Origin of the sequence: uncultured Hymenobacter sp. (assembly GCF_964243305.1) — a bacterium.
In the GTDB taxonomy this organism is placed as follows: Bacteria; Bacteroidota; Bacteroidia; order Cytophagales; family Hymenobacteraceae; genus Hymenobacter.
Map to the genome: position 1 here is coordinate 1 of NZ_CAXTEF010000001.1, position 57,671 is coordinate 57,671.

The window sequence follows — 57,671 nt, forward strand, 5'->3', positions numbered from 1 at the left end:
CAGGGGGAGTTGGCGGAGCAGGCGGAGTGGGGGCAGCAGGGGGAGTAGGCGGCGCCGGGGGGGTAGGCGGAGCAGGCGGAGTGGGGGCAGCAGGGGGAGTAGGCGGCGCGGGGGGGGCAGGAGGGGTAGGTGGAGCAGGTGGTGTGGGTGCGCTGCCGGCCGTTTCGCTGAAGAAGCTGGGCGTCGTGGTCAGGGCAATGCTCTGGGCTGCCTGGGCGGTCTGGGCGTTGGTAGCGGCGTAGTTCCACTCGTAGCGCCGCACGCCGGCCAGGTTCCAGGCCGCCGGAAAGGAATAGGTGGCGCTGGCCGATTCCACATTGTCCGTCAGGGCCTTGGCCCACAATACGTACAGGTAGCTGCCATCCTTGCGGAAGGCGGCCCCATCTACGCCGGCGGGCAGGCTCAGCGCGGCGGTGCGGGCCGGGTCGTAGAAATAGCCGTAGAGCAGCTTCGACGTGGTGGCAAACGCCTTGCCTAGCTGCGTCGACCGTTGGGCGCCGGGCGCGTCGCGGCGCAGGCTTTCGTAAAGGCCCATCAGCCCAATCTCGTCGTCGCCCGATACCGTCTGGCCAACGGCCGGGGCGCTTACGCCTTCCGCGATGGCGAAGAAGTAGAGCTGCCGGATATTCTGCTTCTGGGCCAGCACCAGGGTCTTGATGCCGAAGTTGCGCTGCATCTCGTCCGAGCCCGTGCGGGTGCCGGAGGTGCGGCGGCCGATGTTGGTTTCTGTCATCAGCAGCTGCTTGGCTGGATATCTCGTGCCGTCGTAGCCGTACTTGGTCAGCACGGCGAGCATAGCGTCCTTTTCCACCATCACCCGGTTGGCGGCGTAGTCGGAGGTGCGGCGGTAGCGCATCCCGCCCACGCCGTTGTCCCAGTAGTGGAGCGAGTAGGCGGGGTAGGAGTGAAAGCTCAGCGCGTCGAGGTAAGCGCCGGCAGCGCGGGGGTAGGCGGCCGTTACGGTGCCATTAACGGGGTTGTCGGTGTAGCGCAGCAGCGCGTCCACGAACTGCGGATATCCTACCCCCCCCGTGGTGATGTAAGCCTCCGGATGATACTTCTTAATCACCTCGTAGCTGATGCGCAGCATCCGCACGTAGTGGAAGATGGGCGCCTGCATATTGGTCAGCTCACTGGGCCGGGGCGCGCGGGTCAGCCACACATCCTTGTCATAGGCAAACGTGAAGTCAGGCTCGTTCACGATTTCCCAGAAGCGCACCTTGTCGCCGTAAATCTGCAGCAGCCGGTAGAGGTAGTTAGCGTAGTAGTTGTTCGGGTTAACTGAGCCGTCCGGATTCCAGATGGGCTCGTACAAATGGGCAAACAGCTTCGACTGCGCCGAGCCGCCCGGATACACCGTCTTGTCGCGGTGCGCCTCCGACGGCCCCTCCACGAAGCAGGTTATTTCCCGCATTCCATACCTGTTAACGTAATCGGTGAAAGTGCTCGAGCGCACCGAGTAGCCATACTGCTCGACAAAGCGGTCGGGCAGCGTGGGCCGCACCGAGTGGCCGTTGAGGTCCTGAGCGATGCTGGCCAGCCGCTCATCGGTCCAGGCGCTGTTGTAGTAGCCCAGGTTGATGCCGTACTGAAACGGCTCATTATAAGGCCGCACGTACTCGTTAGCCGTCCGGGCTGGCGCCTGTCCCTGGGCCCGGAAAATAAAGCTGTGAATAAGGAGCAGTAGGAGTAATGAGTATTTCAAAGCGAATGGGATTTAAGAGTGAAAGTTATTTATTATTAAAAGATTTAGCTTATTAGTAAAGTACAAATCTAACGAAATTATTGGAATGCGGACTAAAAATTAAAAAAGATATCAATCGAAGTTGCCCCTCCTTAAAAATGCCCTTTCGACTACTTGATTGCTACTTGAAGCCGAAAGAACTTATGATTATAAATTTTATTTGCTGAATGCAGTGTTGAAATAATAGAAAGAAATAGTGCAAATAAATGCTAGAGATTATTTAACTCGTTCGTAGTAGTCAGGCAGCATTAAGTGTGGCGCACGGTCCCGGTAGGAGCCGATTTGCCGGCAGCAACGGCTTGGTCTGAGCGGCCAAGCGAGCGGTCAGGCAAGAGGGCTGGTCCCAGCCTGGATGCCAAGTGCTGCCTGAGCGAGAGAAAAGTCCGGGTAGTCAGCGTTGGTCGCCGGGCCGCGTAGTGGAGCGGGCGTGTTCCGCGAGCATTCGCGTCCTGGCCGGCGCAGTGCCTACCACCGCTCAGGGCTGCCTAGCTGCGTTGATCGGCGCTGGTGGTCAGACGCTGGCAACACCGCAGGGTCTGGGCGAAATCAGCTTCCGAAACGAAGTCTGAACGACTGCTGGGCCCACCTATCGGGGCTGATAAGCTGCCGGATTTCGTTAAGCGTCGCTTAATTTTTTTGCTTGAGGTCTTGACAAGCTAAATTTAATTCTTATATTTGTCCCATTCGCCGGCAAACGGCCGCGTTTACCTTGTAGAATGGTGAAACTGGCAGACATACCCTCCTCTCTCGAGGGCGGAGATAAGGGATAAAGTGGCTTCGCGGCCGGCTAACTGCTCCTTGGAGGTTCGAGTCCTTCTTCTACAGCTTCAGTGCTAGCTTTTTAAGCTATGACGACGGTCTTTTGCCCGTTGGCCCGCGCCAGTTTTCCAAAGTGAAACAGGCGCTTTTCGGAGCCGGTATCTGGTTTGCCGGCGTTCACCTGAGGGGCCTCCGCCCTTCAGGCGACTTGCTAGTTGTCAAGCCCTCTCTTGGCAAAACACAATTATTTTTTCTGGCCCCACGCTTTTCATAGCTGAAGCACCTTCTGAAAATGCGTTGCTAAAAGCGCGCGGCGCCCAAGTCTGAGGGCTTCGAAGCCGGGACTGCGCCAAGGCGCTACAACCCAGGGCATGGCTGGGCAGGACTAGCCAAACAAACGCTGAGTTAAATTCAGCCGCCTTGCTTTTCGCCTACCCCCCCTGAGTGCCAACCTGCTTACGCTACCCGCGGCGGCCGGCGCTGAGGGCTGCCGCGGCATCGTTGAGACGCCCAAGGGCAGCGTAATAAGTTTGCCTATGGCCCCTAAAGCGCGCTCTTTGTGCTCAGGGACGCCCTGCCCGACGGCAGCAGCCTGGATGATTTCGGTTTCGTGCCTGCCACCACCGGTCGGGCTCAAGGTGCTGGGGCGGGCTGATGCCCGGCAGGCAGTCAGGCTGGTGGCCGCGGGCGAGCAGGCGTTTCAGTCACTGGCTCCCGCCGCGTAGCGCCCACAGCCCTGACGCTGCCGGATGCTATTTGGCCGGCTGGCCAATTCCCTACCCCCTACCAGCCATCAACGTCCGGCGGGGGGGTAGGGAATTGGCCAGCCGGCCAGTCAAATAGTCTGGTGCCGACCGCCAAGCTTAACAACGGGCTGGCAGCAAGTTGCGTTAGCGGGGCCACTATGGTCACTGCCTTTTTTCTCGCCGCCGATATCATACCCTTCGATTGGCAGCGTATTCTGTGGTCGGACGATGCGCCGCCGCTGTTTCTGCTCGAAGTGGTGTTGCGCTGCGTCATCACCTACCTGCTTATTATCGGGGCACTGCGCGTGACGGGCCGGCGCGGCGTGCGGCAGCTGTCCTTGTTTGAGCTGAGCATCATTCTGGCCCTGGGCTCAGCTGCCGGCGACACCATGCTCTACGACGATACGCCAGTGCTGCACGCCGTGGTGGTCTTTGTGATCGTGGCCGCCCTGTACCGAATGTTTAACTGGGCCACTGAGAAGTATCCGTCCTTTTCGGACTGGCTGGAAGGCAAGCCCCAGCTCCTGGTTGAGGAAGGCTGCGTCAAGTGGGATACGTTCAACCGCCAGAACATCACCCAAAAAGAGCTGTTCGGCGAGTTGCGGCAGCTTCAGGTCGAGCACCTGGGGCAGGTGCGGCGGGCCTACATCGAGGCAACGGGCCACTTCAGTATTTACTTTTATAACGATGATGAAGTGAAGCCTGGCTTGCCCATCTGGCCCGAACGCCTCGAAAAAGCCAGCCGCCGCGCCGAAGAAGCCGGCTACCATGCCTGCACCTGCTGCGGCCAAGTCCAGGAATTGCCCCGCGGCGGCACCGCCCGCTGCCCGGTGTGCCAGGACGACCAATGGCTTGCGGCCAATGATGCGACCCGCGTCGCATAAGGGGGGTAGGGAATTATTACTCTAGTTGCCTTAGTCGCGCTTGCCTTTGAGCATGACGCGCAGCGCGGCCAACTCGTCGCGCAGCTTGGCGGCCTGCAGAAAGTCCAACTCCTTGGCGGCGGCTTCCATTCGCTTCTCGGTGGTTTTGATGAGCTTTTCCAGCTCCGGGCGGGTCATCATGGCTACCACAGGCTCGGCGGCCAGGGCCAGCGTGGCGGTGTCGCCGCTGTCGGGGCCAGCGTAGCTCTGGGCCTCAACCACGCGGTAGTCGGCTAGGTCAGTCTGGCCCATGATTTCGGCGTGGCTCTTGCGCACGGTGCGCGGCGTGATGCCGTGCTCCTGGTTATAAGCCAGCTGCGTGGCGCGGCGGCGGTTAGTTTCGTCGATGGCGCGCTGCATCGAGCCAGTGATGCGGTCGGCATACATGATGACCTTGCCGCGGTCATTTCGCGCCGCACGGCCCATCGTTTGAATCAGGCTTCTTTGGTCCCGTAAAAAGCCTTCCTTGTCGGCATCGAGGATGGCGACCAAGCTCACTTCCGGCAAGTCCAAGCCTTCGCGCAGGAGGTTGACGCCGATAAGCACGTCGATTTCGCCCAGGCGCAGGCGGCGCAGAATCTCCACCCGGTCCAGGGTCTTCACGTCGGAGTGCACGTATTCGACCTTGATGCCGAGGCGGTCCATGTACTTGCTCAGCTCCTCAGCCATGCGTTTGGTCAGGGTCGTCACCAGCACCCGGTCGCCCATTTTCACGCGGTTGTCTACTTCATCCAGCAGGTCATCCACCTGATTTGAGCTGGGCCGGATGTCGATTTCAGGGTCCAGCAAGCCCGTGGGGCGGATAATCTGCTCCACGATGATGCCACCCGACTGCTCCAGCTCATAGTCGGCCGGCGTGGCCGACACGAACACCGCTTGCTGGTACATGCTCTCGAACTCATTGAAGGTCAGCGGCCGGTTGTCCATCGCCGAAGGCAAACGAAAGCCGTACTCGACGAGCGCGGTTTTGCGGCTGCGGTCGCCGCCCCACATGGCCCGAATCTGGGGCATGGTGGCGTGGCTTTCATCCACCACTAACAGATAGTCGGCGGGAAAATAATCGAGCAGGCAGAACGGCCGCGCGCCGGGCTCACGCCGGTCGAAGTAGCGCGAGTAGTTCTCGATGCCGGAGCAGTAGCCCAGCTCCCGAATCATCTCCAAATCAAACTCGGTGCGCTCCTGAATGCGCTTGGCCTCGGAGTCGCGGCCTTCCTTCTCGAAGTAGCTGTGTTGCGCCACCATGTCGAACTGAATCTCCTTGATGGCTTGGTGCAGCGTCTCCTTGCCGGTCACGAACAGGTTGGCGGGGTAGAGCGTGACCGACTTCTCATCGGTCAGCTTCTTGCCGCTTACCGGGTCAATCTTCTGGATGGCCTCAATCTCATCGCCAAAGAAGTAAATGCGATACGCAAAGTCGGCGTAGGCCGGAAACACGTCTACTGTGTCGCCCTTGACGCGGAACGTGCCGCGCGAAAACTCCACCTCGGTGCGCGAGTACAGGATTTGCACGAACTGGTAGAGCAGGTTATTACGCGAGTAGCGCAGGCCCGGCGCCAGGTAAATCACGTTTTTGCTGAACTCCTCCGGGTTGCCGATGCCATAGATGCACGAGACGGACGCCACCACAATCACATCGCGCCGCCCACTGAGCAGCGTGGACGTGGTGTGCAGCCGCAGCTTTTCGATTTCTTCGTTGATGGCCAGGTCTTTCTCAATGAAAACGTCGGTGCTGGCGATGTAGGCCTCCGGCTGGTAGTAGTCGTAGTAGCTGATGTAGTACTCGACGGCGTTGTGCGGAAAAAACGACTTGAACTCGCCGTAGAGCTGGGCGGCCAGCGTCTTGTTGTGGCACAGCACCAGGGCCGGCTTGCCGGTTTCGGCAATCACGTTGGCCATCGTGAACGTCTTGCCGGTGCCGGTGGCGCCGAGCAGCACCTGCGCCGGCTCGCCATTGTTCACGCCTTCGACGAGCTTGGCAATGGCCGTGGGCTGGTCGCCGGTGGGCTTGAATTCCGAAGTCAGCTGGTACTTGTCCATGCGGGAAAGATAAGCGGCCGAACTGGGCCGTCTGGACTAACCCCGCCGCTGCGGTTTGGGTTTCTTGGCTTCCGGAAAAAGCCTGCCGGCAGCCCTACCCCCCCCCCTTCTGCTACAGCCGGCGCATCAGGTAGAGGCTGGCGCCGCCGCTGCGGCCGGGCGCGGCGGGCTGCCGCTGTCTGCTCAGGAGCCCAATCAGCAGCAGAAACGCTGCCAGTACGAACTGGAAAGGCTTTTTCATGGCTGAAGAAGGAGATGAAGAAAAGAGATGAATGAAAATCAATTCTTAATTCTCCGGTGCAACTGCTCGCGCCGGCTTGATTGTCCAGGGGTGCTCCTGGCCAGCAACCAAGCGGGCGGGCTGCTCCTCTAGCCAGCAGCGATAACGACTACTGCGCCTTCGGGCCGCGCCCAAACTCTACCGTCGCTTCCAGCCCGAAGCTGTAGGGCCGGCTTTGGCTGAGAAAATTCTGCGCTGGGTGCGCGTTCAGCGACCACAGGCCGCCCTCGGCCACGGGGCCCAGGCTCAGGGTGTAGTCGTGGCCGGCGGGCCGAAACTGCACGCCCACCGCCCCGCGCACCGTGCCCAGCACCCGCCGGTAGGGCGTGCTGGCCGACGTCAGCTTGTAGGTGCGGGTAGCTTCGGGGTTGCCGGCCACCTCGGTGCGGCTCGTGAGCAGGGCGCTTACGACGGCCCCGAGGCGGCCGTAAAGCGAGAACCCGGTTTTAATGGAGTTGGCGTAGCGCAGCTCCAGCGGCAGGCCGACCGTACGGTAGCGGGCGCTCGTGGCCTGGCGCGGGCCACCCCCCAGGGGCTGGCTCAGGTCGGGCACCTGCTCACCGGTGAAGATGTAGGACGTGGCCGAACGCGACTCCAGCTGCGCGACTTCCAGGCCGGTTTCCAGGCTCCAGTGGCCGCGCAGGCGGCGGCTGGCTTGCAGGCGCAGGCGCTGGCTGAAGCCGGGCCGCTGCTGGGCGCGGTATTCGGCCGCGGCGGCTTCGCTCAGGGCGGGGGAGTTGTCGCCCAATGCCGGGTTGTAGGGCGGCTGAACATCAGCCACGCCCCCCCGCGCGAAGTTTACGTTCGCCTGAAACAGGCCCGCGCTATAGCCCACGCCCAGCCGCCAGCGCCGCGCCAGCCCAGTCGGGCTTTCGGAAGTTGAGGTGGCCAGCAGGGGCAGGGGGGTAGGCAGCGGCTGCCTAGGGACCGGCGCGAGGCTCGTCGGCACACCGCTCAGCAACGACAGCGCCGTAAGCTGGCCGGCCGCCGCTGCAAGCTCGGCTGTTGGGGTCGAGGCGGCCGACGCCGGCTCCGTGCCGCCCGTGCCAGGCTGAGCAGCGGCGACGTCCGGGCGATATTGCCCCGTGACCCCAACCGCGCTGGTAGAAGTGGCTGGGCGGGCAAACCTGCCTTGCTCGTTTGCGGCAGAACCCTGCTCCGGCGGGCGCAGCGTCACTACGGCGGCGCGCGCGGTCGTTGACCGGCCAGTTGCGCCGGCTAGTCGTCCATCAGAATCAGCCTGACCAGCTTGCCGCCCGGTAGAAGAAGCCGACTTTAGCCGTGCCACTGGCCGGCGGCCCGACCGACTTGCTTGGCTGGCCAGCAGGCGCCCAGACTGGTCAGTCGTTGGGGCTGAGCTGGTGGCCGGTGTCGGTGTGGCAGCGGTAGCTGGCGCGGCGGCGCGGTCTGACAGCTGATTCCCTACCCCCCTCCCGGCGCCCAAGTCCGCCGGGCCAGCAGCAGCAGCAGTAGCACTCGCCTCGGTGGGCTGAAAATCGCGGTGGGACCACCAGCCCGTGCCGGCCAGCGTGGCCAGCAGCAGGCTGGCTGCCGCCAGCCAGCGCGTGGCGCGCAGGCGGCGGCGGTAGGTTTCGTTTTCGGCCAGCAGCAGGGTATTGTCCACCTGCTCCCACACGCGCGCGGCCGGCGGCACTGCCGCCCCGGCCAGGTGGTGCCGAAACAGCTCCTCGAGGCTGCCAGTCGGCTTAGTCGGTTCCTGATTCTTCATCTTGGGTAGGTAGAGTTGGGCTATAAGATTTGGTTGAGGGGTGATGGGAAGTGCCCAGGCGGGCCAGCTTGGTTTGCAGGATGACGCGGGCCCGCGAGTACTGCGACTTACTGGTGCCCTCCGAGATGCTCAGCAGCTCTCCAATTTCGCGGTGCGTGTAGCCCTCGATGGCGTAGAGGTTGAACACGAGCTGGTAGCGCGGGGCCAGCTGCTGCACCACCTCCAGCAGCTCGGCGTAGGCGTAAGAGCTGAGCGTAAACTCCTCGCTGGCCAGCGCCACCGGGTAGTCGCCGTCGCTCACGGCCACCAGCGGGGCGTTGCGGCGGTGCTGGCGCAGGGCCGCGTTTATCATGATGCGCCGAATCCAGAACTCCAGCGGGCACTCGCGCCGGAAGCCGCTCAGCGTCCGGAACACGGTCACGAAGCCTTCCTGCAAAATGTCTTCGGCCTCAAAGCTGGTTTGGGCGTAGCGCAAGCACACGGCCATCATGCGGGACGCGTAGCGGTCATAGAGTTGTTTCTGAGCCGCGCGCTCGCCGCGCAGGCAGGCCGTAATCAGCTGCTCTTCCGAGGCGGCCGTGGCCGGAGTGGGGCGGCTCAGCGTCAGGCGCGGCGCGGCGGGCTGCTCGTTGGCCTGGTCGTCGGCCCCAAAAGCGGGCCAGCTAACCGCGCTCATGCCGCAGACCGGTGGGCCCCGGCCGCTAGCTGCCGGGCCCGTCCCCGCAAATCCCTACCCCCTCCTTGTAAAGCAAGCTTCATAAATACGGCGTCGAAAGCCTGGAAAGATAAGCGTACGCCCGCCCGGATTGTCGCCGCCGCGTCGTAATTAAGCAGAGGCTGCTCCGTGGTCCAGCGTTGCATACCACTAGTAGTATTTAGCAAAAAGCAAAAATAACCAGCTCACTGAAAAGCAGTTAGCGAAGTCGGGTTGGCTATACAAAACCATGTTGATACATTTGATGTACATACATTAATTAAATCAGTGCTCTAACTTTTCTTCTCATTTTCTCCTCAAAACCAACCCCATGAAGACCCTCGTTCTATTTTATTCGACCTATGGCCACCTCTGGAAAATGGCCGAAGCCGTCGCCGAAGGCGCCCGTCAGGTCGAAGGCAATGAGGTAGTGGTGAAGCGCGTGCGCGAAACCCTGCCGGCCGAGCTGCTGGATAAAATTCACGCCACTGAGGCCCAAAAAGCCTTTGCCCACGTGCCCATCGCTACGCCCGAAGAGCTGGAGCAGTATGATGCCATCATCTTCGGCACACCCACCCGCTACGGCAACGTGGCCAGCCAGATGCAGGCCTATCTAGACGCCACCGGCGGCCTTTGGGCCCGCGGCGCCCTGGTTGGCAAGGTCGGCGGCGCGTTCGTGGGCACGGCTACCCAGCACGGCGGCCAGGAAACCACCATCCGCTCGTTCCACACCGAGCTGTTTCACCACGGCTTCGTGGTAGTGGGCCTGCCCTACGCCTGGCAGGGCCAGAACGGCCACGAAACCGTGACCGGCGGCACGCCCTACGGCGCCAGCACCATCACCGGCGGCCAGGGCGAGCGCCAGCCCAGCGAGAATGAGCTGGAAGGCGCCCGCTTTCAGGGCCGGCACACGGCCGAAATCGCTCGGAAGCTGGCCCCCGTAGCGCAGCCCGCCTAAAGCCGGAAGCGGCCCCTGGCGCTGAGCTGATTTCCCTACCCCCCTCCCCCGAAGGAAGGCCGCTCCTGACAAGAAGCGGCCTTCCTTCGGGGGAGGGGGGTAGGAGTTTTTGCTGGTACTGCCTGAACAAAGCGTTAGTGCTCCCAGATGACCCAAGCGGCTTCGGCCTGCCGGCACAGCATGTCGAAGCCATTTTTGGTTTGGGCGCCGGCTTCCCGGCCTTGGCGCAAAAACAAGGTTTCGGCGGGGTTATAAATCAAGTCGTACAGAAAATGCTGCTCGCCGAGCGCGGCGTAGAGCAAGGGCGGGCACTCCTCGATGGCCGGATAAGTGCCCACGGGTGTGGCGTTGATAATGAGCTGATGAGCGCGCAGCAACTCAGGCGTCAGGTCGTCGTAGGTGAGGCCGGTGCGCAGCGGGTCGCGCGACACCAGCCAGTAGCCGATGCCCAGCTCGCGCAAACCCACCTCCACGGCCTTGGCCGCGCCGCCCGTGCCCAGTATCAGGGCCCGGAGGGCGCCGTCGCGCAACAGGTCGGCGGGCAGAAAGCCGGGCAGCGAGTCCCGGAAGCCGAGGTAGTCGGTGTTGTGCCCCACCAGCCGCCCGTCGGGCCGAAACTCAATCACATTCACCGCCCCCACCCGCCCGGCCGAGGGCGCTACTTCATCGAGGTAGGGCCAGATATGCTCCTTGTAGGGCACGGTCACATTCAGGCCGCGCAGCTCCGGGTGGGCGGCCACCAGCGCGGGCAGTTCGGTCGGGCTTTCCAGCTCAAACAGCTCGTAGCGGTGCTCGTCGAGGTGCAATTGGCTGAACTTCTGGGTGAAGTAGGTTTGGGAAAACGAGTGGCCCAGGCGCCGGCCGATAAGTCCGTACTGGGGCATGGGGCGGGGAGAGGGGGGTAGGGAATGAAAGTGGAAGGACCGGCTTTTTTGCGAAGAGAACCAAGACGCTAGGCGTTTTCGCCGCTCCCTACCCCCCGGTTGCCGCTCAGCTTGCCCCGCAGGTAGGAGAGCACCGCTGGCAGCACCGACAACAGAACGATGCCGTAGATAACGATGGTGAAATTGTCGCGCACCCACGGAATGTTGCCCAGCAGGTAGCCCGCCAGCGTCAGCGAAATCACCCACAGCAGCGCCCCAATAATGCTGTAGCTCAGGAAGTGGCGGTACTTCATGGTGCCCACGCCCGCCACAAACGGCGCGAACGTGCGTACGATGGGCACGAACCGGGCCATGATAACAGTCTTGCCGCCGTGCTTGGCGTAGAAAGCCTGAGTTTGCTCTAAGTACTTGCGGTTAAAGAGCTTGAAGTCCTCGCGGAACACGCGCGGCCCCAGGTAGTCGCCGATGAAGTAGTTCAGATTATCACCCAAAAAGGCCGCCAGCAGCAGCAGCGGAATCAGGTACACCAGGTGCAGCAGCGTTTCGGCCGAGCCCGGCTTAGGCAAGGCTGCCAGCGTGCCGGCCACGAACAAAAGCGAGTCGCCGGGCAGAAAGGGGAAGATGACAATCCCGGTTTCGGTGAAAATAATGAGAAACAGAATCAGATACGTCCAGGCGCCGTAGTCGTGCACCACGTTCAGCAGGGTTTTGTCGAGGTGCAGAACAAGGTCGAAAAAGTGCTTGAGCAGTTCCATGCGCGGCAATGAAGTAAGCTGCAAAGTAACGGGATGCGCAGCGGAAGCGAGCGCTCAGCCAGCGCCTGACTTCCCTATCCCCCTGCCTGGCTTCAACCCCGGAATCGTGGCGCGATTTTCGTGTGCGCCAGCTCCGCTTCTCCCACCGTCGGACCTGGCCCTTTTCCTGCTCTTCTCGCCTCTGCAAAAACGCTACTCCTGTGATTGTCTATAAAACTGGGGACTGGTGGAAAGCTATCTGGCACTTCCACACCTCCGAGGTCATCCGGGAGCTGTTGCGCCGGGTGGCCCTGGTGGGCCTCTACAACACGCTGATTGCCTTCTGGGTCCTGGAGTATCATCACCCGATGATGAACATCAGCCGCGAGTACTTCTCGTTTCTGGGCATTTTGCTGAGCCTGCTGCTCGTGTTTCGCACCAACACAGCCTACGACCGCTACTACGAAGGGCGTCGGCTCTGGGGGCAGCTGGTGTCGCACTGCCGCGGCCTGGCCCAGGAGCTGAACGCGCTGCTGCCCAGGGAAGCGAAATCGAACCGCCGCTACTACGCGGCTCTCATCTCCAACTTTCCCATCGCCCTCAAGGGCGCCCTGCGCGAGGGTGTGCAGTTTCATCAGCTCGAAGCCACCCCCGACATCATCGACCGGCTGCGCGCTGCCGAAAGCGTGACCACCACTATCGTGGCCGTGCTCATGGAAAGCCTGGAGCAACTGCGCCACGTCGAAGCCTTCGACCCGATGCACTTCCTCACCATCAAGCCCCATTTCTTGGGCATGATGGAAGTCAATGGCTCCTGTGAGCGCATCCGTGCTACGCCCATCCCGTTCTCCTACAGCTTTTTCATCAAGGCCTTCATTACGATTTTTATCCTCGTAATGCCCTTCGTGCTGCTCTCAACCACGGGCTACTGGATGATTCCTATCACTATGTTCGGCGCCTACGCCCTGCTCGGGCTGGAAATGATTGGCAACGAAATTGAAAACCCATTCGGGCGCGACTCCAACGATCTGCCCATCACGCAGTTGGCCAATAAAATCCGAGTCAGCGTCCACGATGTGCTGGGCGTCGAGCTGGCCGAGTCAAAGAAAGCCCTGGCTTCCGTGCCTTACAGCGTAGTTCATTAAGTATACCTTAACGCAGAGTACTACCCTGTTAATCCTTGGCGCATTAGTAGAGAGTTGTGGTAACTAGCACAAAATTAGTGATAAAAAATACATAAATTATTTAACTATGTTAATATATTTATGTAGATATAAACCTTGCCTCGGCGGCCGCGTATGCGGCCTGAATTTGGAAATCTGGTTGTTTTCAAATTGTCTTTTTTAGCTGTCTTCCATCCGTCACATTTACCTTTTTTTTAATATGCACACTTCTACCTCAATTGGGAAGCTCAGGCCCGGCCGCCGACCCTGGCAAGCTTTCCTGACTTTCTTCGCGGTGCTGCTAGGCCTTGGTGCTTCGCCGCTAGCGCGGGCCCAGTCAACCATAGCCAGCAACTCGGTTAATGTAGCCATCCGGCCCACCACGGGGGGATTCTCGGCTACTTACAACACACAAAGCCCCAGACCCAGCGATACCCCTTTTGATGAGTTTCAAGGTCGGAATTTCGGCACTTTCAATCTTGCTACTGATGCCTTCCGTCTGGAAGGAGCTTCGTTTACCATCAATGAGACAGATGGTAATATTTTCGACCAGGGCGAGCTGTTTTTCCGGGTATTTCCGGGTACTCTCGCTAGCAACACTGGGGCTACTGCTTTCATTAGCATTCCGCTAGTCAATGAGGGAGTAGTTAATGGGGTGCGCACATTTACGCTGAGCAATGCGGCCCGTAATCTACTAGCTTCCATAACTACGGGTGGTACTCCGGGCGCCAGCTACCGTTTCGATGTATTTTTTAGTGGTATTGACAATACCACTGGCGACCGGCCCACGCGACTCGAATCAGTTATTCGCCGCTCGGTTTTCACCGCCACCGGTACCCGTCCGGCACCCACCAACATTGGCAACACCAACGTCATTGTCGCACGCAGTGGCAATGCCAACGAAACCTTTGGCGCCAGCTCCGGCCGCACGCCGCTGTTTACCCAGACCAACCTGGGCTTGTTTGATATCAACACCGGCCAGCTCCTGCTGAATGGCGGCACCGCCACCACGGCCGAGAGCTTTGGCGACGTGGTCCAGAATGCCCGCCTGATTTATCAGGTCATCAAGCCGGCCCAGAACGGGGCCAGTCCGGTGGTCTTTCAGCAGTCGACCATTTTCCTACCCCAGGTTGGCTCGCCTACGACGGCCGATGGTGTCACGACCCGTAATTTCTCGAACACGACCGCCTTCCGCAACCTGATTTCGGGCCTGGCCAACTTCGGGACCGGCGACTACACCATCACCCTGCGCTACGAGTCCGACGTGTTGCGCAACAACACCGTGATAACGCTTCAGGACAACAACAACGGCAACGGCTACACAGCCCCATTCACGCTGATTGGTGTGCCGATACCGGTTATCACTTGGACCGGGGAGGTAGACGATGACTGGTTTAATTCGGCCAACTGGGACCTTAAGCGCCTTCCAGACGCCAACACCAACGTCATTATTCCTGATTTTGGCACCGGCAACACCCGTCCCTACCCCAACATCAATGCCGGCGTTTCCTATACTACTAACCTGGGCAATGGCACCATTGCCAACGGCCCGGTGAAAGACAATACGCAATCCGGCCCGGCCTTGTCGCGCAACGTGGACTTGCAGGGCTCCACGCAGGCGCAGCGCTCTATCACCCGTTTGGTTAATGGCCGCTGGAAGGTTTTCGGCAGCTTCAACAACTCGCTCGACAGCTACATTCAGCGGGCAAGCGGCACCGTGATGGAGTTCGCGGGCAGTGGCAATCAAACTATCACGGGCGGTAGCTTTACCGAGATTGAAATGTCAGGAGGTGGTACTAAAAACCTGACCGGGGTAATGCGCATCGCCGTCTCGTTGGAGTTCATGCCCAACGGTGGCTTGCTCACCACCGATATCTCTGACCCTGACGCCCGCTACGTGGAGCTGGCGGGCCGCTCGACGGATGCGCCTAATGGGGCGCAGCTTGCCGGAGAGTCTGATGCGGGCACCATTCCCTCCTATGTCCGCGGCTTTGTGCGCACCACGCGCAACGACGTGCGGGCTAATGAAGTGGTAGAGGGTACTAACACGCCCGACCCCCGCACCTTCGGCAATATTGGCTTGTCGCTATTATTTACGGGCAGCAATAACCCCGGCGACGTGCTCGTGACCCGCAACACCGCGGAGGGCTATTCGCCGATATTTACCAATGCTGACGGCAGCCCTTCGCCGCGCTACAGCACCCGCCGCATCTTCGGCGTGCGGCCCAGCTCGCCCAACACGGGCAACGGCGGCCTGAGCGCCACGATGACGTTCCGCTATCTCGACAGCGAAACCCGGAACCTGGGGCCGCAGGGCGTCGGCTCCATCGCCGAGCCTAACCTGTCCCTGTTCGTGTCGAGCAGCTCGGGCAACCAGTTCACCCAACTGGGCCGCGATGCCGTGCCGGATGTAGTGAATAACATTCTGACCAAAACCAGCGTCCGCACCTTCGCCACGTTCACCTTGGGCGACATCACCGCGCCCCTACCCGTCACGCTCACCGCTTTCGAGGCTAAGCGCGCCGGCAGCGATGCCGTGCTAACCTGGGAAACGGCCACCGAGAAAAACAACAAAGGCTTTTTCGTGGAAGTATCGGCCGACGGCAAGATTTTCCGCGCCCTGGGCTTCGTGGCCAGCCACAGCGCCAACAGCTCGGAGCGTCAGACTTACCGCTTCCTCGACGCCGAAGCCGGCAAGTCGGGTAACCGCTACTACCGTCTCAACCAGGTAGACTTGGACGACAAAGCTTCCTTGTCCCCCATCCGGGTGCTGGACTTCGGGGTGGCGGCGGGCTCGGCCACGCTGCTGGCCTTCCCCAACCCGTTCACCGACAACCTCTCGATTTCAGTGGCCGGCGCCGGCAACGGCACCGCCACGCTGCGCCTGAGCGACTTGACCGGCCGCACGCTGCGGGTGCAGCAGGAGCGCCTGGAAGGCGTCGCCAGTGAGTTGTTGCTTGAGAACCTGGGCGGCTTGAACGCCGGTATCTATATGGTGCAGCTGACGCTGCCTTCCGGCAAAGTGCAGAACTTCAAGATGCAGAAGCAATAAGCACCAGGGGCCGAAAAGGAAAAAGCCGGTCTCCGCGAGGAGGCCGGCTTTTTTGTGCTATCAGTTCATTAAAGCACACCTAGTACCGGCTAAGGGTTGGTCGCGCGGAGGGGGGTAGGGAATTTGACCTCATGTTCTGAGACCGGCAGCGTGCTTCTTGCCACGGGCCGCCGGCCGTGCCTAGCCGCGAGGCATGGAAGTGCCGGGCCGGCCGCTGGGCCGGGCCGGGGGGCGAAACATGGGGTCCACGGCGTCCATGTCGAGGAAGTGGGTGAAAGTATCGCCGCGCAAACCTAGCCGGATGGTTTCGAGGCTCACCACTTCGTTGGGCGCGATGTTGCCCAGGTTGACGTTGGCGCCGAGCAGCTTGATAAACCAGACCTGTTGGGCTTTCTGCGGCGCTTCCCACAAGATTTTCTCAAACGGAATCTTGGTCAGAATCTCTTCCACCAGCCCGGAGCGCACCTCGCCGGTGCTGCGGAAAAGGCCCACGTTGCCGCCCTCGCGGGCCTCGCCGATGACCTTGATGGCGCCGGCCTCCAGCTCGGCCTGCATCTGCGAAATCCACTTGTAGGGCGGAATAATCTTCTCGGCATCTTTCGAGCCTACCTCGCTCAGCACCCGCACCTGCTGGCTCAGCTCGCGGATGTAGTCGCACTTGCGGCCGTGGTCGAGGTCGAGGCTGCCATCCGAGACTTCGGCGTACTCCATGCCGTAGGTGTCGAGCAGGCGGCGGTAGTCCTCAAACTGATTGCGGATGATGAAGGCCTCGAACAAAGTGCCTCCGAAATACACCGGAATGCCCGCTTCCCGGTAGATTTCGAGCTTGCGCTTCAGGTTGGGCACCACGTAGGAAGTGGCCCAGCCCAGCTTCACGATATCGGTGTACGGCCCGCCGACCTCTAGGAAGTCTTCCACTTCGCGCAAACTCAGGCCCTTGTCCATTACCATCGTGTAGCCCTGCTCGCGGGGCTTGGGGGTGCGCTCGGGCAGGTTGGAGAGGTCGTAATTCATGAGGGGGGTAGGGAATCAGCTTATGATGATGGGCTGGCTGGAAAAACAAAAACTGCCCGTCGGGCCGACGGGCAGCTGCAAAAGTAAGACGGATGGCTTGTAGCGTGGACGCTGCGAGTCCGCGCGTGAATGATGCCCGAACAGCCCACGCGCGGATTCGCAGCGTCCACGCTACGGCGCGCTACTTGCGGAATTGCTCGATCAGACGCTGCAAGCCCGGCTGCTGCTTCAGCTCCGGGAAGTAGTCGAACAGCAGATGGTGCTGGTCGAAGTTCAAGGTCAGGGCCGTTTCCAGTTCCTGGTAGGCTTCGCGGTAGCGGCCATCGGCCAGCAGGTAGGCGCAGAGCATGTAGTGAAAATGGGCCTCGTCGGGGTGCAGCTCCACGGCGTGGCGCAGCAGGTCGGCGGCCTCGGCGTAGTGGCCCTGCTCGTAGAGAATAGCGCTCCAGCTCACCCAGGCCTGGAAATCATCCGGCGCGACTTCGGTGGCTTTTTCGTAGGCTTCCACGGCGCTCACCACGTTGCCGACGTGGTTTTCGGCAGCGGCCAAGGCCGTCCAGTACTCGGCGCTGTCAGCGTAAATCTGAGTGGCTTTGCGGAAGAAATGGATGCTCTCAAACCAGCGCTCCTGCTCCTGCAAGAGTACGCCCTGCCCAAACCAGGCCTCGTCCATGAGCGGGTTCAGCTCGATGGCTTTCTGGTAGTGGCGGCGGGCGGGCTCCCACTCGCGCAGCTTCTCGTAGCACTCGCCGATGTTGCACAAGGCTTCATCAGTGGGCTCACCGGTCGGGTAGCTCAGCTCAAACTCCGGAATGGCCTCGCGGTACTTCTGCTGGCACACGAACGTGTCGGCCAGCCAGTGGTGGGCATCATAGAAGTCGTCCTCGATGGTAATGGCAAACTCAAACGCCTCGCGGGCCTCGTCGAACAACTCGCGGCGGTAATAATACTGTCCCAGGTTATACCAGGCGATGGCTGAGTAAGGGTCGTCGTCGGTGAACTGCTTGAAAAAGTCGAGGTGCTCTTCCAGGCGGCCGGTCACGTCGAGGCAGTGCAGCAGCTCCTGCACGCCAGTTTCATTGTCGGGGTTCAGGCGCAGGCTCTGCTTGTAGTGTTTGGCCGCGCTCTTAAATTTCTGCCAGCTCTGGTACGCTAGGCCGAGGTTGAAATGAATATCCTCGCGCTCCGGCGCGCCTTCCAGGGCCGACTTGAAGTAGGCCACGGCCTCGGCAAACTGCCCGCGCTGGGTGCTGATGATGCCGCGCGTCACGGCCACATCAGGGTTGAGCGGGTCGAGGGCCGCTACCTGCTCAATTTGCTGCTCAGCCTCGCTGTACTGGCCTTTCATGGCCATCACCTGGGCGCGGTCAATCAAAAGCTCGGTCGAAAAAGGATACTGGCCCAGGGCGGCGTCGCAGGCTTGCAGGGCCTGGTCGTAGCGCTGGCTGGTAACGTAGTGGTCGATGATGTTCTCGAAATCTTCCAGGTCGAAAAAGACTGGTTCGTTGTGGGCCACCATCCGCTCATAGCGGCGCACGGCATCCAGGGCCGCGCGGGGGTCCTCATAAGGTTCATTCATGCGCATAAGTATCTCAAAAGGCCGGCCACGCTTGCCGTCCCGACAAGCTGGCCATCATCCTAACACCGGTTCGGACAGAATACGTCCAAATCCCAAATCAGACCGTCAAATCTGCCCGGCTGGCAGGGCAGCCGTAAGCTAAGATACGGCAAGGGGCGCGGACGCGCCTACCCCCTCGCTTTCCCGCAAAGTCAGCTCGGCGGCGCACCAGGCAATAGTATCAGGCAGGGGGCGGAAGGGCAGGCCCGTGGTCTGCTGCACCCTGGCGGCCTCGTAGCGCACGGGCTGCCGGCCGGCGCGGGCCGTGTCGCGGGTGATGAGGGGCCGCGCCCCGGTGAGCAGCGCGCGGCCGTGCTCCAGGCGCCAGATAAGCTCGGCGGCCCAGTCAGGCACGGCCACCGAGGGCGGGCGGCGCCCAAACGCAGCGGCGGCCTGCCGGAAAAAATCGGCCAGCGGCAGCGCCCCCGCGTTGAGCACGAACCGCTGGCCGCGCACGGCCGGCAGGTCCAGCGTCAGGCGCCCGAGTTGGGCCACCACGTCGCGCACGTCCACGAAGTTGAGCAGGCCCGGCGTGTAGAACGTGTGCTGCTGCCGGGCGTAGCGCAAGAGCCGGGTGCTGCTGCGGCTCCAGTCGCCGGGCCCCAGCACCACCGACGGGTTTACGATAATGGCCGACAGACCCTCGGCCACGCCGCGCCACACCTCCAGCTCGCCCAGGTACTTCGACGTGGCGTAGGCCGGGTGGCTGGCGCCCAGGTCCCAGGCCGCCGTCTCGTCCACCACGTGCAACTGGCCCGCATTCCCTACCCCCCCCGGCGCCGGCGAAGTGCCCAGCGCGGCCACCGATGAGACGTGGCCCAGCCGGATGCCCGGCACTTCGAGGCAGGCATCGACCAGCGCGGCCGTGCCCTCCACGTTCACGCGCTGCAAGGCCTCCTCATCCTGCGGGGCGTAGGAAACCAGCCCGGCGCAGTGAAAAACGTGGCTGACGGCTTCGCCCCGCCCCGTCAGGCAGGCCCGCAGCAGGTCGGTGTCGAGCAGGTCGCCCGGCACCCAGTCAATGCCCTTGGGAGCGTCGGGGGGGGGTAGGGAACCCCGGTGCAGGGCCCGGACGGCCAAGTTCCGGCGGCGCAGCTCCCGCAGCAGGAAAGAGCCAATCAGGCCCGTGCCGCCGGTTACGAATATCATTCGGTTAGTAGCTGGTTGCTAGCTGCTGGTTGTGAGCTGCTAGTTATCACTATCAGGCTGTCTAACAAGAATTGACAACTAACAACCAGCGACGGACAACTAAAAAACAATCAGGTGAAAAAGCGGCGCACTTTCTGGCCCAGCGTGAGTGGCTTGCTCGGACTGTCTTCGTAGTAGCCCATGCCGTAGGCCCCGTAGCCATAGCCGTAGCCATAGCCGTAGCCGTAGGCGCCGCCCTGGGCGCTGGCATCATTCAAGATGGTGCACATGCGCGTCAGGTTGTTGGTGTGAATCAGCTTGTTGATGTTCTTGATAAACACCTTGCGCGAGTAGCCGGCCCGGATAATGTAAATTGGAATATCGGCCTTGCGCATAATCAGAATGCCGTCGGTGACCAGGCCCACCGGCGGCGTATCAATCAGGATGACGTCGTAGGACTTGTACAGCTCGGCAATCATCTGGTCGAAGCGCGCGCTCAGAATCAGCTCCGACGGATTGGGGGGGGTAGGACCGGCCGAGATGAAATCCAGGGTTTCGATGCTGGTGCGCTGAATACACTCGGCCACGCCGTGCCGGTTAATCAGAATCGTGCTGACACCCTGCACGTTCTCGGTGCCGAAGGCCAGATTAACCTTGGGCTTGCGCATGTCCAGGTCCAGGATGACCACCCGCAGGCCCGACATAGCAATGATGCCGCCCAAGTTGACCGTCACGAAAGTCTTGCCTTCTCCCGAAATAGTCGAGGTGATGGAGATGAGCCGCTTCTGCTTGCCGGAGCTGATGAAGTCCAGATTGGTCCGGATAGAGCGAATCGACTCGGAGATGGCCGACTTCGTGCTTTTATCGACAATCAGGCGCGAGACTTCCATCTTCTCCTTGTCGTAGGTCGGAATCACGCCCAGCACCGACGCCTGCGTGCTGCGCTCCAGCTCCCGCACGCTCGTGACGGTGTTGTGCATAAAGTAGCGCCCGCCAATCAGGCCGATGCCCAGCACCAGGCCGCCTACCACGCCAATGGCATACACCAGCAGCGGCTCCGGCAGGATGGGGGCCGTGGGCAGCGAGGCGGGCGAGAGAATCTGGAAGTCGGCGGTAGTGCCGGCCTTGGCAATGTTAAACTCTACCTTCTTGTCCATCAGGCTGAGGTAAAACTTCTCGTAAAGCCCCAAGGGCCGGAGCAGCCGCGACTGCTCAGTGATTTTCTCCGGCATCCCTTGCAGCTGCGCGCTGAGCTTGGCCCGCTGCCGGTCCAGCAGCTCCAACTCCTCGCGGAGCAGGCGCTGGTCCTGGGCCAGCAGGCGCTTGAGGCTGCGGCGGGTGTAGTCCAGCGCTTCCCGCCGCTGCTGAAAAGCCTCGGTCTTATCGGTTTGGGAGCGGCTCAGCACGCGCAGCTTCCATTGCAGCGAGTTCAGGTCGTTGAGCTGGGCGATGAGCTGCGGGTCTTCGAGCTTGGCCAGCCCCGGAAAGGTTTGCTCGACCGTTTCGGTGTCTGACTGGGTAAGCTGGTCCTGGTTGACGAGGCGCGCGATGTCGCTGAGCAGCTCAATGCGCTGTTCGAGCTTGAGGCGCTCAATCTCTTGCGTTTCCAGCTTGGCCTCGATGCGCGCCAGCTCTGACTTGGCGTCGTACGTCTGGTTACGGCGCGCAAACTCCTGAATGCTGCGCTCGGCGCCTTGCAGGTTGCTGCCGTTTTCCGACAACTGCTCGTCCAGAAACTTGAGCTTCAGCGCGCTGGCTTCCTGCTTGCGGGCCACTTTCTCGTACAGATAAACCGTGTCAATCTTATTGACGATACTCTGCGCCTTGGCCGGATTAAAGTCAGTGAACGCAATCTGGATGGTGTTGGCGTCTGGATTCACGATTTCTACCGTCAGGTTCTTATCCAGGTATTCGTTGATGGTCCCGTCGTCCTGAATGGTGAAGTGGTAGCTTGGCTCCAGCGCACCCGGCTCGCGCAGCAGTGCCTGGTCGCCCGTCACGCGCAGGCTGATGCCGGGCAGGGAGATGGGCTGGTCGAGGGCATAGTCCCCGCCCAGCGTCCGGCCCTGGCCCGTAAAGGAGAGTTTAAAGCGCTGCGGCGAGGTGAAGTTGATGTTAAACTTCTGGTTATAGAGCGTGGGGTCGGTGATGGTGTACTCGATGTGGAAAGGCGAGGTATCGTACAGCTCGTTTTCCAGCACCGTGCCCTGCACGTAGTAGTTTATATCGAGTGAGAGCGACTTCTTGAGCTGCTGATAAATCAGGTTGGACTTAATTAGCTCTACTTCGCCGGCCAGCTTGTTGGTGCGGCCGTTGTCGGCGGCGGCGGCCATTGGGCCGCCGCCCAGGCCCAGGTCGTTGGCTTCGCTGCGCTCGTCAATCTTGAGCAGCGAGGTCGATTTGTACACGGGCTTGGTGTAGCGCAGATACAGCCAGGCGCCCGCCACGCCCAGGCCCAGCAGCAGCAGCACCCACAGCAGACTGCGGCGCGCCACCAGCAGCAGCGTGCCCAGGTCCAGGCTCACGCCCGCGTCATCGTCGTCGGGCGGGGCCGTCGTGTTGAAGGTGCCGGGCGGCGGGGCAGCGGCTTCAGCCGTCGCCGGACTGGTCGCCCGCCGAATCAGCTCTTCCAGCTCCATGTTTTCGTTTACAGCCATATAAGCTCGGGGAATAGTTAGAGCTGTTTTCAACTAGCTCTGTATCACTACGTTAATTATCTAAAAACCTGAAAAATAGTTATGCCCAGACTTAAGGCAAAGGAGCCCAGCTGGAAAATCGGGCCCGCATCCGTCAGGGCTTCCAGCACAGGCCGGCGCACGGGGTCGACGTAAATAATATCATTGGGCTCTACCTGAAGATTCCCCCGGCGCATCCCCTCAATTGTGGTCAGGTCAATCTGCTGCACTTGCGGGTTTTTTAGATTGCCGCGGATGATGCGCACGTTGTCGGCCCGGCCGCCGTAGCGGTAGAGGCTGCCGCCGCCGCCGCCATCGATGCCGCCGGCTAGGGCCAGCACTTCCAGCAGGTTCATGTTGTCATTTTCCAGCAGAATCACCCTACCCCCCGGCGAGCCCAGGATGAACACGCGGTTGTTAGTGGTGCGCGTCGTCACGAACGCATCCTTGTAGTAAGGCGTGTAGGCGCGCTGCAGCGCGCTGTCGGCCTGGAGCAGCGAGAGGCCGCTGAGGCGCACCTTATCAACTATCGGTAACTTCACCGTACCATCGGCCTGCACCAGGAATGTCACGCCGCTGGTGCCGCCCCCACCGCCGCCGGTGCGCTGGCCACTAGATATGGCACCGGCCGTGCCGCCCCGGCTCAGGGTCGGCGTCACCCCCGACGGCTGCCCGAACTGCAGCTCCCCATTGGGGTCGAGAATCCGCTCGCCCTTATTAGTGTACACCCGCACGTCGAGGTAGTCGTTGGGCTGAATGACGTAGTTGCGGGCCGCCCGGTTGACGGCAATGCGCAACTTGGTGGTGTCAATCTTATTGCCGCTGGTGGTAAGGCGAAACATGGTTCGCTTGCCGTAGTACCGGTCCGAGCACGAGGAAAAGAAGAGCAGCGCAGGCAAGGCCAGCAGGCAGCAAAAGCGCCGCAGTTGCGGACCGGAAAAAGAAACGAAAGGAATTACCAAAGCGCGGGGGTTCAGCCAATAAATTCGAAAGGCTAGTGCGGAATAAGCCCAAAACTGCCTTAAAAGATTCAAAAGTAACCAGATTGGCCGGCCCGCTCAAACTCCGGGCCAGCCGGGGCGTAGGAAACCACGCCTGAGCCCGGCGAATGCCGTACTTTCGTGGACCTAAAACCGGCCTCAGCGGGTTTTCCTCACTCATTCCCTACCCCCCCCTTTCCCACCCCACTCCTCTAGTAATATGGAAGCAGTTGCGACCGAAAATCAAACTATGATTGCCCAGATGGTGCGCGATTTCGGCGCCCAGCACATCAAGCCCCGCATGATGGAGTGGGACGAAAGCCAGGAATTCCCAATTGAAGTGTTCAAACAGCTCGGCGACTTGGGGCTGATGGGCGTGCTCGTGCCGCAGCAGTACGGCGGCGCCGGCTTCGGCTACGCCGAGTACGTGACGGCTATTGCCGAGCTATCTAAGATTGACCCCAGCATCGGCCTGAGCATGGCGGCCCACAACTCGCTGTGCACGGGCCATATTTTGCAATTCGCTCACGATGAGCAGAAAGCCAGGTGGTTGCCCAAGCTGGCCTCCGCCGAGTGGATTGGCGCCTGGGGCCTGACTGAGCCTAATACTGGCTCCGATGCCGGCAACATGCGCACCACGGCGGTACAGGACGGCGACTACTACGTTCTTAACGGCGCTAAAAACTGGATTACTCACGGCAAAAGCTCTAACATCGCCGTCGTCATCGTGCGCACCGGCGAAGTGGGTGACTCGCACGGCATGACGGCCTTCGTGCTGGAAAAGCCGCTGGAAGGCTTCACCCACGGCCGCAAGGAAAACAAGCTCGGAATGCGCGCCTCCGAAACGACGGAGCTGATTTTTACTGACTGCCGTGTGCACAAGGATAACATGCTGGGCAAGGTCGGCGACGGTTTCATTCAGGCTATGAAGGTGCTCGACGGTGGCCGCATCAGCATTGCGGCCCTGAGTTTGGGCATCGCGCAGGGCGCCTACGAGGCGGCGCTGCAATACTCCAAGGAGCGCCAGCAGTTCAATCAGCCTATCAGCAGCTTTCAGGGCATCGCCTTCAAGCTGGCCGATATGGCTACTGAGATCGAAGCGGCCAGCCTGCTCACCTACCGTGCTGCCGACATGAAGGACCGGGGCGAAAACGTCAATAAAGAATCAGCAATGGCTAAGTACTACGCCTCGGAAGTATGCGTGCGTGCCGCTACCGAGGGCGTCCAAATTTTTGGCGGCTACGGCTACACCAAAGACTACCCCGCCGAGAAATACTACCGCGACTCTAAGCTCTGCACCATCGGCGAGGGCACGAGCGAAATCCAGAAGCTGGTTATTGCCCGCGCCCTCCTTAAATAAATCACAGGACTGGACCACAGATTAAACGGATTCTAACAGATTATTTGGGGGTCCGCGCGTTAGCTTTCCTCAGGATGGGAAAAGCTTTTTAGCGCGGAACCACAAATAATCCGCTCAACCCGTTAGAATCCGTCCAATCTGTGGTCTATCTTTGCGGCCCGATTTGCCGCGTCACTTCGGCCCCTACCCCCGACATTTCCCTCAACCCCGATATGATTATCGTCCAAATCAAAGACAACGAGTCGGTTGACCGTGCCCTGAAGCGCTTCAAGAAGAAGTTTGAGCGCACCGGCGTGCTGAAAGAACTGCGCCGCCGCACCTTCTTCCAAAAGCCAAGTATCACCAAGCGCAAGCAGAAGCAGAAGGCCGTCTACAAGCTGGCTACCTACGGCCCCGACGCGACCGAAGCATAAGCTAATATCTCTTTTCCGGTTTGACGAAACCGGCCGGTTTGCCTGCGTGGCAAGCCGGCCGGTTTTTTCGCGTCCGGCAGTTTGAGCTGAAAGAGGGGGGTAGGGAAACAGAACGGCGGAATCGGTGCTACATTGGCCGGGCCGCTCGACTTGGTAGCTGCTTGTCTCTTATGGATGCTTTCCTCGATTTTCTGCGCTTCGAGCGGCGCTACAGCGCTCACACGGTTGTCTCCTACCAGACCGATTTGCGGCAGTTTGCCGACTTTTTAAAGGCCAGCTACGAGCTAACTGAGCCCGCCGACGCCACGCACCCGCTTATTCGCGGCTGGGTAGTGGCCCTGATGCAGCAGAACCTGGACCCGCGCACTGTGAACCGCAAAGTGGCCTGCCTGCGCTCCTACTATAAGTTTCTGATGCGGGCCGGCCGCATCCCGAGCAACCCGATGCTGCGCATCAAGGCCCCGAAGATGGCCAAGAAGCTGCCGGAGTTCGTGGCCGAAGATTCGCTAAATAACTTGCTTAATTCCTTTGAGTTTGAAGACACGCTGGCGGGCCGGCGCGACCAGCTCATTCTGGAACTGCTCTACGGCACGGGCATCCGCCTGTCCGAGCTGCTGGGCATCGCCCCCGACGATATCAGCCCCAGCGCCCGCACCGTGCGCGTGACCGGCAAAGGCAATAAGCAGCGCCTCGTGCCGCTCAACCCCGCGCTGCTGGCCGTGCTGGAGCGCTACCAAACCCGGCGCAGCGCCGAGCTGGGCGCCCTGAGCGGGCCGCTGCTGGTGACGGACAAAGGCGAGCCGCTCTACGAACAGTTCGTGTACCGCCGCGTCAAGCACTATCTGAGCCAGATTACGACCTCGGCCGCGCAGCAGCATCCGCACGCGCTGCGCCATGCTTTTGCCACGCACCTGCTGAGCAAAGGCGCCGACCTGAACGCCATCAAGGAGCTACTGGGCCACGCCAGCCTGGCGGCCACCCAAGTGTACACGCATTTGTCCGTCGACCGTCTTAAATCCGTATTCGACCAAGCCCACCCGCGGGCTTAATGGGAGTTAAAAGTTAAAAGTGAAGAGTTAGAAGCTGGTTTAAAGCCACTGCTGCGTTTTTCACATTTGATTTTTAAGTCTTCACTTTTAACCTTTAACTCTTTTCCAAGTATGAAAGTCCAGATGCATTCGGTGCATTTCACCGCCCAGCAGTCATTGCTCGACTTTATTCAGCAGCGCCTCAACAAGCTCGAAACCTTCTACAGCGGCGTGACGGATGGCGAGGTCATCCTGCGCCTCAACAACAAGGACGGTATCGATAATAACACGGTGGAAATGAAGGTGCTCGTGCCTGGCGCCACGCTCTTCGCCCAGGCCGATGCCGGCTCGTTCGAGGCCGCCGCCGATGCCGCCGCCGAAAGCCTGAGGCGTCAGATTACCAAGTACAAAGAGAAAAATATGAGTCACTAAGCGGCAAATTGCCGGCTTTTGAAAATGGAAAAGCCCTGCCTGATACTTTCAGGCAGGGCTTTCTCAATTAAAGCTGGTAGCCGGGGCTTATAAGCCGAACGCCTGCTTTATCCAGTCCACGTAGTCGAGCTTCTCCCAGGTGAACGTCTCAAATGTCTTCTCCTCGCCATCCTTCATTCTGACCTGCACCATGCCGGGCTGCCGGCCCATATGGCCGTAAGCGGCAGTTTCGCTGAAAATGGGATTGCGCAGGCCAAACCGCTCCACGATGGCGTAGGGGCGCAAGTCGAAGAGCTGCTTGACTTTTTGGGCAATCTCGCCATCGGGCATCGTCGCGCCGCCAGCACTTTTGACTTTGGTGGTGCCGTACGTCGTGACGTAGAGGCCCACCGGCTGGGCCACGCCAATGGCGTAGGCCACCTGCACCAGCACCTGCTCGGCTACGCCGGCGGCCACCAGGTTTTTGGCGATGTGCCGCGCCGCGTAGGCCGCCGAGCGGTCCACTTTCGAGGAGTCTTTGCCCGAAAAAGCGCCGCCGCCGTGGGCGCCCTTGCCGCCGTAGGTATCAACGATAATTTTGCGGCCCGTCAGGCCGGAGTCGCCGTGGGGACCGCCGATAACGAACTTGCCGGTGGGGTTGATGTGGTAGGTAATCTGCTCGGTGAACAGCGCCCGCACCTCAGCGCTGAGCTGCGCCTGCACCCGCGGAATCAGAATCGCCTTGATATCGGCCGAAATCTGGCGCAGCATGGTTTGCTCATCCTCGTGAAAATCGTCGTGCTGGGTGCTAATGACGATGGTATCGATGGCTTCCGGGCGGTGGTCGTCGGAGTAGCGAATCGTGACCTGGCTTTTGGCGTCGGGGCGCAGGTAGGTCATCTCCTGGCCGGCCTTGCGGATGGCGGCCAGCTCGCGCAAGAGCAGGTGCGAGAGGTCGAGGGCCAGGGGCATGTAGTTATCGGTTTCGCTCGTGGCGTAGCCGAACATCATGCCCTGGTCGCCGGCGCCCTGCTCTTCGGGGGCAGCGCGCACCACACCCTGGTTGATGTCGGGCGACTGCTCGTGCAGGGCCGAGAGGATGCCGCAGGAGTCGGCGGCAAACATGTATTCGGAGCGGGTGTAGCCGATGCGGCGGATGACGTTGCGGGCCACGGTTTGCACGTCGACGTAGGCCGAGGACTTAATTTCGCCGGCCAGCACCACCAGGCCCGTGGTCACGAGCGTCTCACAGGCGACTTTTGAGTTGGGGTCCTGCCGCAGGAACTCGTCGAGGATGGCGTCGGAAATCTGGTCGGCAACTTTATCAGGATGGCCTTCCGACACAGATTCGGAAGTGAACAGATAGGGCATTGAAGGCGCGAAAAAAGGCTGATTTGAGGAAAGCAAGACGCCCGTCCGGCCGGCAGGCGGCGGGCGGGCGCGGGGTAAAACTACGGAGAAACGGGGTATTGGGCGGGCACGATGGCCAACTGCCCGGCCGCAGCGGGCGCATGTTCGGCCCCGATGCGCAGCCTGCTTTTGGGGTTCGGTTGCCGGGAGGAGGGTAGGGACTGTGCTTTGGTGGCAACTGCTTCGCTTCTTTAATTCCCTACCCCCCTGCTTTTTCGCAAACCAGCACCAGCAGCCGGCCGCGCAAATCAGTAGTGGCAAACAGGTAGGTGTCGCCGCCCTCGCGGATGCCGGTGCGCTGCCGCACCTCGGCCACCGAATCGGGAAAGTTGCGGGTCGTGATGTGGGCTCGCGCCTCCGGGCCGAGGTGGGCGCGCAGGGCGGCGCCGTCGTACTTCTCCACCGCCCGTACCCGGAAGATGCGGCCCGGAAAATCAGCCCGCAGCACGTCGCCGGTGTATAAGTGGCTGTGCTGGTGCAGCTTGAACAGCTCAAACGCATTACCTACGCTCTTAAACCCGCCCGCCTTAAGCACGGCCGCATTGGGCTCGTACAGATACTGGCGGGGCTCAGCGTAGCGCGGCACGGCGCGGGCCTCGCGGGCGCGGTTGAGGCGAAACTCCTGCACCTCGCCGTGGCGGCGCAGGTTCACGGTCAGGCGCTCGGGGTCTACGGCGGGCTCGGCACCCAACTCATAGAGCACCTCTTTCACCTCATTATCGACCGCCACCACCCAAAGCCGGCGCACGCGGCTCAGCTCCTGAACAGCCTGTTCCACATCGAGCATGGGCGACGTTTTGAGCAGAATGCGCGGGGTGTGGCGCAAGAACAGGGGTAGGAGCCGGGGCACGTCGGGCTCGCAGTCCTTGAGCTTGAAAATCTTCCGGTCGGCGCCGTCGCGCCGGGCCGGGTCGAGGTAAAGCCAGTCGAGGGGGTAGGAAACGGTTTTCAGAAACGAAACCGCATCGGTGGCGTGCACGGCCACATTCAGAATGTCCAGCTGCGCCAGGTTGTAGCTTACCACGCCGGCCAGCTTGGCGTCGCGCTCCACGTAATCGACCTGCCCGACCTGCTCGGCAAAGTGCACCGCGTCGGCGCCGAAGCCGCCGGTCAGGTCAGCCAGCCGGTCGGCGCCGGCCACCAGCTCAGCCTTAAAAGCTGCCGTGCGGGCCGAAGAAGCTTGCTCGACCGACAGCGCCGGCGGGAAAATAAGGTCGGGGTTGTCGGCCCAGGCGGGCAGCTTGCCGCGGGCTTTCTGGCGGGCCTGAATCTGGCGGACCAGCTCTGGCACGGGCAGGCCGGGGTGGCGGCGGGCTTGCAGGGCCAAGTGGGCCGGGTCGTCGTGCAGGTGGGCGGCCACGTAGCGCCGGGCCGCTTCGGGCAAAGGAAATTCCATCGAAGAGCTTATACGGACAAGCGGAGCGCACCGCCAACAAACCGCTAGCGCAGGCTCCAGCTCAGGGCTAACGACGGCTGGCCCGCTGAGGTGCATCGCACCACCATATTTGTGGGCTGCGCCCGCCGCCAGAGGCTGCCAGTGCGGCCGGCATTATAGGCTTCCACGGCCCGCAACAGGTGGTGGTTGGTGTTGCGGCTGATGAGGATGTTGGTCAGCAAACTAGCCGCTGCCACGCCCACGGCCACCTGCTGGGTTGGGTTGAAGTACTGGCGCTTGTCGCCGGCCAGCACCTGCTGCCCATATAGGCCCACGGCGCCCACAAACACCAGTCGCTCGGCCAAGAACAAAGTTTTCTGGCGACGGTACTGGTTGAGGCTGCGCAGAGCTTCGGGATTGACGGCCAAGTAGGGCCGCAGCTTCTGCCCGAAAAAGCCCGCACTCTGGTAGTTCTCGCCGGTGGCGCCGGGGGGTAGGAAATAGAAGTTGCGCTGCTGCCCATTGAGGCCGCGCTCCAGGTCTTCGGTTTGCAGACGGATGGTGGCCGGCGCGAGCTGCTGCGCGCGGGCTGCGCCGCCTCCGCTTAGCAAGCCGCTGATGAGCAGGCTGCTGCTTAAAAATGTGCGGCCCGACCAGACACGTCCGGGCTGTCGAGAAGAGCGAGAAGAAACTGAAAAGAGTATCATAAAACAAATATATAAATTATATAACCTAGTGGTTGTGGCCGCTGGTCTTTTAAAACCGCCCAAACTAACCTGCGGCCGGATATTTGCGTTCAGGGCCGCGAAGTCGAAGTCATAGTTCAGCTAGTCGGTTACACCTCATCAATTAATTACCTTATGAAAATTTCTTCCTTTCGCCCCTGGGCGGTGGTGTTGCCGGCAGTATTGCTGCTGGCCTCCTGCGGCAAAGACGACCCTAAGCCTGCCTCTTCGCCGGACCAGGGCCGCGTGTTGTTTGTGAACGCCGCCGCCCACATTGCGCCTACCACCCTGCGGTTCGTGGTCGATAACAACGAAAAAGCATCGTTGGGCTACGGCGCAGGCAATTCCTACCAATCTATCCAGGCCGGCAGCCGGTCGGTGCAGGTGATGGCGAGCACGCAAACGGCGCTGACGCAGCCCATAGCGGTTGAGAAGGACCGCAGCTACACGTTCGTGGCTAAGCCGGCCGCTTCTACTTCCGTGGTCGAGGGGGCGCTGTTTGCCGACGACCTGACGGCTCCTGCTGCGGGCAAAGCCAAGATTCGGGTCATCAACGTGGGCCAAAGCCTGACCACGCCCATCCGCTTGGCGCAAACCACGGCTGTGACCGGGGGCGGCATCATCGTCAATGACGTGTCGGGCAGCAGCGCGTCGGCGTTCACTGAGTTCAACCCCGGCAACAACTACAGCCTGTTTATCTCCGACAACACCAACAAGTCGCTGGTGCAGGTTGGCGACGGCTCGGGCTCGGGCGCCGGCACCCGGAACTTCGAGGCCAACAAGATTTACACGGTGCTGGTAACCGGCACGCTCGGCAGCCTCAACGACAATCAAAAGCTTAAAGCCTTCGTGTTTCAAAACTAATAACTGGCCTCCGCGCCGCTTTTCGGAAGGGCCCGAGTCAACTGATTCGGGCTTTTTTACGTCCGAGCAGCCTTAACAAAAGGCTTATCTTTGCGGTTAGATTGCGATTCTCAACTTCAAGCTCTACCCCCCGTGGAAACTAAAACGACGACCTACGTTCCCTACAAAGTAAAAGACCTGTCGCTGGCCGAGTGGGGCCGCAAGGAGATTCGCCTCGCCGAAGCCGAGATGCCCGGCCTGATGGCCCTGCGCGACGAATTCGGCGCTTCGCAGCCTTTCAAGGGGGCTCGCATCGCTGGCTGCCTGCACATGACCATTCAGACCGCCGTGCTCATCGAAACGCTACAAGCGCTGGGCGCCGAGGTGACATGGTCGTCGTGTAACATCTTCTCGACCCAGGACCACGCCGCCGCCGCCATTGCCGCCGCCGGCATCCCGGTTTATGCCTGGAAGGGCATGAGCGAGGAGGAATTTAACTGGTGCATCGAGCAGACTTTGTTTTTTGGCGAAGATCGTCAGCCACTGAACATGATTCTCGACGACGGCGGCGACCTGACCAATATGGTGCTGAACCAGTACCCCGAGCTGGCCGCCGGCATCCGGGGCGTGAGCGAGGAAACCACGACCGGCGTGCTGCGCCTCTACGAGCGGGTGAAAAACGGCTCGCTGCCCTTCCCCGCCATCAACGTCAACGACTCGGTGACGAAGTCCAAGTTTGACAACAAGTACGGCTGCAAAGAATCGGCTGTGGACGCCATCCGCCGCGCCACCGACGTGATGATGGCCGGCAAAGTGGCCGTTGTGGCCGGCTACGGCGACGTCGGGAAAGGTACCGCCGCCAGCCTGAGCGGCGCCGGTGCCCGCGTCATTGTTACCGAAATTGACCCTATCTGCGCCTTGCAGGCCGCTATGGACGGCTACGCGGTGAAGAAGCTGGCCAACGCTGTAAAGGAAGCCGACATCGTGGTGACGGCCACCGGCAACTGCGATATTCTCACTGAGGAGCATTTCCGCAGCCTCAAAGACAAGGCTATTGTCTGCAACATTGGCCACTTTGATGATGAGATTGACATGGCTTGGCTGAACACTAACTACGGTCACACCAAGGATACCATCAAGCCGCAGGTTGATCTCTACACCATCGAGGGCAAAGAGGTTATCATTCTCGCCGAAGGCCGCCTCGTGAACCTGGGCTGCGCCACCGGCCACCCCTCGTTCGTGATGTCGAACTCGTTCACGAACCAGACCCTGGCCCAGTTGGAGCTATGGCAGCGCGGCGAGCAGTACGAAAACCAGGTTTACACCCTGCCCAAGCACCTCGACGAGAAAGTGGCCCGCCTGCACCTCGCCAAAATCGGCGTCGAGCTGGACGAGTTGACCTCCCGGCAGGCCGACTATATTAAAGTGCCCGTGGAAGGGCCGTTCAAGTCGGACTTGTACCGCTACTAGGACGCCCAGCAAATCCCGCGAAACCGTAAGCGCCCGCTCCCAATCACTGTGGGGGCGGGCGTTTACGGTTTAGGAGCACCGAGTTTGCAATCAGTTTTTTGAGCCTGATAGCGCTGCTATCACAATGTTTTGCAGCACGCCGAGCAACTGAGGCAACTCGGCCAAGTAGTAGCGCGGCAGGTCCAGCGTAATAGTCTCCCCTTCGAGCTTCAGGAAGCGCCACTCGGTGCCGGTAGTAGAGCACCCGTAGAGTACCGTCAGAGGATTATTTTCTAGTTCATTAAGCTTGCGAGCGCCTAATAGCTGCGCCGCACATTGAATAGTGCCCTGCTCCACATCCTGCCGCTTGGCCTCGGTGATGCAGAAAATAGGCGTGGTAATGAACTCCTGAATGCGCGTGCTGGTCAGCACGAAATCACACTCTCCGCGCAAACCGCGCTGCTCGTCGGCGTCTAGAGCCTGTTATGTACTTACGGCATGTCTAGCGAGCAGGAGGCAGGCGAAAACGACGAAATGAAGTTGTTGCAAGGTGCTGCTGAGCCGCTCATAGTCGCGGCTCAGTCGGCGAAAGCGGCTGAGCCAGGCAAAGCTACGCTCGACGACCCAGCGCCGGGGCAGAAACACAAAACCAGTCTGCCCTTCGGGCTTTTTAACTACTTGCAGGGCAATATCATGCACGGCCGCCGCATACTCTGCGTCCTCCCCCGTATAGCCCTGATCCACAAAGCCTACCTGTACGCTTTGGCCGGTGGCCTCCTGCACTTGGCGGCACAACTCGCCGACCTGCGCCCGCTCCTGCTCATTGGCCGGCGTGATGACTACACTTAGCAACTGGCCCAGGGTATCAACAGCAATATGGGCCTTGCTGCCCTTGCGCTTTTTGGCCCCATCGTAGCCGGCCCGGTGCCCGCTTTCGGGCGTACTTTGCAGCGTGCGCCCGTCGAGCACAATGGCGGTGGGCGTAGCTGTGCGCCCGAGCAAAACGTGCTGCAACGCATTCAAATCATGCACGATAGCTTCAAATACGCGCGCGTCCCGCCAGCGCGTCCACTGCTGGTACACGGCCTGCCAGGGCGGCAAGTCATGCGGCAGATAACGCCAGGGACAGCCCGTGTGGGCCAGGTAGCGCAGGGCGTTGAACAGCGTCCGCAACGGATACTGCCGCTGGGGCGCTTCTTCCCGCATCAAGGCCAGATACGGGGCCACAAACGCCCACTCTTCCGCTTGCACATCACTGGGGTAAGTCCGAATAATTGCCATACCCCAAATTTCGGCACAAGTGCATAACAGGCTCTAGATTAGCGCCTGACACAACGGCAAAAGCAAAATCATTGCGCTCACACAACTCCGTGAGAATGGGTGATACCAGGCGCTCGGAACGGGACTTTTCGCTGCCGAATCCCATCAGCTGGCCTTTGCGCAGCGTATCAAGCAGCCAGGGGGAAGGGACAACCGGCGAGGCCTGTCCAAACAGGTCGGCTGATGCGAAGTGCATCCCGAAACGGCGGATTAGGTCGTTAGCGGTAAAGTCAGTGTAGGCCATAAGGAGAAAGGAAGGGCAATCAAATTTAGCCCCCTGAGCCCGCATTATCTTTGCTGGATAATCTGCTGCCGTGGTATCTCTTTCCGTCGTCATCATCACTTTCAACGAAGAAGCCAACATCGGCCGCTGCCTGGTCGCGCTGGGGGGGGTAGGGGACGAGGTGCTGGTAGTTGATTCATTCTCTACCGACCGAACGGTGGAAATTTGCCAGCAGCACGGCGCCCGCGTGGTGCAAAATGCCTTCGCCGGCTACGTCGAGCAGAAAAATTTTGCCACCGCCGAGGCCCAATTCGACCACGTGCTGCAGCTCGACGCGGATGAAGTTTTAACCGATGCGCTCCGCGCCGAAATCAACCAGGTGAAAGCCAGCTGGCAGCACGCCGGCTACACCATGCCCCGCCTGACGAGCTACTGCGGCCACTGGGTGCGCCACGGCGGCTGGTACCCCGACCGCAAGCTGCGCCTCTACGACCGGCGCCGCGGGCGCTGGGTCGGCCTGCTGGTGCACGAGCGCTACGAGCTGGATGCTGGCGCCAGCGCTGGCGCCCTCCGCGCCGACCTGCTGCACTACTCGTACTATTCCGTGGAGCAGCACGTTAATCAGCTCAATAAATACACCAGCCTGGCCGTGGCCGAGCTAAGGCTGCGGGGCAAGACGCGGGTCTCGTGGGCGCAGCTAGTACTTAAGCCGCTCTGGAAATTCAGCCACGGCTATTTTATCCGCCTGGGCTTTCTCGACGGTTTTGCCGGGCTGTGCATTGCCAGTCTCTCAGCCTGGAGTGTATTTCTGCGACTGGCAAAGCTGAAAACCAATTCCCTACCCCCCGCCGCGTGAGCAACCCCTTTCGTCGGCCTGCTGCGGAATCGCCGGTCGGCAGTCAGCGCCAGACCGGGTCCCTGCAAGCTCTTTACCACTGCGGCCGGCTCTCGCAGTATTTGCTTTGGCTGGCTTGCGGCGCGGGCGTCGTGGGCCTGCTCGGCTCGCGGGCGCTAATAGCCTTGAGCCCGGTAGTGGGGGTAGGAGCCGTGCTGCTGAACCCCAACCTGCGCGCCGGCCTGCGCCACTACGCCCGCAACGGCGCGGCCCGGCGGGCGGCTCTGCTTTATGCCTTGCTGCTGGTCAGTGCCCTCTACACTACCGACTGGGCCGAGTGGCGCCACGAAATCTACCGCTGGCTGCCCTGGCTGGCCGTGCCGCTGGCTTTCACCGCCGCCGTGCCCCTGAGCGCGCGGCAGCGGCTGGCCGTGGGCAGCTTGTTTGTGCTGGGCACCGCTTTAGTAGGCATAGGCACTTTGGGGCAGTATCTGCTCAATCCCGCCGCCGCGAATGAGGCATTTCGGGTCAGTCAAAATCTGCCCTCTAGTATGGGCGTGTCCCACATTCCCTTTTCCGTCATGCTGGTGCTGGCCGGTTTCGGCGGGCTTTACCTACGGCGCGAGCCGCTGGCCGGGCCGGGGCTGCGCGGGGCTTTGGCGACAGCGGGGGGGGTAGGGATAGTGATTGTGCACGTGCTGGCTTACCGCACGGGCCTGCTCGTGTTTTATGGCGCGCTGGCGGCCGAGGCGCTGCGGCTGCTGTTTCGGCGGCGCCTGCGGCTGGGGCTGGCTTTGCTGCTGCTCATGGCGGGCGCGGCCACCGTGGCTTACCAAACCCTGGAGCCGGTGCGCCGGCGGGTGGGCGTCACGCTTTATGATGTGGACCAGTTCCAGCAGGGGCGCGACATCAACCAGTATTCACTCTCCCGCCGTCTCGCTGCCTGGGAAACGGCCGCGCTGCTCGCCCGCCAGCATCCCTGGCTCGGGGTAGGACTAGCCGATGCCAAAGCCGCCATGATGGGCCAGTATAACTGGCGCGACTACGGCGTGCGACCGCAAAATCGGGTTATGATTCATAATCAATATTTGCACTTTCTGGTTGGTAGTGGAGTGCTGGGCCTGGGTCTGTGGCTGCTGCTGCTGAGCCGGCCGCTGTTGCAACCCGCCCCGCGCCGCAATCCGTATATCCGAAGCTTTCTGTTGGTGATGGCCGCGGCCATGCTGGTCGACTCACTGCTTCAGGTGCAAATTGGCTACAACCTATTCGTGTTTGGCTACGGCTTTCTGGTCGTGGCTGCCGAGCGGCACCAGCAGTTTTCGCAGTCCCTACCCCCTCGGCCGGCGTAAGACTGGCCCGGCTTACTTTTGTTTATCCGCACCTAACCTGTCCAGGCGACGGCTGCAACATTCGCCCTACCCCATGAGTGATTCTCCCCCCGAGCGGGTTAAGCTGAGCAAAGAGGAAAAAGACCGGCGCTTTCAGGCCGAGCTGATGCCCGTCATCGACCCGCTCTACAACTTCGCCTACCGCCTGACCCTGGACGAGGACGATGCCAATGACCTCGTGCAGGAAACTTATTTAAAAGCGTATCGCTTCTTCGAGTACTTCGAGCCTGGGACGAATGCCAAAGCGTGGCTATTCCGTATCCTTAAGAACTCGTTTATCAACGACTTCCGGAAGAAAAGCAAGCAGCCCGCTAAGGTTGACTATAGTGAGATTGAAGGCTACTATAATCCGGAAGATGTTGAGAGCGATTCTGACATTGGGGGTAGCTCATCCGACATGCGTCAGCAGTCGGTGCGCGACCTCATCGGCGACGAAGTGGCCAGCGCCTTGAATTCGCTGCCGGTGGATTTTCGCACCGTCATTATTCTCTGCGACCTCGAAGGATTCACCTACGAGGAGATGGCCAAAGTGCTCGATATTCCCATCGGGACGGTGCGCTCCCGCCTGCACCGGGCCCGGCACTTTCTCAAAGAAAAGCTTGAAAAGTATGCCCGCTCGATGGGCTATAATAACGATGAGATTGAGGCAGCTGAAGAAGCTGAGTCAGAAGATAACGACGAATAAGTAAACTTTTTCTTTCCATCTTACATTTTACCCGGCAACTATGAAATCCACTCCTACTCCCACCAATGTATCGGCTCCCGTTATTGACAACGGCCCCGACTGTGAACGCATGAACACCGTGCTCGACCAACTCATTGAGGGCCACGCCCCCACCGCGGAGGATGAGGATTACCTTATCCATCATGCTGACGACTGCTCGCCATGCTTCGACGACATCAAAAAGCAGCGCGTCTTCGTTGACTTTCTGGGTCAGCGCCTCGGCCGCAAGACCTCGCCCGGCCACCTGCCCCAGGCCATTATGGCCCGTGTGCATGCCGAAGTGGCCTGAAAACGCCTAGCTTTGTGCCCTATGCAGGGCAAAATTATCGCGTTTTCAGCCCCGTCAGGTGCTGGCAAAACCACTATCGTGCATCGGCTGCTGGAGCAGATTCCGGAGTTGAGCTTTTCCATTTCGGCCTGCACCCGTGACCGCCGCGGCCGCACCGAAGCCAATGGCCAGGACTACTACTTCATGTCGGTGCAGGAATTTCAGGATAAAATCCGCCGCGATGAGTTCGTGGAATGGGAAGAAGTCTACGAAGGTGCTTTCTACGGCACGCTCAAATCGGAGATTGAGCGCATCTGGGACGCTGGCCGACACGCTATCCTCGACATTGATGTGAAGGGCGGGCTCAGCATCAAGGACTTTTATAAGGACCGGGCGCTGGCGCTCTTCGTTAAGCCGCCGTCGCTGGAAATCCTGGAAGCTCGCCTGCGGGCCCGCGCCACCGATTCGGCGGCCAGTATCTCATCGCGGCTTTATAAAGCCAACTTCGAGCTGACGTTCGAAGACCGCTTCGATGCTGTCATCGTAAATGATTACCTTGACACCGCCACCTATCAAGCCGTTGAGCTGGTTCGGGGTTTCATCAGCGCCGAACAACCGCTGGTCTGATGGTGCTGTTGCTGGCCACCAGTTTAGCAGCATCCGAGGCTGCGGCTCGCCGGGTCGGGTTGCTTTTCGGCTCCTTTAATCCCGTGCACGTCGGCCACCTGATTCTGGCCGAGTACTTTGCCACCCGCACCGACCTGGCGGAGGTTTGGCTCGTGGTTTCGCCCCACAACCCCTTTAAACAGGCTGATGACCTGTTGCCCGCAACGCAACGGCTACAGTTGGTGCAACTGGCAATTGCCGGCAATCCGCGTTTGCGCGCCGAGGACGCCGAGTTTTCGCTGCCCCGGCCCAGCTACACCAGCACCACCCTCGACGCGCTACGGCAACGTCATCCTGATTTGGAGTTTGTGTTGCTAATGGGCGCCGACAACCTGGCCGACCTGCCGCGCTGGCGTGAGGCCGTCCGTTTAGTGGCCGAAACTGATATTTACGTTTATCCGCGTCCCGGCACTGCCCTGCCTGATTTGAGCGCTCTGCCGCGGGTGCGCGTAGTGGCAGCTCCTTTGCTGGACATATCCGCCACGTTTATCCGGGAGAGCTTACGGGCCGGCCACTCCATCCGCTACCTGGTGCCCGATGCTGTGGCCCTGCACATTCAGCAAAATGGCTACTGGATGAGCTAATTAAAAATTTCCTACCCCCTCTTCCAGCAGAAAGCCCGGCGAGTTCATCGTCGGGCTTTCTGCTGGAAGAGGGGGTAGGAAATCTCAGATGGTCATGATTTCCGACTCTTTCTTGCTGAGCAGCTTTTCAACTTCGGCAATGTAAGAGTCGGTGGTTTTCTGCACTTTGTCCTCCGCGCTCTTTACGGCATCTTCGGCAGCACCTTCTTTTAGCAGCTTGCGCAATGCCTCGTTCACGTCTTTGCGGATACCGCGCACCCGGATTTTGCCGCTCTCCGACTCATTTTTAGCTTGCTTCACGAGGTCGCGGCGACGCTCCTCGGTCATGGCCGGAATGTTGAGGCGAATGCCGTCGGCATCCGACACCGGGTTCAGGCCCAGGTCGCTATTCTTAATGGCTTTGGCTACCTCGCTCACCATATTCTTTTCCCAAGGCTTGATGAGCAGCGAGCGGGGGTCGGGCGCCGAGATGTTGGCAATCTGCGAAACGGGAGTTGGGGTGCCGTAATAGTCCACGCGCAAGCCATCGAGCATGGCCGGTGAGGCTTTGCCCGCCCGGATGCGGCTCATCTCCACGCTCACGTGGCTCAGGGCCTTCTGCATCGATTCCTCCAAGTCGCTGAGGTAAAACTGAATTTCTTCGTCCATTGGTAAGTCAATTAGTAATGTACAATGAGCAATCAGTTAGCAGTCCTGTTCATTGAGGCCACAAAATTGCTCATTGCTCCTTGATAGTTGTTCATTGCAATTAAGCCTGTTCAGCCGGGGCGCTCAGGCTGGGCTGCAAGCTGCTATGCTTGGGGTCGAGCAGGGGGGGTAGGGAATCGGCCGACGGGCGTATGCCATCCCCCATCGTGACCTTGGTGCCCATATCCTCGCCAGCGAGCAGGCGCTCCAGATTGCCGGGCGTGTTCATGTCGAACACGATAATGTCCAAGTTATTCTCCCGGCACAAGGTGAACGCCGTCATATCCATGACGTTCAGATTCTTCGCTATTACCTCATCGAACGAGATTTCGGAGTATCGGCTCGCGGTCGGGTCTTTCTCGGGGTCGGCCGAGTAAATGCCATCCACGCGGGTGCCTTTGAGCACGACGTCGGCCTCAATCTCAATGGCGCGCAGCGAGGCCGCTGAGTCGGTGGTGAAGTAGGGCGAGCCGATGCCGGCGCCAAAAATTACCACCCGGCCTTTCTCCAGGTGTCGCAGGGCCCGCCGCCGGATATAGGGCTCGCAGACCCGCTGAATGGTGAGGCCCGACAGCAGCCGGGTAGGGACCGCCAACTTCTCCAGGGCGCTTTGCAAGGCCATCGAGTTAATGACCGTAGCCAGCATCCCCATGTAGTCGCCCTGCACCCGGTCGAGCCCAAAGGCCTCGGCCTGCGCGCCCCGGTAGATGTTGCCGCCGCCAATCACGACGGCCACCTGCACGCCGGTGACGACTACGGCCTTGATTTCGCTGGCATATTGCATCAGCCGGTCGGCGTCGATGCCGTACTGCTGCTGGCCCATCAGCGCTTCGCCACTGAGCTTGAGAAGAATGCGATTGTAAGTCAAATTGCGAAAAATTAAGATGAGCCGGCCAAGGCACTACGCAAACTGCACCAGCACCTGGCCCTTCTGCACATTGTCGCGCAAAGTTACCCGGATGCTGCTGACTGTGCCGTCGGCGGGCGCTTTGAGGATGTTTTCCATTTTCATCGCCTCCAGCACCAAAAGCGGGTCGCCCTTCTGCACTGCCTGGCCCGCTGCCACCCGAATATCGACAATGAGGCCGGGCATGGGCGCTTTCAACTCGTTTACTTTTAGGACGGTGGCGTTGCTCAGGCCCATCTTTTCGAGGAGCAGGTCGTAGCGGTCCTTGGCTTGCAGCGCTACCCGCTGCCCATTGATTTTCAGCACCAGCGTTTTGGCGGCGTAGTCGGCCTCCACCAGTTCGGCCTGGTAGGAGCGGCCCTCAAACAGCACATGGTAGCGGCCGTTGCCCAGCACTGCCAGGTCCCAGCCGAAGAGCTGCCCGTTGAGGCGAAGCTGATTGGGGGCTTGGTAGTCAACTTCCCACACCTGACTGGAACTGGTACGGATTTCGAGCATACGGCGGGGTAAGCGGGGTAGAAAAGGGCTTAAAGGTAGCCTAAATCTGAAATAAATTCGGACCTTGAGGGCCTTAAAGACCTAGTGTATCGGTATGAGATATTTAGTTTGGGGGTTGCTGCTATTTAGCTGCACCACGGCCCGGTTCAGTGTGCTGGCGCAGGCGGGCGGTGGCCAGGCGAGCAAGCCAGCTGCTAAGCCAGCCCCTCGTAAAAAAGCCGCTGTTACGGCGCCGGCGCCGGTTTCGGCCGGAATAGTCGTGCCGTCGTGGCTGCCGCCGGAAGCCCCTGTGCAGCCGGCTGCCACTATTCTGCATGATGTGCTGGACACCAAGCTCGACGTGCGCTTTGACTATGCCAGGCAACACCTGCTTGGCACGGCCACGCTCACGCTACGGCCGCATTTCTACCCTCAGACGCAGCTTATGCTCGACGCTAAGGGGTTTGATGTTGGCAGCGTGCAGCTGCTTAGCGGCAAGAAAACCAGGCCCTTGGATTATATCTATAATAAACGGCAGCTGACCATCACGCTCGACCACACCTATGCCCGCACCGAGCCGTACCAGGTGCGCATCGCCTACGTCGCCAAGCCTAATGAGCTGCCCACCGGGGGCTCGGAGGCCATCACGGAGGATAAAGGCTTGTACTTTATTAATCCGCTCAACAAAGAGCCCAACAAGCCCCGCCAAATCTGGACGCAAGGCGAGACGGAAAGCTCCTCGTGCTGGTTTCCGACCATCGACAAGCCCAACCAGCGCATGACCCAGGAAATCACGCTGACTGTGGAAAGTCAGTTCAAAACGCTGTCCAACGGTCTGCTGATTTCCTCGAAAAGCAACGGCAACGGTACCCGCACCGATACATGGCGTCAATCCCTACCCCATGCTCCGTACTTAGCCATGCTCGCAGTCGGCGACTTTGCTGTGGTCAGCGACAAGTGGCACGGCAAACCAGTTGACTATTACGTCGAACCGAAGTTCGCTGGCACCGCCAAAGCCGTGTTCGGCCGCACGCCGGAGATGCTGGAGTTTTTCTCTAAAAAGCTGGGGGTGGAGTATCCGTGGGAGAAGTACGCCCAGATTGCCGTACGCGACTACGTGAGCGGCGCGATGGAAAATACCACGGCCACGGTGCACGGCAGCACCATTCAGGCTACGAAGCGCGAGTTGCTCGACGCTGACTACACCACCGGCGAGAGCACCATTGCCCACGAGCTGTTTCACCACTGGTTCGGCGACTATGTGACGAGTGAGTCGTGGGCTAACCTGCCGCTGAACGAATCGTTTGCCGACTACTCCGAGTTCTTGTGGGCGGAGTATAAGCTGGGTGCGGACGAGGCAGCCCTGGTGCAGCAAACCAAGCTTGCCAATTACCTCGATGAGGCGCAAGGCAAGCGCGAGCCGCTAATTCGCTATCATTATGAGAGTCGCGAATCCATGTTCGACCGCCACTCTTATGACAAGGGCGGGCGGGTGCTGCACATGCTGCGGCAGTACGTGGGCGACGAGGCATTTTTTGCCGCCCTCAACCGCTACCTGACCCAAAACAAGCTCTCGGCCGTCGAGATATCAGAGTTGCGCACCGCTTTTGAGGAAACGACCGGCGAGGACCTAATGTGGTTTTTCGACCAGTGGTTTATGCAGCGCGGCCACCCCGAGCTGCACGTCACGCACTCGTTCGCCAGCAATCAGGTCAGCCTGCGCGTGCGGCAAACCCAGGACTCCACCTTTTCGCCCCTGTTTCGGCTGCCCGTGACGGTCACGACCTGGGTGAACAATCAGCCCATTGAGTACCGCATTACGATTACCCGCGCCGACCAGACGTTTCAGTTGCCCGTCAGTCAGAAGCCCAGCCTGGTAAAGTTTGACAGCCAGGGAATGCTGCTGGCCCAGCTAGACGAAAGCCGGACCCAGGAAGAAGTGCTCTATCAGTTCAGTCACGCCCGCAACTATTTACAGCGCTACGAGGCACTGGATTTGCTGCAAAACAAAGTCAGCGACCTCGCCGTGAGCACCATGATGCGCACGGCGCTGAATGACCCATTCTGGGCCATCCGCCGCAGCGCCCTCGACCACTTGCGCGGCTACCGCGGCCCGGAGCCCGGCGCTGTGCGCCGCGAAATTCAACGCTTGGCCACCACCGACCCCAACCCGCGCGTACGAGCACAGGGCCTCGTGACTTTGGCTACCTTATCGGGGGAAAACTATACGCCCGTCTATTTAGCCGCGCTCAACGACAGTTCCTATACGGTGGCGGCGGCGGCCATCACTGTGCTGGGCCGTAGCGCGGCAGTCAATCCGCGTCAGCAGATTGCCACCCTCGAAAATACGTCCAGCGGTACCGTCCTCACCGCCTTGGCTGCTTACTATGCCCGCATTGGGGGCCTGGAGCAGTATAATTGGTTTTTGCGCCGTCTGCCGGATATAAGCGAGACCGACCTTTATGAGTACTTACAGGCTATGGGCACACTGATGACTCGCATTCCGGCCGTGGAGCGTGACCAAGGAGTAAAGACCTTAGAAAACCTAGCGCGCACGCACTCCAAGTATTTTGTCCGGCTAGGTGCTTTTCGGGGCCTCAATCAATTGTCATCAAAAATGCCCCAACTCAAACCGGTGCTCCAGGACATCAAAGCAAAAGAGACTGACCAACGTCTGAAAGCCTTCTACAACCTGATGTAGAGCAGTTCAGCCGCATTGGTAGAAAAATAATCTCGCGTTTTTTGTTCGTGGGCTTGACTTTTATCGGGAATCACCTAATTTTGCAACTCCATTTACCAACCCACTATCCTAACAGGGGTAAACAAATGGAGAAGACTTCGTGCAACCGGCTCGAAATCATCAACTGGGGGTATCGCATAGCGGCAATTGCGGGTGACTGTAACTCACCTCCTTCGGGTTCATAGGTTCGAGTCCTGTTACCCCCACACCTTTTAATTTCCCTGCGGGAGTAGCTCAGTTGGTAGAGCGACAGCCTTCCAAGCTGTAGGTCGCGAGTTCGAACCTCGTCTCCCGCTCGTTCGCCGCAAACAGGAGGGGTAGGGATTTACCTAAATCGCTAGCCTCCCGAATAGAATAAGCCGTTTTAGCTCAGTGGTAGAGCACTTCCTTGGTAAGGAAGAGGTCATGGGTTCAAATCCCATAAATGGCTCGCATAGTACCTCTCTCGGTGCCCGTTTAACTGGTGCTGAGTGCGGCCTGCAACGTGAAGCGATGCCCGTTTGAACCAGTTCGCTGGGGGGCGGGTTTCGCTTTCTTGCCGTAAGGCCCTTACATTTCCTTTACCTCACCTCCTCTTTTTCTACCTCTTTACAATGGCTAAAGAAAATTTCGACCGGTCCAAGCCGCACGTGAACATCGGCACGATTGGGCACGTGGACCACGGCAAAACGACGTTGACCGCCGCCATCACGATGGTATTGGCCGGCCAGGGTTTGGCTGAAAAGCGCGACTTTGGTTCAATTGACAACGCGCCTGAAGAAAAAGAGCGTGGTATCACCATCAACACGGCGCACGTAGAATATTCAACCAAGAATCGCCACTACGCCCACGTAGACTGCCCCGGCCACGCCGACTATGTGAAGAACATGGTGACCGGTGCTGCGCAGATGGACGGCGCTATCCTCGTGGTAGCTGCTACCGACGGCCCAATGCCTCAGACCCGCGAGCACATCCTGCTGGCCCGCCAGGTCGGCGTACCTCAACTCGTCGTGTTCATGAACAAAGTGGACATGGTGGACGACCCGGAGCTGCTCGAACTCGTGGAGATGGAAATCCGTGAGTTGCTCTCGTTCTACGACTTCGACGGCGACAACATTCCGATTATCCAGGGCTCAGCCCTTGGCGGCCTGAATGGCGATGCTAACTGGGTGCCGAAAATCAACGAGCTGATGGACGCGGTGGACTCGTTCATTCCGATTCCCGCTCGTCTGACCGACCTGCCCTTCCTGATGCCGGTAGAAGATGTGTTCTCGATTACCGGTCGCGGCACCGTAGCTACCGGTCGTATCGAGCGCGGCATCATCAACTCCGGTGAGCAGGTTGACATCCTTGGCATGGGCGCTGCCCCCGGCCTGAAATCGACTGTGACGGGTGTGGAAATGTTCCGCAAAATCCTCGACCGTGGCGAAGCTGGTGACAACGTAGGTCTGCTGCTCCGCGGCATTGAAAAAGAAGCTATCCGTCGCGGCATGGTTATCTGCAAGCCCGGTTCCGTAACCCCGCACCAGAAGTTCAAGGCTGAAGTGTATGTGCTCTCGAAAGAGGAAGGCGGCCGCCACACCCCGTTCTTCAACAACTACCGTCCGCAGTTCTACCTGCGCACCACGGACGTTACCGGCATCATCTCCCTGCCCGAGGGTGTGGAAATGGTAATGCCCGGCGACAACATCACCATCACCGTTGAGTTGATCAACAAAGTGGCGATGGAGAAAGGCCTGCGCTTCGCTATCCGCGAAGGTGGCCGCACGGTTGGTGCCGGTCAGGTAACCGAAGTGCTTGACTAGTTCGAGTTCAACTACTAAAAGTTAAAACGCCCCCGCGCAATCGGGGGCGTTTTTTTGTTTACCTTCATTAGTATGAATACAAGAGCTGAACTAGAATACTTCGCCCTAGTGGAGCGAATTCTATACATAGAGCGGCGGCCTGACGCGCACAACAATGTAGAGTACAGCACCCTACTTGATTCAATTGATGAGTACGAAGAAATCACGCCGTACAAAGGGAGTTATCGCGAAAGCAGAAATAACGAAGAACAAATGTTATATGATAATGCAATGGCGCAGTATGAGTTAGAGATGTCCATCCAAGAGCCATTTGACACCATTACTTTTCAGAAGCAGCAGGATGAAGAAGATAAGCGCCAAGAGGCAGATGAAGAGTGGCAATTAGCTTATGAGAAGGCCAGTGCTAAAAGCTATAGGAGAGAGGGCTGTAATTATCAAGAGTATATGGAAAATGGTTGGAATAAGTTTGTTGAAGATGCGCTAGATGGAGAGCGTGGTGCGGGATGGAATTTGGATTGATGAGTAGACATGCATCCGTAGTTCTACAAAATGTGAAGGGCAGCTCTATTTTGTAGAGCTGCCCTTCACATTTTGTAGAACTTATCTTGTTTTCTGTACTGTTTCTCTTACCTTTGCACTCCCTTTGGCGAAACCCGCTCATAGGGAATATTCTCACACGAGTGTAGTTCAAGGGTAGAATAGAGGTCTCCAAAACCTTTGATGGGAGTTCGAATCTCTCCACTCGTGCATCTACCACGTTCTGCGGCCCGCTTTGGCAGGCCGTTTCTCACGGGCCAAACCAGTTTCCTGCATGGACAAGCTGAGCAACTATTTCCGCACGACCGTTGAGGAGATGCGCTACAACGTCACGTGGCCGACTTCGACGGAACTACAAAAAAGCGCCGGCTTGGTGCTCGTTGGCTCCATCGTGTTTGCCATTGTGGTGGGCGTGATGGATGTGACGTTCGACTCACTGTTGCGGGCCTTCTACAACTCCTTCGCCCAGTAAGCTACGACGATGGGAGAATTGAAATGGTACGTGGTGCGTTCGGTGAGCGGCCAGGAGAAGAAAGCCAAGAACTACCTCGAAACGGAACTCGGCCGCCACAACCTCACGGAGCTGGTGCCGCAGGTATTGATTCCAATTGAGAAGGTGTTCGAGATGCGCAACGGCAAGAAGCGCGTCCGTGAGCGCAACCTGTATCCGGGCTACATTATCATCCATGCCGACCTCGGCCACGGTGAGGTGGACCACATCATCACCAGCACGCCTGGCGTCATCGGTTTCTTGGGCGACAAAGACAAGAAGGACGCCGCCAACAACAAGCCGGTGCCGCTGCACATCACGGAAGTGAACCGCATCCTTGGCATTGTCGATGAGCAGGAGGAGGCTCCCGCCGCGCTCGATAAGCCTTACGTGGTCGGCGAAACGGTGAAAGTGGTGGACGGTCCGTTCAACGGTTTCTCCGGCCTCGTGAATGAGGTATTTGAAGAGCGCAAGAAGCTGAACGTAGTCGTGAAAATCTTCGGCCGCTCGCAACCAGTCGAGTTAAGCTACACGCAGGTAGAGAAAGAAGTATAACCGATAAAGCTTGTTGAGGCAGGTTGGTCAGAAGTAAGGGGGTAGGGAATTGCTGGTTTAGTTAAATCAATTCCCTACCCCCTCGAAAGATTTCAATCGCATTCAGCCTACAAACAAAGAGTAGCTCACTCGCTATCCGCTCCGGGCGGGTGAGGCTTCCAAAAAAGGAGTACATTTCAAACTGAGGCCGCCCGCGAGTTACGACGCGATGTGGCCGCAGCCCAATTATCCAAATGGCCAAAGAAATCAGAGGTTATCTGAGACTTCAGATTAAGGGAGGCGCCGCGAACCCTTCGCCGCCGGTAGGACCTGCACTTGGTAGCAAAGGCTTGAACATCATGGAGTTTTGCAAGCAGTTCAATGCTCGCACCCAGGATAAAGCTGGCCAAGTGTGCCCGGTCCTCATTACTATGTACACCGACAAGTCGTTTGACTTCGTGGTGAAAACGGCACCCGCGCCGGTGCTGCTCCTAGAAGCGGCCAAGCTGCAAAGCGGCTCGAAAGAGCCTAATCGCAACAAGGTTGGCTCTGTGACCTGGGACCAAGTGCGCACCATCGCCGAAACCAAAATGGCTGACTTGAACGCCTTCGAGGTGGAGTCGGCCATGAAGCAGGTGGCGGGCACGGCCCGGAGCATGGGCATCACCGTCAAGGGCGATTCTCCCTTCCAAGACTAACTTTTAAGGAGAACCGAATCATGGCTCAAATCAGCAAAAAGCGCAAGGATGCCCTTGCCAAACACGACCTGACGCAAGCGCGCACGCTCGTGGAAGCCGCGAAGGTGGTGAAGGAAATTACCTTCACCAAGTTCGACGCCTCGGTGGACATTGATGTCCGCCTAGGCGTGGACCCTCGCAAAGCCGACCAAATGGTGCGTGGCGTGGCTACGCTGCCCCACGGCACCGGTAAAGTAGTACGCGTGCTGGCCCTCGTGCCCGCCGACAAAGAAGCCGAAGCAACCGCCGCTGGCGCTGACTTCGTGGGTCTCGACGACTATATCGCCAAAATTGAAAAAGGCTGGACTGACATCGACGTGATTATCACGATGCCGTCGGTGATGGCTAAGGTTGGCCGTCTTGGCCGGGTGCTCGGCCCGCGTGGTCTGATGCCGAACCCGAAGTCGGGCACGGTAACTACTGACGTAGCCAAGGCCGTGCAGGAAGTGAAAGCAGGTAAAATCGACTTCAAAGTTGATAAGACCGGCATCATTCACTGCTCGGTAGGCAAGGTATCGTTTGATGAGCAGCGGCTGGCCGAGAATGCGCTGGAGGTTATTCAGACGCTGACTCGCCTGAAGCCTTCGTCGTCGAAGGGCACTTACATCAAGAGCATCACGCTCAGCAGCACCATGTCGCCGGGCGTGCCCGTCGATAGCCAAGCTAATTCCGCCAACTAATTAATCAACTACCGATGACGCGGGAAGAAAAACAAGTCCTCGTAGATGAGTTGAGCGATAAGATTCAGGCGCACAACGCATTCTACATCACCGATGCCGCTGGCATGTCGGTGGCTAAAATCAACGAATTCCGCCGGTTGTGCTTCAACCGCGGGATGGAGTTCAAGGTGTACAAAAACACCTTTATCCGCAAGGCGATGGACACGCTCGGCGGCGACACCAGCGAAATGGACGCAGCCCTGAAAGGCCAGTCGGGCGTGCTGTTCTCGAAGGAGAGCGGCAACGCACCAGCCAAGCTGCTCCAGGACTTCTACCGCTCGCAGGCTTATGGCCGTGGCGTAACGCCGAAGCCGGTGCTGAAAGGCGCTTACATTGATGCCAGCATCTACACGGGTGCTGACCAACTGGAAACGCTGAGCACGCTGAAAGGCAAAACCGAGCTGCTGGGCGAGCTGATTGGCTTGCTGCAATCACCGGCCAAAAATGTTATTTCGGCGCTGCAAAGCGGCGGCAACATCTTGGCGGGCCTGCTCAAAACCTTGTCCGAAAAAGAAGGCGCCGGCTCGGTTAGCGCTTCGACGGAAACGGCTGGCGACGCCGCTGCTTCCGAATCCACTTCCGAAGCGCCGGCTGCTTAGCTCTAAGCTAGCCGCCCTTACGGAGCTGCTGCTTCCAGGCAGCTCCCTTTTTCCCTACCCCCTCTTTAATTTTCAACCTCTTTTTTAATAATCTACAGAAATGGCAGATTTGAAAGCATTCGCCGAGCAGCTCGTGAGCCTGACGGTGAAAGAAGTAAACGAACTCGCTGGCATCCTGAAGGATGAGTACGGCATCGAGCCGGCAGCTGCCGCTCCCGTGATGATGGCTGGTGGTGGCGGTGGCGCGGCCGTGGCTGACGCTCCCGAAGAGAAAACCTCGTTCGACGTTATCCTGAAAGCTGCCGGCGGCGCCAAGCTCGCCGTGGTGAAACTGGTGAAAGACCTGACTGGCCTGGGCCTGAAAGAAGCCAAAGAATTGGTGGACGGCGCTCCCAAAGCCATGAAAGAAGGCGTCACCAAGGACGAAGCCGAAGCCCTGAAAAAGCAGCTCGAAGAAGCCGGTGCCGAAGTAGAGGTTAAGTAAGCTGCTTTCCCGCCGCGACTTCGCCGCGAAATTGGATTAGACCTGGCAACTTAGCCAGGTCTTTTCCTGTTTGTATGCGGCCTGTTAGTATCAGACTCCGGTCTGAGTTATTATTGGCACCTGTTGGTGCCGTTTCGGGATAGGAGAGGGGGTAGGGAATTGCCTTATACTCTGCCTGTTCTACCCGCCAAGCTGGGGCTTAGCTTCGCTGTTCTCCGGTTGGCGCTACTTCGCTTCCGTGTCCATTTTTTAAAAACTCATCCATTGGCTACATCGAAAGCACAAGCGGGGATGCACGCGACCGTTATGTCCCCGGCCGAGAGCGAGCGAATTAATTTCGCCAAGATTAGGAAAGTTATCGAGTATCCCGACTTTCTGGACGTGCAGGTGCGCTCGTTCCAGGAATTCTTTCAGCTAGAGACGGCCGCCGAGCGCCGCTCGAACGAGGGCTTGTTCAAAGTGTTTGCCGAGAACTTCCCGATTTCGGACTCGCGCGAAAATTTCGTCCTCAACTTTATTGACTACCACGTCGACCCGCCGAAATATACGGTTGACGAGTGCATCGACCGCGGCCTAACATATTCTGTGCCGCTGAAAGCCAAGCTGCGCCTTATCTGTAACGACAAGGACAACGAGGACTTCCAGACCATCGAGCAGGAAGTGTTTCTGGGCAACATTCCGTACATGACCGAGAAAGGCTCGTTCGTGATTAACGGGGCGGAGCGGGTCATCGTTTCGCAGCTGCACCGCTCGCCGGGCGTGTTCTTCGCCCAGAGCAAGCACACCAACGGCACCAAGCTGTATTCGGCCCGCATTATTCCCTTCAAGGGCTCGTGGATTGAGTTTGCGACGGACGTGAACAACGTCATGTACGCTTACATCGACCGCAAGAAGAAATTTCCGGTGACGACGCTGTTGCGCGCCATCGGTTACGGCACGGACAAGGACATTCTGGACTTGTTTGGGTTAAGTGAGGAGGTGAAGGCGGAAAAGAAAAACCTCAAGAAAGCCGTGGGCCGCAAGCTCGCCGCGCGGGTGCTGCGCACCTGGACTGAGGACTTCGTGGACGAGGACACCGGCGAAGTCGTGTCCATCGACCGCAACGAAGTGCTTTTGGAGCGCGACTCGGTGATTGAGGAAGCCGACATTGACACGATTCTAGAAGCGGGCGCCAAGTCCGTTATCCTGCACAAGGAGAACGTGAACATCGCCGACTTCGCCATCATCTACAACACGCTTCAGAAGGACAACTCCAACTCGGAGAAGGAAGCTGTGGAGCAGATTTACCGGCAGTTGCGCAACACGGAAGCGCCGGATGAAGAAACTGCCCGCGACATCATCCAGAAGCTATTTTTCTCGGATAAGCGCTATGACCTCGGTGAGGTGGGCCGCTACCGGATTAATAAGAAGCTGGGCATCGACATGGCCCAGGAAGCCCGCGTGCTGACCAATGAGGACATTGTGCTCATCGTGAAGTACCTGATTGGGTTGATTAACTCGAAGGCTATTGTCGATGACATTGACCACTTGAGCAACCGCCGCGTGCGCACGGTGGGCGAGCAGCTTTACGCCCAGTTCGGTGTAGGTCTGGCCCGCATGGCGCGCACCATCAAGGAGCGCATGAACGTGCGCGACAACGAGGACTTCAAGCCGGTGGATTTGATTAATGCCCGCACGTTGTCGAGCGTTATCAACTCGTTCTTCGGTACGAACCAGCTTTCGCAGTTCATGGACCAGACCAACCCGCTGGCGGAGGTGACGCACAAGCGTCGCGTCTCGGCGCTCGGGCCGGGCGGTCTGAGCCGGGAGCGGGCAGGCTTCGAGGTGCGCGACGTGCACTATACGCACTACGGCCGCCTCTGCACGATTGAGACGCCGGAAGGCCCGAACATCGGCCTGATTTCCTCGCTTTGCGTGCATGCCCGCGTGAACTCGATGGGCTTCATTGAAACGCCCTACCGCACCGTGAAAGACGGCAAGGTGGATATGAGCGAGAACGTGAAGTTCCTAACTGCCGAAGAAGAGGATACGCACCACATCGCGCAGGCTAACTCCGGCTTGGACGAGGGGGGTAGGCTAACGCAGGAATTGGTGAAGGGCCGCTTTGAAGGCGACTTCCCCGTGGTGAACCCATCAGAGTACTCCTACATGGACGTGGCCCCAAACCAGATTGTGTCGGTGGCCGCCTCGCTGATTCCGTTCCTGGAGCACGATGATGCTAACCGCGCTCTGATGGGCTCGAACATGCAGCGTCAGGCCGTGCCATTGCTCCGCCCGGAAGCGCCAATTGTGGGCACGGGTCTGGAAGGCCGGACGGCTATCGACTCGCGCACGCTCATTGTGGCCGAGGGCGAAGGTGAAATTGACTACGTGGACGCAAACAAAATCATCGTCCGCTACGACCTCTCGGCCGATGACGTGATGGTGAGCTTCGACGCCGAGCGCATTACTTACGACCTCATCAAGTTCCGTCGCACTAACCAAGACACTTGTCTGAACCTGACGCCGCTCGTGAAGCGTGGCGACCGGGTGAGCAAGGGCCAGCCGCTGTGTGAAGGTTATGGCACCAATAAAGGCGAGTTAGCCTTGGGGCGCAACATGCAGGTGGCGTTCATGCCGTGGCAGGGCTACAACTTCGAGGATGCTATCGTTATCTCGGAGCGCGTAGTACGCGACGATATCTTCACCTCGATTCACATCGAGGAGTTTGAGTTGGAAGTGCGCGAGACTAAGCGCGGCGAAGAAGAGTTGACCTCGGAAATCCCGAACGTGAGCGAAGACGCCGTGCGCAACCTTGATGACAACGGCATCATCCGCCTCGGCGCGGAAGTGCGGGAAGGTGATATCCTCATCGGCAAAATTACGCCCAAGGGCGAGACAGACCCGACGCCGGAGGAGAAGCTGCTCCGCGCCATCTTCGGCGACAAGGCTGGTGATGTTAAGGATGCCTCGCTTAAGGCGCCGCCCTCCTTGCAGGGGGTAGTGATTGGCACCAAGCTGTTCTCGCGGCCCAAGAAAGACAAAAACCTGCGGGCTAAGTCGAAGAAGGAAGTCGAGGACCTCAAGGACGGCTACGCCCGCGAGCTGCGCGGCGTGAAGGCCATCATGATTGACAAGCTGGTGCAATTACTGGAAGGCAAGACAAGCCAGGGCATCAAACACCGCTTCGGCGAGGAGATGATTACCAAGGGTGTCAAGTTCAACCGCAAAAACATTACGGAAGGCCTTTTCCCCGAGAAGAACCCCTATAAGGATGAGAGTAACTACGCCGTGCCGGAAGAGGTGAACCTGTTCAAGGACCTGATTCTGGAAGGCTGGACTGCTGATGCCCGCGTGAATGGCTTGCTATTGGAGTTGGTGCGTAACTACGCCAAGCGCCGCAACGGCATCACCGCCCGCTTCAAGCGGCAGCGCTTCACCCTGGAAGTAGGGGATGAGTTGCCCGCCGGCATCGTGCAGCTGGCTAAGGTCTATATCGCCAAGAAGCGCAAGCTGAAAGTGGGTGATAAGATGGCCGGCCGCCACGGCAACAAGGGGGTAGTGGCCCGCATCGTGCGCGATGAGGACATGCCCTTCCTCCCCGACGGTACCCCGATGGACATCGTGCTCAATCCGCTCGGCGTGCCGAGCCGGATGAACATCGGCCAGATTTACGAAACCGTGCTTGGCTGGGCCGGCCTTAAGCTGGGCCGCACCTACGCCACGCCGATTTTCGACGGTGCGACGGAGGCCGAGGTATCAGCGGAATTGGCGGAGGCTGGATTGCCGCACTTTGGTCGGGCTTATCTGTATGATGGCTTGACCGGTGATAAGTTCGACCAGCCGGTAACCGTGGGCGTGATTTATATGCTCAAGCTCGGCCACTTGGTCGATGACAAGATGCACGCGCGTTCCATCGGGCCGTACTCGCTCATCACGCAGCAGCCGCTGGGTGGTAAGGCGCAGTTCGGCGGTCAGCGCTTCGGTGAAATGGAAGTGTGGGCGCTGGAAGCTTTTGGTGCTTCCAACGTGCTTCAGGAAATCCTGACCGTGAAGTCGGATGACGTGGTGGGCCGCGCGAAAGCCTACGAGGCGATTGTGAAGGGCGACGTGCTGCCGAAGCCAAATATCCCGGAGTCATTCAATGTGCTCATCCACGAGCTACGCGGACTAGCGCTGGAGATTACCTTGGAATAGTTGAGGGGGGTAGGGATTTTAAATCCTGATTTTTAATCCCTACCCCCTGCACGTTCTCCCAAGTGTTGTTGTTGGAACCTCTTGCCCCCTGAGCACAGACCGGGCTAGCCAACAGCCAAAAAGCTATTAGCTAACAGCTTAAAACCAATCAAATGGCTTTTGCAAAAACGAAGAAACTAGTTCAGGACTTCTCCAAAGTCACGGTTTCGCTGGCCTCGCCCGAAACCATTCTGGAGCGCAGCACCGGCGAAGTGGTGAAGCCCGAAACCATTAACTACCGCACCTACAAGCCGGAGATGGGTGGCCTGTTCTGCGAGCGGATTTTCGGTCCGGTGAAGGACTGGGAATGCCACTGCGGCAAGTACAAGCGCATCCGCTACAAAGGCATCATCTGCGACCGTTGCGGCGTGGAGGTGACCGAGAAAAAGGTGCGCCGCGAGCGCATGGGCCATATTGAGTTAGTAGTGCCCGTTGCGCACATTTGGTATTTCAAGTCGCTGCCCAACAAAATCGGCTATCTCCTAGGCCTGCCCACGAAGAAGCTCGACCAAATTATTTACTACGAGCGCTATGTGGTAGTGCAGCCTGGTACGCTGGCCGAAGAAGGTGTGCAACAGCTCGACTTCCTCACTGAAGATGAGTACCTGGACATCATCGACAAGCTGCCCCGCGAAAACCAGTTGCTGCCGAACGAGGACCCCAACAAATTCATCGCCCGCATGGGCGCTGATGCCTTGCAACTCCTGCTAGAGCGTATTAACCTAGATGAGCTAAGCTATTCGCTGCGTGACTCTGCCGCTCACGAAACTTCGCAGCAGCGTAAGGCGGAGGCGCTAAAGCGTCTGCGCGTGGTGGAAGCGTTTCGCGATGCGGCAACCCGCATTGAGAACAAGCCCGAGTGGATGGTTATCCGAATGGTGCCCGTGATTCCGCCGGAGCTGCGCCCGCTCGTGCCGCTGGACGGTGGCCGCTTTGCGACCTCGGACCTGAACGACCTGTACCGCCGCGTTATCATTCGCAACAACCGCCTCAAGCGCCTGATTGAAATCAAGGCGCCGGAAGTGATTCTGCGTAACGAGAAGCGGATGCTGCAAGAGGCCGTGGATTCGCTCTTCGACAACTCGCGTAAGGTGAATGCCGTGCGCGCCGAAGGCAACCGCGCCCTGAAGTCGCTGTCCGACATGCTGAAAGGCAAGCAGGGCCGCTTCCGTCAGAACCTGCTGGGTAAGCGCGTGGACTATTCGGGTCGTTCAGTTATCGTCGTTGGCCCTGAATTGAAGCTGCATGAGTGCGGCCTGCCCAAGAACATGGCGGCTGAGCTGTTCAAGCCGTTCATCATCCGCAAGCTTATTGAGCGCGGCATCGTGAAAACGGTGAAGTCGGCCAAGAAGATTGTAGACCGCAAGGATGCTGTGGTGTGGGACATCCTGGAGAATGTGCTGAAAGGCCACCCAGTGCTCCTGAACCGTGCGCCTACCCTGCACCGTCTGGGTATCCAGGCGTTTCAGCCGCGCCTTATTGAGGGCAAGGCTATTCAGCTACACCCGCTGGTGTGTACGGCTTTTAACGCTGACTTCGACGGTGACCAGATGGCCGTGCACGTGCCCCTCGGGCCGGCCGCCATCCTGGAAGCTTCGATGCTGATGCTGGCCTCACACAACATCCTGAACCCGGCCAACGGCGCGCCCATCGCGGTACCGTCGCAGGACATGGTTCTGGGTTTGTACTATGTGACTAAGGGCAAGCGCAGCACCGATGACGAGCAGATTCAGGGCGAAGGCCGGGTGTTCTACTCGGATGAGGAAGTAGTTATTGCCATCAACGAAAAGCAGCTTTCCAAGCACGCTTACATCAAGGTTCGTACGCAAGTGCGCGACGAGAATGATGAACTGGTGACCAAGGTTATTGAGACGGTGGCCGGCCGTGTGCTATTCAACCAGCTCGTACCGGAGGAAGTCGGCTTTGTAGATGAACTGCTGACCAAGAAGAAGCTTCAGCAGATTATCTCGCTGGTATTCAAGCGCACGGGCATGGCCCGCACCGCAGCCTTCTTGGACGACATCAAGACTCTTGGCTTTCAGTCGGCCTACAAGGGCGGCTTGAGCATGGGTTTGGGTGATATCAACATCCCGATTGAGAAGGATATTCTGGTGAAGCAGGCGCAGGCCGACGTAGCGGCGGTAACGCAGAACTACCAGATGGGTCTGATTACCGATAACGAGCGCTACAACCAGGTTATTGACATCTGGACCCGCATCAACAATCAGATTACGGAGACCCTGATGGGCCGCCTGGAGAAGGAGAACCAAGGCTTCAACTCCATCTACATGATGATGCACTCCGGTGCCCGCGGCTCGCGTGAGCAGATTCGTCAGCTCGGCGGGATGCGCGGCCTGATGGCCAAGCCGCAGAAGTCGCTCCAAGGCTCGGTGGGTGAGATTATTGAGAACCCGATTCTGTCTAACTTCAAAGAAGGTCTGGATGTAATCGAGTACTTCATCTCGACCCACGGTGCCCGGAAAGGTCTGGCTGACACGGCCTTGAAGACGGCTGACGCCGGCTACCTGACCCGGCGTCTGGTGGACGTGTCGCAGGACGTTATCGTGAATGAGCCGGATTGTGGCACACTCCGCGGCATCGAGACCTTCGCGTTGAAAGACAACGAGGACGTGGTAGAGCCGCTGGCTGAGCGTATTCTTGGCCGCGTGGCGGTACACGATATCATCGATCCGCTGACCGACGAGGTTATTCTCACGGCCGGCACGGAAATCACGGAGGACATCACCCGCCGCATTGATGCGACGGCGATTGAGTCGGTGGAAATTCGCTCGGTGCTGACGTGTGAGAGTAAGCGCGGCATCTGCGCCAAATGCTACGGCCGCAACCTGGCGTCGGGCCGCATGGTGCAGAAGGGTGAGGCCGTGGGTGTTATTGCAGCGCAGTCCATTGGCGAGCCGGGTACGCAGCTCACGTTGCGCACCTTCCACGTAGGTGGTACGGCTTCCAACATTGCGGTGGAAGCCAACATCAAGGCCAAGTTTGCCGGCGTGATTGAGTACGAGGACATCCGCGTGGTGGACACGACGACGGCGGAAGGCGTGAAGGGTAAGGTGGTGATGGGCCGTTCGGGCGAGATTCGCATCGTCGAGAAAGGCACCGGCAAAACCTTCATGTCCAACCACGTGCCGTATGGCTCGTTCCTGCTGGTTGACGAAGGTCAGGAAGTGGAGAAAGGCATGGAGCTGTGCAGCTGGGACCCCTACAACGCCGTTATTTTGGCCGAGTTTGATGGTACGGTCGTGTACGACGCTATCACGGAGGGCATTACCTACCGCGAGGAATCGGACGAGCAGACTGGCTACCGCGAGAAGGTGATTATTGAATCGAAGGACAAGGCGCAGAACCCATCCATCATCGTGCGGCCCGGCAAAAAGGGCGACGCGGAGGGACAGCGCGCCTATAACATCCCGGTGGGCTCGCACATCAGTGTTGAGAACAACGATAAGATTAAGGCCGGTCACATCCTGGCCAAGATTCCGCGTTCGGTGGGCAAAACCCGCGACATCACTGGTGGTCTGCCCCGTGTGACGGAGCTGTTCGAGGCCCGCAACCCGTCGAACCCGGCCGTCGTGTCGGAAATTGACGGCGTCGTGACCTACGGTACCGTGAAGCGTGGTAACCGCGAGATTTACGTCGAGTCGAAAGACGGCGTGAAAAAGAAGTACATGGTGCCGCTGTCGAAGCACATTCTGGTGCAGGACAACGACTTCATCCGCGCCGGGATGCCGCTTTCGGATGGTGCCATCACGCCGTCGGATATCCTGAGCATTCAGGGTCCGGGCGCGGTGCAGGAGTACCTCGTGAACGAGATTCAGGAAGTGTATCGCTTGCAGGGCGTGAAAATCAACGACAAGCACATCGAGGTGGTCGTCCGCCAGATGATGCAGAAAGTCGTGATTCTTGACGCTGGCGACACGACCTTCCTGGAGCATCAGGTGATTGACAAAATCATCTTCATGGAGGAAAACGACACTATCATCGACATGAAGGTGGTGACGGAAGCCGGTGATTCCAGCAACATGAAGCCCGGCCAGATTGTGAGTGCCCGCCGCCTGCGCGACGAGAACTCGTCGCTCAAGCGCCGTGACCTTCAGTTGGTGCAGGTGCGCGATGCGCAGCCCTCCGTTTCGCGGCCCACGCTGCAAGGCATCACGCAGGCCTCGCTCGGTACGCAGTCGTTCATCTCGGCCGCCTCGTTTCAAGAGACGACCAAGGTGCTCTCGGAAGCCGCCATCCGGGGCAAGGCCGACGAGCTGCTCGGCCTGAAAGAGAACGTGATTGTCGGTCACCTTATCCCGGCCGGCACCGGCCTGCGCGAGTATACCCGCCAGGTAGTAATGTCCAAGGACGACCAGGCCGCCGCTCAGGCTGCCAAGGCCGCCGAGGAAACTGCTCCCGCCAAGCGCCCCGTGCGCGCCGGCCGCCGGGAAGTTTCGACGCAGGAGTAGGGTTGATGTAGGTTTGTAATGAAAAAGCCGACTGGTGTGAACCAGTCGGCTTTTTCGTTTTTACCTTTCATCTCCGATACCAATTATCTAGAGCAGTCGGCTGTAAGCCCTTATAGTTTAAAATACATGGATTATGGTCTTCTTGCTTGTTT

At 59.4% G+C, this 57,671-nt stretch carries 48 protein-coding genes and 4 tRNA genes; 31 read left to right on the forward strand and 21 right to left on the reverse strand.

Annotated features, from left to right (window positions below):
• Positions 1 to 1,705: hypothetical protein (locus tag ACFE70_RS00005; protein ID WP_375415650.1), on the reverse strand; the 1,705-nt coding region annotated here is incomplete at its 3' end.
• A gap of 1,702 nt (positions 1,706 to 3,407) precedes the next feature.
• On the opposite strand from ACFE70_RS00005, the gene ACFE70_RS00010 reads away from it, so the two are divergent.
• On the forward strand, positions 3,408 to 4,133 hold the full coding sequence (locus ACFE70_RS00010) for a YetF domain-containing protein (RefSeq protein ID WP_375415651.1): 726 nt from the start codon (positions 3,408 to 3,410) through the stop codon (positions 4,131 to 4,133).
• Positions 4,134 to 4,163: 30 nt separating this feature from the next.
• Here ACFE70_RS00010 and uvrB read toward each other — a convergent pair whose 3' ends face one another.
• The 4 genes from uvrB to ACFE70_RS00030 all read right to left on the reverse strand — a co-directional run bounded on the left by uvrB (position 4,164) and on the right by ACFE70_RS00030 (position 8,894).
• Positions 4,164 to 6,209: an excinuclease ABC subunit UvrB gene (gene uvrB, locus ACFE70_RS00015; protein ID WP_375415652.1), complete on the reverse strand. Its 2,046-nt coding sequence runs from the start codon at positions 6,207 to 6,209 to the stop codon at positions 4,164 to 4,166.
• Between the two features lie 112 nt (positions 6,210 to 6,321).
• Positions 6,322 to 6,450 (reverse strand): hypothetical protein, encoded by a 129-nt coding sequence (locus ACFE70_RS00020; protein ID WP_375415653.1) that lies wholly within the window; start codon positions 6,448 to 6,450, stop codon positions 6,322 to 6,324.
• Between the two features lie 148 nt (positions 6,451 to 6,598).
• A complete protein-coding gene (locus ACFE70_RS00025) occupies positions 6,599 to 8,218 on the reverse strand; it encodes a hypothetical protein (RefSeq protein ID WP_375415654.1) in 1,620 nt (539 codons plus the stop codon).
• Positions 8,196 to 8,894, reverse strand: a complete 699-nt coding sequence (locus ACFE70_RS00030; RefSeq protein WP_375415655.1) for an RNA polymerase sigma factor — start codon at positions 8,892 to 8,894, stop codon at positions 8,196 to 8,198. The genes ACFE70_RS00025 and ACFE70_RS00030 overlap by 23 nt, the downstream gene beginning before the upstream one ends.
• Positions 8,895 to 9,243: 349 nt before the next feature.
• Between ACFE70_RS00030 and wrbA the strand changes: the two genes are divergently transcribed.
• Positions 9,244 to 9,870: an NAD(P)H:quinone oxidoreductase gene (gene wrbA, locus ACFE70_RS00035; RefSeq protein ID WP_375415656.1), complete on the forward strand. Its 627-nt coding sequence runs from the start codon at positions 9,244 to 9,246 to the stop codon at positions 9,868 to 9,870.
• A 134-nt stretch (positions 9,871 to 10,004) separates the two neighbouring features.
• On the opposite strand, the gene ACFE70_RS00040 is transcribed toward wrbA, so the two are convergent.
• Both ACFE70_RS00040 and ACFE70_RS00045 read right to left on the reverse strand, forming a co-directional pair.
• A complete protein-coding gene (locus ACFE70_RS00040; RefSeq protein WP_375415657.1) occupies positions 10,005 to 10,754 on the reverse strand; it encodes a shikimate dehydrogenase family protein in 750 nt (249 codons plus the stop codon).
• A gap of 68 nt (positions 10,755 to 10,822) precedes the next feature.
• A complete protein-coding gene (locus tag ACFE70_RS00045; RefSeq protein WP_375415658.1) occupies positions 10,823 to 11,509 on the reverse strand; it encodes a DedA family protein in 687 nt (228 codons plus the stop codon).
• Positions 11,510 to 11,709: 200 nt separating this feature from the next.
• Here ACFE70_RS00045 and ACFE70_RS00050 point away from each other — a divergent pair, with 200 nt between their 5' ends.
• Positions 11,710 to 12,633 (forward strand): bestrophin family protein, encoded by a 924-nt coding sequence (locus tag ACFE70_RS00050; protein WP_375415659.1) that lies wholly within the window; start codon positions 11,710 to 11,712, stop codon positions 12,631 to 12,633.
• A 238-nt stretch (positions 12,634 to 12,871) separates the two neighbouring features.
• Positions 12,872 to 15,703, forward strand: coding sequence for a T9SS type A sorting domain-containing protein (locus tag ACFE70_RS00055; RefSeq protein ID WP_375415660.1), 2,832 nt, complete (start codon positions 12,872 to 12,874; stop codon positions 15,701 to 15,703).
• A gap of 180 nt (positions 15,704 to 15,883) precedes the next feature.
• Here the strand turns inward: ACFE70_RS00055 and ACFE70_RS00060 are convergent, their stop codons facing one another.
• From ACFE70_RS00060 to ACFE70_RS00080, 5 genes are all read right to left on the reverse strand, one after another.
• Complete coding sequence (locus ACFE70_RS00060; RefSeq protein ID WP_375415661.1) at positions 15,884 to 16,717, reverse strand: phosphosulfolactate synthase; 834 nt, start codon at positions 16,715 to 16,717, stop codon at positions 15,884 to 15,886.
• A 181-nt stretch (positions 16,718 to 16,898) separates the two neighbouring features.
• Positions 16,899 to 18,296 (reverse strand): tetratricopeptide repeat protein, encoded by a 1,398-nt coding sequence (locus ACFE70_RS00065; RefSeq protein ID WP_375415662.1) that lies wholly within the window; start codon positions 18,294 to 18,296, stop codon positions 16,899 to 16,901.
• A 138-nt stretch (positions 18,297 to 18,434) separates the two neighbouring features.
• Positions 18,435 to 19,484, reverse strand: coding sequence for an NAD-dependent epimerase/dehydratase family protein (locus tag ACFE70_RS00070; protein WP_375415663.1), 1,050 nt, complete (start codon positions 19,482 to 19,484; stop codon positions 18,435 to 18,437).
• 110 nt (positions 19,485 to 19,594) lie between these two features.
• Complete coding sequence (locus ACFE70_RS00075) at positions 19,595 to 22,120, reverse strand: polysaccharide biosynthesis tyrosine autokinase (protein ID WP_375415664.1); 2,526 nt, start codon at positions 22,118 to 22,120, stop codon at positions 19,595 to 19,597.
• 56 nt (positions 22,121 to 22,176) lie between these two features.
• Entirely contained in the window at positions 22,177 to 23,037 is an 861-nt protein-coding gene (locus tag ACFE70_RS00080) for a polysaccharide biosynthesis/export family protein (RefSeq protein WP_375415665.1), read from the reverse strand.
• 301 nt (positions 23,038 to 23,338) lie between these two features.
• Between ACFE70_RS00080 and ACFE70_RS00085 the strand changes: the two genes are divergently transcribed.
• The 4 genes from ACFE70_RS00085 (at position 23,339) to hpf (ending at position 26,351) form a co-directional block, all read left to right on the forward strand.
• Complete coding sequence (locus ACFE70_RS00085) at positions 23,339 to 24,478, forward strand: acyl-CoA dehydrogenase family protein (protein ID WP_375415666.1); 1,140 nt, start codon at positions 23,339 to 23,341, stop codon at positions 24,476 to 24,478.
• A 212-nt stretch (positions 24,479 to 24,690) separates the two neighbouring features.
• Positions 24,691 to 24,891: a 30S ribosomal protein S21 gene (gene rpsU / locus ACFE70_RS00090; protein ID WP_375415936.1), complete on the forward strand. Its 201-nt coding sequence runs from the start codon at positions 24,691 to 24,693 to the stop codon at positions 24,889 to 24,891.
• Between the two features lie 170 nt (positions 24,892 to 25,061).
• A complete protein-coding gene (locus tag ACFE70_RS00095; RefSeq protein WP_375415667.1) occupies positions 25,062 to 25,940 on the forward strand; it encodes a tyrosine-type recombinase/integrase in 879 nt (292 codons plus the stop codon).
• Positions 25,941 to 26,051: 111 nt separating this feature from the next.
• Positions 26,052 to 26,351: a ribosome hibernation-promoting factor, HPF/YfiA family gene (gene hpf / locus ACFE70_RS00100; protein WP_375415668.1), complete on the forward strand. Its 300-nt coding sequence runs from the start codon at positions 26,052 to 26,054 to the stop codon at positions 26,349 to 26,351.
• A gap of 87 nt (positions 26,352 to 26,438) precedes the next feature.
• Here hpf and metK read toward each other — a convergent pair whose 3' ends face one another.
• The 3 genes from metK to ACFE70_RS00115 form a co-directional block, all read right to left on the reverse strand.
• Positions 26,439 to 27,701 (reverse strand): methionine adenosyltransferase, encoded by a 1,263-nt coding sequence (gene metK, locus ACFE70_RS00105; protein WP_375415669.1) that lies wholly within the window; start codon positions 27,699 to 27,701, stop codon positions 26,439 to 26,441.
• Between the two features lie 238 nt (positions 27,702 to 27,939).
• Positions 27,940 to 29,136: a hypothetical protein gene (locus ACFE70_RS00110; protein WP_375415670.1), complete on the reverse strand. Its 1,197-nt coding sequence runs from the start codon at positions 29,134 to 29,136 to the stop codon at positions 27,940 to 27,942.
• 44 nt (positions 29,137 to 29,180) lie between these two features.
• Positions 29,181 to 29,822 (reverse strand): hypothetical protein, encoded by a 642-nt coding sequence (locus tag ACFE70_RS00115; protein ID WP_375415671.1) that lies wholly within the window; start codon positions 29,820 to 29,822, stop codon positions 29,181 to 29,183.
• A 153-nt stretch (positions 29,823 to 29,975) separates the two neighbouring features.
• Here ACFE70_RS00115 and ACFE70_RS00120 point away from each other — a divergent pair, with 153 nt between their 5' ends.
• Both ACFE70_RS00120 and ahcY read left to right on the forward strand, forming a co-directional pair.
• Positions 29,976 to 30,704, forward strand: a complete 729-nt coding sequence (locus ACFE70_RS00120; RefSeq protein WP_375415672.1) for a DUF4397 domain-containing protein — start codon at positions 29,976 to 29,978, stop codon at positions 30,702 to 30,704.
• Between the two features lie 132 nt (positions 30,705 to 30,836).
• Positions 30,837 to 32,153, forward strand: coding sequence for an adenosylhomocysteinase (gene ahcY / locus ACFE70_RS00125; protein WP_375415673.1), 1,317 nt, complete (start codon positions 30,837 to 30,839; stop codon positions 32,151 to 32,153).
• A 90-nt stretch (positions 32,154 to 32,243) separates the two neighbouring features.
• Here ahcY and ACFE70_RS00130 read toward each other — a convergent pair whose 3' ends face one another.
• Genes ACFE70_RS00130 through ACFE70_RS00140 form a run of 3 tightly spaced genes read right to left on the reverse strand, consistent with a single transcriptional unit; the run spans position 32,244 to position 33,696 of the window.
• Positions 32,244 to 32,564: a hypothetical protein gene (locus ACFE70_RS00130; protein ID WP_375415674.1), complete on the reverse strand. Its 321-nt coding sequence runs from the start codon at positions 32,562 to 32,564 to the stop codon at positions 32,244 to 32,246.
• A gap of 51 nt (positions 32,565 to 32,615) precedes the next feature.
• Positions 32,616 to 33,413 (reverse strand): IS5 family transposase, encoded by a 798-nt coding sequence (locus ACFE70_RS00135; RefSeq protein ID WP_375415675.1) that lies wholly within the window; start codon positions 33,411 to 33,413, stop codon positions 32,616 to 32,618.
• On the reverse strand, positions 33,385 to 33,696 hold the full coding sequence (locus ACFE70_RS00140; RefSeq protein WP_375415676.1) for a hypothetical protein: 312 nt from the start codon (positions 33,694 to 33,696) through the stop codon (positions 33,385 to 33,387). Before ACFE70_RS00140 ends, ACFE70_RS00135 begins: the two co-directional genes overlap by 29 nt.
• 70 nt (positions 33,697 to 33,766) lie before the next feature.
• Between ACFE70_RS00140 and ACFE70_RS00145 the strand changes: the two genes are divergently transcribed.
• From ACFE70_RS00145 to nadD, 6 genes are all read left to right on the forward strand, one after another.
• The gene (locus ACFE70_RS00145) at positions 33,767 to 34,531 is read left to right on the forward strand and encodes a glycosyltransferase family 2 protein (RefSeq protein WP_375415677.1); all 765 of its coding nucleotides are present in this window, start codon (positions 33,767 to 33,769) and stop codon (positions 34,529 to 34,531) included.
• A complete protein-coding gene (locus ACFE70_RS00150) occupies positions 34,528 to 35,859 on the forward strand; it encodes an O-antigen ligase family protein (protein ID WP_375415678.1) in 1,332 nt (443 codons plus the stop codon). The genes ACFE70_RS00145 and ACFE70_RS00150 overlap by 4 nt, the downstream gene beginning before the upstream one ends.
• 73 nt (positions 35,860 to 35,932) lie before the next feature.
• A complete protein-coding gene (locus ACFE70_RS00155; protein ID WP_375415679.1) occupies positions 35,933 to 36,583 on the forward strand; it encodes a sigma-70 family RNA polymerase sigma factor in 651 nt (216 codons plus the stop codon).
• Between the two features lie 40 nt (positions 36,584 to 36,623).
• Positions 36,624 to 36,911 carry a hypothetical protein gene (locus tag ACFE70_RS00160; RefSeq protein WP_375415680.1) on the forward strand — a complete coding sequence of 96 codons (288 nt, stop codon included), beginning with the start codon at positions 36,624 to 36,626 and terminating at the stop codon, positions 36,909 to 36,911.
• A gap of 21 nt (positions 36,912 to 36,932) precedes the next feature.
• Positions 36,933 to 37,517 (forward strand): guanylate kinase, encoded by a 585-nt coding sequence (gene gmk / locus ACFE70_RS00165; protein WP_375415681.1) that lies wholly within the window; start codon positions 36,933 to 36,935, stop codon positions 37,515 to 37,517.
• Complete coding sequence (gene nadD / locus ACFE70_RS00170; RefSeq protein WP_375415682.1) at positions 37,517 to 38,140, forward strand: nicotinate (nicotinamide) nucleotide adenylyltransferase; 624 nt, start codon at positions 37,517 to 37,519, stop codon at positions 38,138 to 38,140. Before gmk ends, nadD begins: the two co-directional genes overlap by 1 nt.
• 84 nt (positions 38,141 to 38,224) lie before the next feature.
• Here the strand turns inward: nadD and frr are convergent, their stop codons facing one another.
• The 3 genes from frr to ACFE70_RS00185 form a co-directional block, all read right to left on the reverse strand.
• The gene (frr, locus tag ACFE70_RS00175; RefSeq protein ID WP_375415683.1) at positions 38,225 to 38,788 is read right to left on the reverse strand and encodes a ribosome recycling factor; all 564 of its coding nucleotides are present in this window, start codon (positions 38,786 to 38,788) and stop codon (positions 38,225 to 38,227) included.
• A gap of 100 nt (positions 38,789 to 38,888) precedes the next feature.
• Positions 38,889 to 39,695 (reverse strand): UMP kinase, encoded by an 807-nt coding sequence (gene pyrH, locus ACFE70_RS00180; protein WP_375415684.1) that lies wholly within the window; start codon positions 39,693 to 39,695, stop codon positions 38,889 to 38,891.
• Between the two features lie 33 nt (positions 39,696 to 39,728).
• A complete protein-coding gene (locus ACFE70_RS00185; RefSeq protein WP_375415685.1) occupies positions 39,729 to 40,232 on the reverse strand; it encodes a biotin/lipoyl-containing protein in 504 nt (167 codons plus the stop codon).
• A 94-nt stretch (positions 40,233 to 40,326) separates the two neighbouring features.
• On the opposite strand from ACFE70_RS00185, the gene ACFE70_RS00190 reads away from it, so the two are divergent.
• From ACFE70_RS00190 to rpoC, 15 genes are all read left to right on the forward strand, one after another.
• Positions 40,327 to 42,912 (forward strand): M1 family aminopeptidase, encoded by a 2,586-nt coding sequence (locus tag ACFE70_RS00190; RefSeq protein WP_375415686.1) that lies wholly within the window; start codon positions 40,327 to 40,329, stop codon positions 42,910 to 42,912.
• Positions 42,913 to 43,077: 165 nt separating this feature from the next.
• Positions 43,078 to 43,157 (forward strand) — tRNA-Tyr (locus tag ACFE70_RS00195).
• Between the two features lie 17 nt (positions 43,158 to 43,174).
• A tRNA-Gly gene (locus ACFE70_RS00200) sits at positions 43,175 to 43,247 on the forward strand.
• A gap of 62 nt (positions 43,248 to 43,309) precedes the next feature.
• Positions 43,310 to 43,381: transfer RNA gene (locus ACFE70_RS00205), tRNA-Thr, on the forward strand.
• A 163-nt stretch (positions 43,382 to 43,544) separates the two neighbouring features.
• Positions 43,545 to 44,735, forward strand: coding sequence for an elongation factor Tu (tuf, locus tag ACFE70_RS00210; protein ID WP_375415687.1), 1,191 nt, complete (start codon positions 43,545 to 43,547; stop codon positions 44,733 to 44,735).
• Between the two features lie 72 nt (positions 44,736 to 44,807).
• Positions 44,808 to 45,254 (forward strand): hypothetical protein, encoded by a 447-nt coding sequence (locus tag ACFE70_RS00215; protein WP_375415688.1) that lies wholly within the window; start codon positions 44,808 to 44,810, stop codon positions 45,252 to 45,254.
• A 157-nt stretch (positions 45,255 to 45,411) separates the two neighbouring features.
• Positions 45,412 to 45,482: transfer RNA gene (locus ACFE70_RS00220), tRNA-Trp, on the forward strand.
• 64 nt (positions 45,483 to 45,546) lie between these two features.
• Positions 45,547 to 45,744 (forward strand): preprotein translocase subunit SecE, encoded by a 198-nt coding sequence (gene secE / locus ACFE70_RS00225; protein WP_375415689.1) that lies wholly within the window; start codon positions 45,547 to 45,549, stop codon positions 45,742 to 45,744.
• Positions 45,745 to 45,753: 9 nt separating this feature from the next.
• Positions 45,754 to 46,317, forward strand: coding sequence for a transcription termination/antitermination protein NusG (gene nusG, locus ACFE70_RS00230; RefSeq protein WP_375415690.1), 564 nt, complete (start codon positions 45,754 to 45,756; stop codon positions 46,315 to 46,317).
• 233 nt (positions 46,318 to 46,550) lie between these two features.
• Complete coding sequence (gene rplK, locus ACFE70_RS00235) at positions 46,551 to 46,994, forward strand: 50S ribosomal protein L11 (protein ID WP_375415691.1); 444 nt, start codon at positions 46,551 to 46,553, stop codon at positions 46,992 to 46,994.
• A 20-nt stretch (positions 46,995 to 47,014) separates the two neighbouring features.
• Positions 47,015 to 47,713 (forward strand): 50S ribosomal protein L1, encoded by a 699-nt coding sequence (gene rplA / locus ACFE70_RS00240; RefSeq protein WP_375415692.1) that lies wholly within the window; start codon positions 47,015 to 47,017, stop codon positions 47,711 to 47,713.
• A gap of 14 nt (positions 47,714 to 47,727) precedes the next feature.
• The gene (gene rplJ, locus ACFE70_RS00245; RefSeq protein ID WP_375415693.1) at positions 47,728 to 48,351 is read left to right on the forward strand and encodes a 50S ribosomal protein L10; all 624 of its coding nucleotides are present in this window, start codon (positions 47,728 to 47,730) and stop codon (positions 48,349 to 48,351) included.
• A 100-nt stretch (positions 48,352 to 48,451) separates the two neighbouring features.
• Positions 48,452 to 48,835 (forward strand): 50S ribosomal protein L7/L12, encoded by a 384-nt coding sequence (rplL, locus tag ACFE70_RS00250; protein ID WP_375415694.1) that lies wholly within the window; start codon positions 48,452 to 48,454, stop codon positions 48,833 to 48,835.
• A 306-nt stretch (positions 48,836 to 49,141) separates the two neighbouring features.
• Positions 49,142 to 53,011, forward strand: coding sequence for a DNA-directed RNA polymerase subunit beta (gene rpoB, locus ACFE70_RS00255; protein WP_375415937.1), 3,870 nt, complete (start codon positions 49,142 to 49,144; stop codon positions 53,009 to 53,011).
• Between the two features lie 152 nt (positions 53,012 to 53,163).
• Positions 53,164 to 57,519, forward strand: coding sequence for a DNA-directed RNA polymerase subunit beta' (gene rpoC / locus ACFE70_RS00260; RefSeq protein ID WP_375415695.1), 4,356 nt, complete (start codon positions 53,164 to 53,166; stop codon positions 57,517 to 57,519).
• Positions 57,520 to 57,671: the final 152 nt, after the last annotated feature.

Bases quoted from the DNA above. Each gene is read 5' to 3' on its own strand.
- ACFE70_RS00010 (WP_375415651.1), top strand. From the start codon at position 3,408: ATGGTCACTGCCTTTTTTCTCGCCGCCGATATCATACCCTTCGATTGG.
- uvrB (WP_375415652.1), bottom strand. From the start codon at position 6,209: ATGGACAAGTACCAGCTGACTTCGGAATTCAAGCCCACCGGCGACCAG.
- ACFE70_RS00020 (WP_375415653.1), bottom strand. From the start codon at position 6,450: ATGAAAAAGCCTTTCCAGTTCGTACTGGCAGCGTTTCTGCTGCTGATT.
- ACFE70_RS00025 (WP_375415654.1), bottom strand. From the start codon at position 8,218: ATGAAGAATCAGGAACCGACTAAGCCGACTGGCAGCCTCGAGGAGCTG.
- ACFE70_RS00030 (WP_375415655.1), bottom strand. From the start codon at position 8,894: ATGAGCGCGGTTAGCTGGCCCGCTTTTGGGGCCGACGACCAGGCCAAC.
- wrbA (WP_375415656.1), top strand. From the start codon at position 9,244: ATGAAGACCCTCGTTCTATTTTATTCGACCTATGGCCACCTCTGGAAA.
- ACFE70_RS00040 (WP_375415657.1), bottom strand. From the start codon at position 10,754: ATGCCCCAGTACGGACTTATCGGCCGGCGCCTGGGCCACTCGTTTTCC.
- ACFE70_RS00045 (WP_375415658.1), bottom strand. From the start codon at position 11,509: ATGGAACTGCTCAAGCACTTTTTCGACCTTGTTCTGCACCTCGACAAA.
- ACFE70_RS00055 (WP_375415660.1), top strand. From the start codon at position 12,872: ATGCACACTTCTACCTCAATTGGGAAGCTCAGGCCCGGCCGCCGACCC.
- ACFE70_RS00060 (WP_375415661.1), bottom strand. From the start codon at position 16,717: ATGAATTACGACCTCTCCAACCTGCCCGAGCGCACCCCCAAGCCCCGC.
- ACFE70_RS00065 (WP_375415662.1), bottom strand. From the start codon at position 18,296: ATGAATGAACCTTATGAGGACCCCCGCGCGGCCCTGGATGCCGTGCGC.
- ACFE70_RS00070 (WP_375415663.1), bottom strand. From the start codon at position 19,484: ATGATATTCGTAACCGGCGGCACGGGCCTGATTGGCTCTTTCCTGCTG.
- ACFE70_RS00075 (WP_375415664.1), bottom strand. From the start codon at position 22,120: ATGGCTGTAAACGAAAACATGGAGCTGGAAGAGCTGATTCGGCGGGCG.
- ACFE70_RS00085 (WP_375415666.1), top strand. From the start codon at position 23,339: ATGGAAGCAGTTGCGACCGAAAATCAAACTATGATTGCCCAGATGGTG.
- rpsU (WP_375415936.1), top strand. From the start codon at position 24,691: ATGATTATCGTCCAAATCAAAGACAACGAGTCGGTTGACCGTGCCCTG.
- ACFE70_RS00095 (WP_375415667.1), top strand. From the start codon at position 25,062: ATGGATGCTTTCCTCGATTTTCTGCGCTTCGAGCGGCGCTACAGCGCT.
- hpf (WP_375415668.1), top strand. From the start codon at position 26,052: ATGAAAGTCCAGATGCATTCGGTGCATTTCACCGCCCAGCAGTCATTG.
- metK (WP_375415669.1), bottom strand. From the start codon at position 27,701: ATGCCCTATCTGTTCACTTCCGAATCTGTGTCGGAAGGCCATCCTGAT.
- ACFE70_RS00110 (WP_375415670.1), bottom strand. From the start codon at position 29,136: ATGGAATTTCCTTTGCCCGAAGCGGCCCGGCGCTACGTGGCCGCCCAC.
- ACFE70_RS00115 (WP_375415671.1), bottom strand. From the start codon at position 29,822: ATGATACTCTTTTCAGTTTCTTCTCGCTCTTCTCGACAGCCCGGACGT.
- ACFE70_RS00120 (WP_375415672.1), top strand. From the start codon at position 29,976: ATGAAAATTTCTTCCTTTCGCCCCTGGGCGGTGGTGTTGCCGGCAGTA.
- ACFE70_RS00135 (WP_375415675.1), bottom strand. From the start codon at position 33,413: ATGGCAATTATTCGGACTTACCCCAGTGATGTGCAAGCGGAAGAGTGG.
- ACFE70_RS00140 (WP_375415676.1), bottom strand. From the start codon at position 33,696: ATGGCCTACACTGACTTTACCGCTAACGACCTAATCCGCCGTTTCGGG.
- ACFE70_RS00155 (WP_375415679.1), top strand. From the start codon at position 35,933: ATGAGTGATTCTCCCCCCGAGCGGGTTAAGCTGAGCAAAGAGGAAAAA.
- ACFE70_RS00160 (WP_375415680.1), top strand. From the start codon at position 36,624: ATGAAATCCACTCCTACTCCCACCAATGTATCGGCTCCCGTTATTGAC.
- gmk (WP_375415681.1), top strand. From the start codon at position 36,933: ATGCAGGGCAAAATTATCGCGTTTTCAGCCCCGTCAGGTGCTGGCAAA.
- nadD (WP_375415682.1), top strand. From the start codon at position 37,517: ATGGTGCTGTTGCTGGCCACCAGTTTAGCAGCATCCGAGGCTGCGGCT.
- frr (WP_375415683.1), bottom strand. From the start codon at position 38,788: ATGGACGAAGAAATTCAGTTTTACCTCAGCGACTTGGAGGAATCGATG.
- ACFE70_RS00185 (WP_375415685.1), bottom strand. From the start codon at position 40,232: ATGCTCGAAATCCGTACCAGTTCCAGTCAGGTGTGGGAAGTTGACTAC.
- ACFE70_RS00190 (WP_375415686.1), top strand. From the start codon at position 40,327: ATGAGATATTTAGTTTGGGGGTTGCTGCTATTTAGCTGCACCACGGCC.
- tuf (WP_375415687.1), top strand. From the start codon at position 43,545: ATGGCTAAAGAAAATTTCGACCGGTCCAAGCCGCACGTGAACATCGGC.
- ACFE70_RS00215 (WP_375415688.1), top strand. From the start codon at position 44,808: ATGAATACAAGAGCTGAACTAGAATACTTCGCCCTAGTGGAGCGAATT.
- secE (WP_375415689.1), top strand. From the start codon at position 45,547: ATGGACAAGCTGAGCAACTATTTCCGCACGACCGTTGAGGAGATGCGC.
- nusG (WP_375415690.1), top strand. From the start codon at position 45,754: ATGGGAGAATTGAAATGGTACGTGGTGCGTTCGGTGAGCGGCCAGGAG.
- rplK (WP_375415691.1), top strand. From the start codon at position 46,551: ATGGCCAAAGAAATCAGAGGTTATCTGAGACTTCAGATTAAGGGAGGC.
- rplA (WP_375415692.1), top strand. From the start codon at position 47,015: ATGGCTCAAATCAGCAAAAAGCGCAAGGATGCCCTTGCCAAACACGAC.
- rplJ (WP_375415693.1), top strand. From the start codon at position 47,728: ATGACGCGGGAAGAAAAACAAGTCCTCGTAGATGAGTTGAGCGATAAG.
- rplL (WP_375415694.1), top strand. From the start codon at position 48,452: ATGGCAGATTTGAAAGCATTCGCCGAGCAGCTCGTGAGCCTGACGGTG.
- rpoB (WP_375415937.1), top strand. From the start codon at position 49,142: ATGTCCCCGGCCGAGAGCGAGCGAATTAATTTCGCCAAGATTAGGAAA.
- rpoC (WP_375415695.1), top strand. From the start codon at position 53,164: ATGGCTTTTGCAAAAACGAAGAAACTAGTTCAGGACTTCTCCAAAGTC.